The organism is Streptococcus sp. 27098_8_186, assembly GCF_041432055.1.
Taxonomy (GTDB): domain Bacteria; phylum Bacillota; class Bacilli; order Lactobacillales; family Streptococcaceae; genus Streptococcus; species Streptococcus dentalis.
In genome coordinates, this window is record NZ_JAPVYV010000007.1 from 56769 (window position 1) to 113622 (window position 56854).

Consider the following 56854-nt stretch of genomic DNA (forward strand, 5'->3'; position numbering starts at 1 on the left):
CTTGCCGGTTGAGTTTTATGACCGTTTTGTCCCCGAATTGCATCGCAACAATGTCAAGATTCAAATGATTGGTGACACCAAGAAATTACCCAAAGAAACGCTGGAGGCTTTGGAAAGAGCAGAAGCGATGACCCACCTCAATACAGGATTGATCCTGAATTTCGCACTCAATTATGGTGGACGTGCTGAGATCACTCAGGCTGTGAAGCAGATCGCCCAAGAAGTCTTGGATGCGAAGTTCAGTCCAGAAGATATCACAGAAGAGATGATCGCAGATTCTCTTTATACCGAGAGTTTGCCACGTCTCCTAAGGGATCCGGATTTGATTATTCGTACCAGTGGAGAGATCCGTTTGAGTAATTTCCTTCCTTGGCAGGCCGCTTATAGTGAGTTGTATTTCACAGATGTGATGTGGCCAGATTTTGGAGAGGAAGCACTACGAAGTGCCATAGTAGAATATAGCCATCGCCATCGGAGATTTGGTGGTGTTTAGGAGAAGATGATGACGAAAGATTTACAAAAACGTGTGATTTTTGGAGGAATTGCCCTGCTCTTTTTCATTCCAACAGTAATGGTTGGAGGGGTGTTCTTCCAGATTGTGATTGGCTTGATCGCCATGCTAGGGGTTCATGAATTGCTCAAGATGAAGGGGCTTGAGACAGCGACGTTTGAAGGAGTGCTAGCCATGTTAGCGGCCTTTGTCCTGACTTTGCCGATCGAGGACTACCTCCCTTACCTTCCAGCAGATGGCAATATGATTGCTTATGGTTTGGTTGTCTTGATTCTCATGGGGACAACTGTTCTTGCTCAGAATTACAATTATGAAGATGTGGTCTATCCCATTGCGTCTAGCTTTTATGTTGGACTTGGTTTCCATTCCTTAGTAGATGCGCGAATTGCTGGTATTGATAAGGTCTTATTGGCACTCTTTATTGTCTGGGCTACAGATTCAGGTGCTTATCTGGTAGGAAGTCGGTTTGGGAAACGCAAGCTCATGCCTGCGGTTTCTCCTAATAAAACGATTGAAGGCAGTCTTGGGGGAATCTTGTCTGCAGTTGCGGTAACTGTGATCTATATGATCGTGGATCGTTCTGTGGCGGGTGGACATGGTTTTCTCGCTATGATCTTCTTTACCATCCTCTTTAGTATTGCAGGTCAGTTTGGCGACCTCGTAGAGAGTGCGATTAAACGCCACTTCGGTGTGAAGGATTCTGGGAAATTTATCCCAGGACATGGTGGTGTTCTAGACCGCTTTGATAGTTTGATTTTTGTCTTTCCCTTGATGCATTTCTTGGGCTTGTTCTAAGACAGAAGAGATAGAAAGGAAACCACGTATAGAACGATGCAGTTTATTGCCTTTATTGTTATTTTTGGAGTGATCGTTCTCGTTCACGAGTTTGGTCATTTCTATTTTGCAAAAAAATCGGGCATCCTGGTGCGAGAATTCTCGATTGGGATGGGGCCAAAGATCTTTGCACATATTGGTCAAGATGGAACAGCTTATACGATTCGCTTTCTCCCTTTAGGTGGCTATGTGCGTATGGCTGGCTGGGGTGAGGATACAACTGAGATTAAAACCGGAACGCCTGTCAGCTTGACGCTAAATGAGGCTGGTAAGGTCGTCCGGATCAATCTTTCAGGAAAGAATCTGGATCAGACAGCCCTTCCCATGAATGTTACCCAGTTTGACTTTGAAGACAAACTGGAAATTACGGGCTTGGTTCTCGATGAGACCAAGACCTATGATGTCGATCATGATGCGACTATTGTTGAGGAAGATGGGACAGAAGTGCGGATTGCGCCGAGAGATGTTCAGTATCAGAATGCCAGCATTTGGGGACGGTTGATCACCAACTTTGCGGGTCCTATGAACAACTTTATCCTCAGTATTGTCGTCTACTCACTTCTAGCTTTTATGCGTGGTGGTGCGATTGACTACTACAGCAACAATGTTCAGGTGGCACCTGATGGGGCGCTGGCTAAGGTCGGTGTCAAAAGCAATGTTCAGATCCTTCAAGTCAACAACGATACTGTTAGTAACTGGGATGAGCTGACAGATGCTGTCGAGAAAGCAACCAAGGACAGCAAGACGGCTCCTGAATTGACCCTGAAAGTCAAAACAGACGGCCAAGAAAAAGAAGTTAAAGTGAAGCCAACTAAGTCAGGGAATCGTTACTATCTGGGTGTGACAAATGGCCTCAAGACAGGATTTGTGGATAAACTCTTGTCTGGTTTTACAGATACCTGGAATACAGCGACACGGATTTTGGGAGCTTTGAAAGATATCATTTTCCACTTTAGTCTCAATAAACTGGGTGGACCGGTTGCCATTTACAATGCTAGCTCACAAGCTGCTCAATTAGGGATTCCGGCAGTCTTGTCTCTTATGGCCATGCTCTCTATTAATATTGGGATCTTCAATCTAATCCCGATTCCAGCTTTGGATGGAGGAAAAATCTTGATCAATTTGATCGAGGTCGTCCGGAGAAAGCCACTGAAACAAGAAGTAGAAACCTATATGACGCTTGCAGGTGTAGCTGTAATGGTTATTTTGATGATTGCTGTCACCTGGAATGATATTATGAAATTATTTTTGAAATAGAAAAGGATATTGTCCATGAAACAAAGTAAAATGTTGATTCCAACGCTTCGCGAAATGCCAAGCGATGCCCAAGTCATTAGCCATGCTTTGATGTTGCGTGCAGGTTATGTTCGCCAAGTATCAGCTGGTGTCTATTCTTATCTGCCATTAGCAAATCGAGTGATTGAAAAAGCAAAAGGCATCATGCGCCAAGAATTCGAAAAAATTGGAGCAGTTGAAATGCTTGCTCCAGCTCTTTTGAGTGCGGATCTCTGGCGTGAATCTGGTCGTTACGAAACTTACGGGGAAGACCTCTATAAGTTGAAAAACCGTGAAGGCTCTGACTTTATCTTAGGTCCAACTCACGAAGAAACCTTTACCGCTATTGTGCGCGACTCAGTAAAATCTTACAAACAATTGCCGTTGAATCTCTACCAAATTCAACCAAAATACCGCGATGAAAAACGCCCACGGAACGGTCTTCTGCGGACCCGTGAATTCATCATGAAAGATGGTTATAGCTTCCATGCTAACTACGATAGCTTGGATGTCACTTACGATGAATACAAAGCAGCTTATGAGCGGATCTTCACACGCAGTGGCATTGACTACAAAGCCATCATCGGTGATGGTGGTGCCATGGGTGGAAAAGATAGCCAAGAGTTTATGGCTGTTACACCTGCTCGTACGGACTTGGATCGTTGGGTTGTTTTAGACAAATCAGTGGCTTCCTTTGATGAGATCCCAGCAGAAGTCCAAGAAGAAATCAAAGCAGAATTGCTCAAATGGATGGTCTCTGGGGAAGATACCATTGCCTATTCAAGTGAATCAACCTATGCTGCGAACTTGGAAATGGCTACTAACGAATACAAGCCAAGTAACCGTGTTGTAGCAGAAGAAGAAGTGAAACGCGTGGAAACACCAGGTATCAAATCGATTGATGAAGTAGCTGCATTCTTGAATGTTCCAGAAGAAGCTACTATCAAGACTTTGGTTTACATTGCAGATGAAGAGCCTGTTGTTGCCCTTCTTGTAGGTAATGATCAGCTCAATGAAGTGAAGTTGAAAAACCATCTCGGCGCAGACTTCTTTGAACCTGCAACCGAAGTGGAAGTGAAAGAATTATTAGGAGCTGATTTTGGCTCTCTCGGTCCAGTAGATCTTCCTGAAAATGTTAAGATTATCGCAGACCGCAAGGTTCAAGACAGCCGCAATGCAGTAGTCGGTGCCAATGAAACAGGCTACCACTTGACTGGTGTCAACCCAGGACGTGACTTTACTGCAGAATACGTTGATATCCGTGAAGTTCGTGAAGGCGAAATCTCACCAGATGGGAAAGGGGTCTTGAACTTTGCACGTGGGATCGAAATTGGTCACATTTTCAAACTCGGCACACGCTACTCCGCTAGCATGGGAGCAGATGTCTTGGACGAAAACGGTCGTGCGGTTCCAATCATCATGGGCTGCTACGGAATCGGTGTCAGCCGTCTTCTTTCAGCCGTTATGGAGCAACATGCTCGTCTCTTTGTCAATAAGACTCCAAAAGGGGAATACCGTTACGCTTGGGGAATTAACTTCCCTAAAGAATTGGCGCCATTTGATGTGCATTTGATTCCAGTTAATGTTAAGGATGAAGCGAGTCTTGCTTTGACCAATCAGATCGAAGAAAGCTTAGTCAATAAAGGCTACGAAGTCTTGGTGGATGACCGAAATGAACGGGCTGGTGTCAAATTCAGCGATAGCGATTTGATTGGCCTTCCAATCCGCGTAACAGTTGGTAAAAAAGCAGCTGAAGGCATCGTAGAAGTGAAAATCAAAGCAACAGGAGATACCATCGAAGTTCATGCAGACAATCTCCTTGAAACCCTTTCAATCTTGAACAAATAAGAAAAAGCTTTCTGAGCTCTCACCAGTGTGGTGATGAAACTCAGGAAGCTCTTTTTATTTTTCTTCTTTGAGGCCTTGATCTTTGAAATAAGTAAAGAGATCTTGGGGCTTGCCATTGAGGTATTTCTTGAACTCGGCCCTTTCTTCCTCCCCTTGATCTCCGTAGATGGTAGCAAACTCATCTTTCTTGATTTTTGAGAAGTCAGCCTGTAAGACTTTAGCATAGGATTGTTTATCTTTTGAAATTTGAATGCGGAAGCTAAGTCCAGGCTTACCATTTAAGGTTTTATAGATATCGCTATGTTCTAATTCTTCTTGGTAGATTTCCTTTAATTCAGGAAGATCCATGTCTTGCAAATCTGAGGAAATGGGTTCAAAACTAAGGAAAGTAAAAGAGACAATTTCCTCTTTCTTGTAGCCAATTTGAATTTTGTTTTGGTGGTGATCGCCGAGGTCACTAACAAAGGTCTTGGTTTGGACTTGCTCCTTTTTGGTTTGAGTGGTCTCTTGCTTGGTAGAAGCGGCAGTAGTTCCTTTGCCTTGTTGACCTTGGCTACAAGCGGTAAGGGCTAGTAGACAGACAGAGGCAAGTAGAAATTTTTTCATATATAACTCCTTATAGGTTAATGGTGTCCGATCTTGTATGAAACAAGTTCTAAACAGTTCTCATTATACCATAAAAACTTAAAAATGAAAAAATATACAAAAATCATTAAAAATGTTTCTAAAATCAAGGATTTTTATATATGTGTTTATTTAATAAAAATAGGACAGAGTGTCTCTCTTTTTTTCTGGTAATAATACTAAATGGAGATTACTAGGGCAAGGGATTTCGAAAACATATTACATTTTTGTCACAAAAAATTACAAAATTGTAACAAAGTTACAATGTTTTATCAGTTAACCTTCAAAACTTGACATTCTGGCAATATTTCATTAAGATATTTTTAAGTAAATAATACAGAAAGGGAGTAAGAGGTGAAATATACAGTTACCTGGCATTTTACTAATTCATACTAAATGTATTGTTTATGGAAAAAATATAAGGGTATCAGCCCAAAAGGAGAAAAATATGACTCAAATTAAATTAACTCCAGAAGACCTACGTCAATCAGCACAACGCTATGCACAAGGTTCTCAAGACATCGATCAAATCCTTACTAATTTGACTCATGAACAACAAGTCATCGACGCAAACTGGGATGGATCTGCATTTGATAGCTTTGAAGCACAATTCAACGAATTATCTCCAAAAATCAAACAATTTTCTCAATTGTTGGAAGAAATCAATGGTCAATTGATCAAAGTTGCTGATATCGTTGAACAAACTGACCAAGATATCGCTGCACAAATTCGCTAATATAATCTTGAAGGTGATCTTACTTCTTGTAGGTAGATCACCCTTTTGTCTTTTGATATATAGAAAATAGGGGTTAGATTCTTAATTCCTAACCCCTATTTTGTATCTATGAATTAGAAAAAGGAAAAGGTATGGAAGTTAAAAATAAAAAATGGTTAAAACACATTGGTCAGAGTGCAGTTGTGCTCCTTTTGATGGGGTCCGTAGTGGGTCTTTATACCATGGTTCAAAAGGACCAAAAGCAAAACGAAGCCAAGACCGTGCAAACGACAGAAAACACCAAGCTCAACATTGCGGTTGTCAATGAGGATAAAGCGGTTAAGCTGAATGATAAAGAATACAACCTTGGGGCTAGCTATGTTAAGAATATCGAACGGGATAATTCGCAAAACTGGTCTGTACTTCCTCGTGGAGCCGCTGAGTCAGGACTTGCAGATGGCAAGTATCAGTTGATGATCGTCATTCCAAGTGACTTCTCAGAGAAGATCTTGGAAGTGAACGCGGTTAATGCAGAGAAGACCACGGTGACGTATAAAGTCAATGCGGCTGGGAATTCTCAGGTTGAAAATGAGGCCAATAAAGTCGCTAAAGATATCGTTTCAGACTTGAAAAGCCAATTGGTTGATATGTATATGGTCAGCATTCTAAGCAATCTTTATACAGCTCAGAAGAACGTGGAAACAAGTAACAAAATTCAATCCACTAACATTGGTTCTTATCGAACTAACTTGCTGGATTCAGCCTTGGATTCGAAAAATATTTTCCCGAGTCTCTATAGCTTGTCTACGTCATCTGTCGAGTCTAACAACGCCTTGAAGACAGTCCTTGAGTCTTATACACAAGCCTTTGACCAATTGACCCAATCTCAGGATCAGTACGGTCAAAACTTTGACTTACTGATAAAACAACGTTCTGAGGATAAGATCAGCCAAGAAGAATTCATGAACCAGCTGATGTCCATGAACCAGTCTGTTGTCAGTGAAAAGACCCAAGAGTTGTATAAGAATCTACAACTAAATCAAGAAGCGATTACCAAACAATTGAGTCAGCCAACTGAAACAGCAGGGGATTCTTCAGGTACCAAGACCTATGCTAGCTTGACAAAAGAGGTGAATGATCGTGTGGCAGACCTCGAAAAAGGGATCAAGGCAGAACGCGACAAATTAGATGAGCACGAAAATAACATCGAGTCTTCTGTAAAAGCGAAGATCCTTGACTACTATGGTCTAAAAGAAGGAGAAAAAGTTACTCTTCGTACCTTGCTTGGAAAGCCAAAAATCGAAACTATCAGCAAGGCTCGCGATAAAGCGGATGATGACATTCGTCAAGCAATTGAAAAACTTCCGTCTTTAGATCCTGCTAGTCTTAATCTGAATAAGTATGGGAATCTCAACGCAGCGATTGATTTTGATAGCGCTTTTGCTGGAACGAAGGCGCAAGCAAAAGGGAATGCCGATGACTTGAAACGATTGGCTGCAGAAGTGGATGCCAAATCAACGGCAGTTGCGGATGTCCTTAATGCTAAATCTGGAAAACAGAAAGTTAGTATTCATGTCCCTGCAGGAGTCAAGGTGGATACCTGGACCTATGATGGACAGACTTATGCAGGTGGTGGTGAGCAGGAAGTCGAACTGAAAGATGGCAAACAAATTCAAATTCACCTTGTTGAAGATGGAGGAGCTATGCCAAGCGCGATTGATGTTGAAGTCCTTGTGAATGGGGTTTCTTCAACCAGTGTGACCATATCTGCAGAAGATTTGAAAACAGCTGTCGCTAACTATGCATCGAAAGCTAGTGAAATCGCCTTGGATTATCAACGCGCAGGAGCATTGATCGATGCCTACTATCCAGAAGATGACAACCATGTTCGTCATTCACTCTATGATCCGATCGAAGATATGGATTTGACAAACGCTTTGGTCGACATCGTGAAGGCTGCTGTTTCAAGTAACATAAAGGACTACCGTAAGAGTATTGAAACGGATGAATCTGGGGATGCAACGAAGAGTGTGAAAGCTCAGTTAGATGGTACACTCCAACAGTTGCAAGACTTGGGACCACAATTGCAAGCCAATCTTCAAGCAATTGAAAATACTAACAAAGATCTAACCCAAAATATCAACGATCAATTGGCGCAGTATGCAGATCTTCAAAAACGTTTAGAAGAGATCTCAAAAACACAAGAAACTGTGACACAGGCTCAAACCAAGACCGATGCAGATTTGTCAGCCCTTGGTTCTGAATACAACTCATTATTGAGCTCGACAGAAGGTGTTAAGAGCTCATCTCGTAGTAATGTAGAAGCTGCTAACTCTACCAATGAAATCTTTAGCCAATTGAACAAAGAATTGGGAAAAGCCCAAGGCAATACAGAGAAATTGTCTAGCAATGCGGAAAGTTTGATGGGTGAATTCGACAAGGAATTGTCTGAAAATGGGAACTTTGTCGAAGCCTTCCGTAAGGTCTTCAACAATGCCTATGAAAACGGGGTACCGAATGAAGTCTTGCTTGACTTCTTGTCAAATCCAGTTGCAGAGAAATCGTCTTCTGTGAAAGCGACCATCAACGTCTACCGTCCATTTATCTGGATCTTTATGTTGGAAGTCTTGAGCCTCTTCACAGCTTATCTCTTTGCGACTCAACCAATCATTCGCAAGGTTAAGGATCGTTTCAAACTCGATCGTTTGCAAGAATCAGATCTCTTGTCTGTCGGTGTTCTTGTGGGACTTTCTCTCATCCTTGGACTGGTGATCGGAATGATTTCAAGTATTCAACTCTCTGTTGGTCGTGAATATGTACCTTCATGGGTATTCTTAGCGGTTCTAGCAAGCTTTGTCTTGGTACAACTACAATACCTTCTTTTGAAACACTTCCGTGTGATTGGAATGGGACTGGCCTTCTTCATGTTGATCAGCTATGTCTACCTATCTAGCGCGATCGGAACAACCGCAACCTTGTCAGGTCTTCCAGCACTGGTGAAAAATGTCAACCTTCTTTCTATTTTGGAAGGACAGTTTGCGGGTTACTTTGATGGACAAACAGCCGGTATCGGCGTCTTCTTCGGATTGTTGATCTTCTTCGGCCTTTTGGCGGTTGCTAATATCTTCGTCCCAAAGAAGTTTACTCAAACAAAGGAAATTGAATCAAGCATATGAAAAAAATGATGTATCTTCTCTTTGTCTTTAGTCTCTTGCCAGTAGCTGTTGTTTCTGCAGATGATTTTATTGATAATCGTCTGCAGGTCAATAACTCACGTCTTGAGACAGAACAGGAAAAGACACTTGGTGGCCAATTGGATGCCACTGAGTCCCTTTTCAATGAGAAGGATCAGAAAAAATTAGTAGATGAAAAACGCAAGCAAGAGAAACAATTGACCGATTCAGACGGCCAGTTGTTTTCTGCTATAAAGGGGAAGAAAAAAACAGGGCCTGAAGCGGACCTGTTCCAGCCTGAAAATCAAAAATTATCTAAATTCGAGTCCAATGTGGAGGACAATTCAGCTAGCTTGTCGGATTTTATTCCAGCCTTGCAAATGCTGGCTTGGAGTGCCCTTCTCTTTGGGATTGCCGGCTATATTTCCTATCGAATTTATAGAAAAGAGGCCTAAATGGACCAACATATTAATGTCACCTTCCGTATGAATGGTGCAAGCCATGACCTCCGAATCCCAACGCGGATGGAGGTGCGACGCTTGATTCGGGAATTGGATCAGATCTTTGGGTCTGCCATGGAGCCTAGAAGCAAGTATCAGTTGCGCGTGGTAAATAAGGGCATCTTACTAGATGAAGGCAAGGTAGTACAAGAGTATCCGATCACAAGTGGTGATCTGATCGAGATTGAGGAGTGGTAAGGTGAAAGAAGAACAATTTATACTGGAAGAACAAGTCTTCCGCTTTGAAAAAGAAGAAACGAGCTGGCGATTGGACCTTAAGCGTTCAGAAGTGGATAGCCAGGATTTACGCAATTTATGGATTTTGGATCTCCATCATCCCTTGTTTTTAGAGCAGAGCATGACAGCTGATCAAGACCAGATTCATCTAACCTATCAGACAGATGCTCTGGGCTTGAATGCTGAAGAAATCCAGGCATTACCGGTTTCAGACCGTCTGCGTCTAGCTATTAATGTCTTGGATTTGGCGCCAGCCTTGGAACTTCCGGTGACCTTTATGTTACATCCCATCAATTTGTTTGTGACCAAGGATGCGCAAGTCAAGATCGCTTATCGCGGGGTTCCAGGTATGATGGTGCCACGCAAGTGGGATCAGGTTGAATTCTTGCGCCAGGCTAAGTGCTATGCGGTCACTCTTTTTGGGGACTGGGATTTCATGGAGCTCTATCAAGGGACACTTGAATTAGAAGATCTACCTGATTTCTTGGTAGAAATCCGTGATGCTGCTAGCTTAGAAGAGATGAAAGCTCTCTTAGAGAAAGCCTACCAGGAACGCAAGGAAGAGGAAGAAAAGACCTTAACCTTGGTTTCAAGCCGACAACACCGAATCTTTAAGTTGGCAACAGTATGGCTTTCGGCTGTAGTGGCCCTCTTACTCTTGCCTTTGATTTATTTGGTCTTTTTCCAAGCACCCTTTAAAGAAAAGTTGCTTCAAGCGGATACAGCCTATCTCAAGGTAGACTACACCGGTGTGATCGATGAATTGGAGGGAGTGGCTCCAAGTAGTCTTCCAATGACACAGAAATATGAGTTGGCGACGTCTTATTTGCAAGGCTTGAATTTCTCAGAGGACCAAAAGAAGGTCATCCTTAACAACGTCACGCTCAAGTCAGATAGCCTCTATCTCCACTACTGGATCTATATTGGCCGTCATGACTTTACCCAAGCGCTGGATACAGCCAAGCGGATCGACGATTCAGACTTGATCATCTATGCCCTTCGTAAAGAAATCAAGGCGACACGTGATAACGAAAAACTCTCTGGTGAACAGCGCGAGAAGAAACTTTCTGAGCTCGAGGGCGAATACAAAAAATACTGGGATGCCCGCTCTAAACTCTTGGAAGCAGAGACAGATGAAACCAAAGAATCCACTAGCAACTCAACAAGGGCTTCGTCTACAAAAGGCTCCTCAACAGAAAGCTCGTCTTCTACAGCTGCAAGCTCAACAGAGTCTAGCGAACACAAGGAGTAGTCGATGAAAAAACGTATCATACTCTATAAAAAAGGTTTTCGCTATGAGCTAGCGCTAGAAGAGGGAAAAACAGCTGCCGTCTCTAACCAAGAAACAGCTCAGTTGACCCTGGCTTCGCAAGAAAATCCCCTTCATTTCCAATGGAGTCAAGGAGAAATCTTCTACCAGTATGGTGAAGACAAGGGTGTGCTTGAAAATAGCAAGATCCTTGGGGATGTAGTCTGCTACTTAGCGACAGGAGAAGTCCATACCTATGAACTACTCGACAAGGAAGAAATCCTCGTAGCAGATGAAAAGGGTGCGGATGTGCGCTTGCACTATCCAGTACGCTTTCTCCTTGTGAAAAAAGAGCAGACTTGGACTTGTCAGCTCTTATCCGGAAAACTCTACCATAACCACAAACTCGTCAGTGAAGCGACTTTTCCACTAGCCATTGGAGATGAGCTGGCCATTGGAGATGTGACCTTTAAGCTCTATCCGGAAGAATTTGGCGTGGAAGGGACTGTCGAAGTGAGTCCTTATCTGGTGCCACGCTTGCATTCGCGTTACGACTTCTACAAGGACTATCCAGAGTACCACCGGTCTCCGCGGATCATCTACCGGAGTTCGGAAGACAAGATCTTGATCAATCCTCCGGGAGCGGAGCCTAAAAAGCCATCGGATGAACTCTTGAAATTGATCATCCCACCCCTCATCATGGTTGGGGTGACCCTCTTGATCACCATTTTCCAACCGCGGGGGCTCTATATCATCGCGACAGTATCCATGTCTGTGGTCAGTGTGATCTTTTCGGTCCAAGGATTCTTCAAGAATCGTAAAAAATACAAAGAAGACAAGAAAGAGCGCGTGGAACTCTACCATCTCTATCTCAAGGACAAGGCCAAGGACTTGGAACAGCTATCTCGTAAGCAGCGAGAAGGAATGTTTTACCATTTTCCAGCGATCGAGGACTTGACCAAGATGGTCAAACGCTATGACTCGCGGATTTATGAAAAAACACCGCTTCATTTTGACTTTTTGGCCTATCGTTTGGGCTTGGGGAAGGTTCCAACCAGCTATGAGCTCAAATATGGTCAGGAAGAGCGCAGTGGGAAGAAAGATGCTTTGGAAGAAGAAGGCTATGCCCTGTTCCAAGCTCACCAAAAGATCGACAATCTTCCGATTGTAGCCAGCCTTAATCGGGGTCCTGTAGGGTATGTCGGTCCTCGTCCTATCGTGCTAGAGCAGTTGCAACTCCTCGTTGCCCAATTGGCTGTCTTTCACTCTTACCATGATCTGACCATTATTCCGATCATTCCAGAAGAAGAAAAAGAAAACTGGGATTGGATGCGCTGGTTGCCTCATGCGACTCTGCAAGATATGAATGTCCGTAGCTTCGTCTACAATCAGCGGACACGCGATCAGGTCTTGAACAGTCTCAACCAAATCCTCAAGCTCCGCAAGGCGCAAAAAGAGGAAGAAAAAGCCAATGATACCAAGATCTTCCACCCTCACTATGTGGTCCTCATCACCGATGAAACCTTGATTTTGGACCATGTCATCATGGAGTTCTTCCGTGAGGATCCGACAGAGCTCGGCTGCTCTATCATCTATGTGGCAGACGTGCTCTCATCACTTTCTGAAAATATCCAAACCGTTATCTCTATCAAGGACCGCAACCAAGGGCAATTGCTCTTGCAAGAAGGGGTTCTTCGGGAGCTCGACTTCCAATTGGATCACTTCCCTGAAGGTTATGACAAGGAAGCCATCTCACGTGGCCTTGCCCCTCTTAAGCATATCCAACAGCTCAAGAGCTCAATTCCAGATTCGGTGACTTTCCTTGAAATGTATCAGGCGGAAACTTTCAATGACCTCAAGGTCTTGAGTCGTTGGGAGAGCCATGCCCCTTATCAAAGTTTGGCCGTGCCGATCGGTCTGCGTGGGAAGGACGATTTGGTCTATCTCAATCTCCATGAAAAAGCTCATGGCCCACACGGTTTGATCGCAGGGACAACCGGTTCTGGTAAGTCTGAAACCATTCAGTCTTATATCCTGAGCCTTGCTGTCAACTTCCATCCACACGATGTGGCTTTCCTCCTCATCGACTACAAGGGTGGGGGAATGGCCAACCTCTTCAAGGATCTGCCTCACTTGCTTGGGACCATCACAAACTTGGATGGTGCCCAGTCTATGCGGGCCCTAGCCTCTATCAATGCGGAAATCCATCGTCGGGAGCGTCTCTTTGGCCAATATGGGGTTAACCATATCAACCAATACCAAAAGAAATTTAAACTCGGTGAAGCGACAGAACCGCTACCTCACCTCTTCTTGATCAGTGATGAGTTCGCCGAGCTCAAGGTCAACCAACCAGACTTCATCAAGGAATTGGTCTCTATCGCGCGTGTCGGGCGTTCCCTCGGGGTACACTTGATCCTTGCGACGCAAAAACCTTCTGGGGTCGTGGACGACCAGATCTGGTCCAACTCCCGCTTCAAGCTAGCCCTCAAGGTGGCAGACCGTGGAGACTCCATGGAGATGCTGCGGACGGCAGATGCGGCTGAGATCACCCAGACCGGTCGTGCCTACCTCCAAGTCGGAAACAACGAAGTCTATGAACTCTTCCAAACCGCCTGGTCTGGGGCAGACTACCAGCCTGAAAAGGACCAACTAGGGATCGAAGACCATACCATCTACTTGATCAATGAACTGGGCCAATACGAAGTCCTCAACCAAGACCTCTCTGGTCTGGATATGGCAGAAGAAATCAAGGAAGTGCCAACAGAACTGGATGTCATCGTGCAAGAAATCAACCATTTGCACCAACAAGAAGGCATCGCAGCCGTGGCCCAACCATGGTTGCCACCGCTCAAAGAGCGGATCACGCTGGATGAGTTGGACAAGGTCGTGCCGATCGAGGCTTGGCAAAAACGGACAGCTCCAAGCGTCCTGATCGGGGTAGCTGATATCCCGCAAGCGCAAAAGCAAGAAGCTGTTGCTATTGATCTGTCAAAAGATGGGAACATCCTCCTTTACGGAAGTCCAGGTACAGGAAAGACGACTTTCCTTCAGACAGTCGCAATGGATCTGGCTCGCAAGCAGAGCCCAGAAAATCTGACCATGTACCTGCTTGATTTCGGAACCAATGGTTTAGCACCCTTGACTCAATTGCCACATGTGGCCGATAGCCTCTTGCTCGATCAGACGGAGAAAATCCAGAAATTCATCCGGATCATCAACCGCGAGTTGGATCGCAGGAAGAAACTCCTCTCTGAGCATGGAGTCGGCACCATCGCCCTTTACCGTGAAGTGACCGGCAAGCAAGAGCCAACCATGGTCATCCTCATGGATAGCTATGAGTCTATGAAGGACGAGCCTTATGAGACAGACCTCTTCAAGCTCTTCATGCGGATCTCTCGTGAAGGTCTCAGCATTGGTGTACACTTGATCATCACAGCTAGCCGTCAGAACAACCTACGGGCCCAGCTCTATTCCAACTTCAAGCACCAGCTGACCTTGCCACAAAATGATATCTCTGAAATTCGCGGTATCGTAGGAGCAACCCCACTTGCGGCCACGATGGAAGACATCAAGGGACGCGCCCTCATGAAGCGTGACGAAGTCGATGTCGTCCAGTTCGCCCTACCAGTCGCAGGGGACAATGATATCCAAATCATCAACAACCTCCGCGACCAAGTCCAAAGCCTCAAAGAGATGTGGACAGGCCGCACCCCAGCAGGCATCCCAATGGTGCCAGATGAGTTGACAGAAGCAGCCTTCTATGGCCGTGAGGATGTAGCGGCCTTGCTGGATGAAGGAAAAGTGCCACTCGGATTGGATCTGGAAACAGTTGAGCCTGTGACATGGGATCCTGATTTATCAAACTTACTTTATTTAACAAGTAAAGAAAGTCAAATGACAAATCTACTAAAACAATTAATCCAGTATGGTCAAAAACATCAAGAGAAATTAGTTGTATTTGCACCTGAACATAATTTCTTACCTAAAATAGAGAATATAGAAATATTAAGTTCAAAAGAAGATGTAATGGATATGATTGGCGGGTTAGCATTAAAGGTTTCTGAGCGACTAGATAAACGATTGACAGAACACGTAGTGAAAATCATTATCCTTGATTTTGCACATTTTGTAGATGGTTTAGATTCAGTAACACAGCAAAAATTAATCAGTGTATTAGAAAAAGGCTATCGCGTAGGTTACAGTTCTGTAATTATGAGTGATTCAGGTATTTCGAGTCGTTATGAGCCTGTTACAAAAGAAGTGAAGAAAATATCGCAGGTTCTTTTAGGTCTTCGATATACAGATCAGACAATTGTTACAGCAGTCAATAAGCCAATTAGAGAAGGGCAACTAGGCTATCAAGAGCATTATTATATTAGACAAAATACCTTGAATAAAATTAAGGTTTTGGTAGATAAGGAGTCAACATGAGTAAATCTGAAGTTATAGCACAAATTAACGAAATTAGTGCAATTGTAAGTGCCTCAAGAGAGAAATTAAAAAAACTACTAGCCGCTAAGAGCAAAGTTGATACGATAGAAATTGCGTTGAAGTATATCCCTGAAAATGCAGAAAGCATAAAAGACTCCTATAATTTATATGGCGCCCCATATGATGTGATGGCTACTGATGAAAAACAGGTTGTTACTACAGCAAATACAGATTTTAAAAAAGTGAGGGAAACTGTTTCAAAAGAGTTAGAGCAAGCAATTAAACAAGAAAGTACTATTATAAGTAGTAATAGCTATTTGTTGCAATCATTGCAAAAGCGCCTCAGTGTTTTAAGAGATTAAGGAGGAGAGTATGGCTGAAGTTAAAATTAATAATATTTCAGAATTAGAGTCGTATGGAAATAATATAAAAGACTTCTCTGATAAGTATGAAGTAGAAACCAATGCTCTGTATCGTAATTTTACGGATAAAGCTGGTAGTGATAGTAAAGGAGAGGCAATAAATGCTTACTTTGAAAAATTAAATAATATACAAAGTCAAGTATTCTCTGAATTACCATCTGCCATAAAAAAATATGGGGAAGTTGTAACAACTTATGTTAGTGAAATTAGAGATACAGAGTTTGTTGATCAGTGTTATAGTAGCGATACGGGGGCGAATGATTTATCGAGCCTACTTAAAGGGTCACAAACAAATGATATTTTCAATCTATCGAAAGATTTAGATGGGGTTTTTCAACAGGCGGCGGATGCTATGGGAAATTCTCCATATAATACAGAAGGGGTTCTTAATACAGCTACGACAGATTTAGAAAATGCAGCTACTAAACGAATTGAAAAAGATCAGGCGGTACAAGATGCCTATAACAAATTTACAAAAAATCTTGATGACGAGACTGCTGCAATAAAAAGCTTCCAGGATATCTTAAATAATGCAATATACTTTTCTGATATTCCTAGTTCAGCAATCTTTCAAGCTATTGCAAATGGATATCTTACTGCTGAACAAATGTATTATTTGGATGTTCCAAAGACTAAGGAGGATGCTCAGGCCCTGAAAGCTATTATTAGTGATAAGCCTGGTGACGTATTGAAGGTAGATCCGAATAAAATTTCTGAAGAAATGTATGCGGTTATTGCTAATGAACAGAATGACTGGACGCTAACTGAGAATAATGAAATGTGGCAACACTTTGTAAATGCTTTAGGTGATTATTCAGTTGAACGAAATGACATTTTCACAAATGGTATATTAAAGGCAGAGGATGCACTTGCACAAATTAAAATGCTTCAAATGTTTAATCTGCTTGAAACTAAACCTGATGATTTACCAGAGAATGCTAGTCTGGAACAAAAAGAAGAATATGATGAACTAATGAAACAGTACCAACTGTTTTATGATATGCATCAATCCGAGCTGAATGCAATCAATAGTAATTTAGGTTTAATGTACTCTTTACAACTTTTAGAAATAGGAGATATATTGAAGCCTGGTAAAATGAGACCAGATATTCAGGCAATGGAAGATAACTACTATAAAACCTTAGCTGAAGTTGAAATAAAAAATGGTCAGTTCGAAATAAAAATTGACAGAGGAGAATATATAACTACTTTTCGTGGTACATCTGTTCAGGATTTGGATAAGGCTAGAAACTTTAAAGTTCCAGACAGTCTCTATAAATGGGAAAGTAAGAAATATACATCCACAACGGAATATTCAGATTTTGGAATGCAAGCTTCAGAGTACAGCAACCGGATGAAAAAACTTCAGGATGAAAGATCCCAAGCGAGTGTAGATTTTGCTCAGAATATGTTCAAGTCAATTGCTAAATCAGGAATTTCTTTACTTCCGAATGGTTCGGCTGCGTTATCGCTCATCAGTACTTTGGAATCGGCTAGCGATGAATGGGATTTTGATAAAATTCAGTCGACCACTACAACAACTATTAATGACTTTAAGAGTTTTTATAAGAAAAATACTGGTCAAGATATCCCACCTTCAAAACTGGAGACGTATTGGGGGCATTGGAGTAAATTTAGTTCAGGACTATCTGGTGTTGCTGAGCAGTATGAAAAATATGCTTCAGATATAGCTAAGATTGACAAAGAAACTTCCGAAGCTAGGAACGAGTTGATGGAAAAGATTTTGGATTATGGGGGTTGGGATCTATCAGAAAATGGGAATTATACAATCGCAACAGGAAGAGGAAGTCATTACTATGATTTTAATGCAGCTCTGAGAGCGAAGGAATTAAATGAGTCAGGTCTAAAGGGTTACATTAATAAGGCGACAAACCTTACTGAGAATGATTTAGATGCTGCGATCAATAAGACATTTACAGAAGAAAAAGACAAACAAACCTATTCGGCTGTCATTTCCTATGTGAGAGGTGAAAAATCAGATTTAAAATTAGAAGATATGACAGCAGACCAATTGGAAAAATTCACTACTATTGTTAAGAATCTCGGAAGAGATGGTATGTCTGGCTTAGGAGACTATTTTGATACAGAATACCAAATTGAAGAGGTGAAGCCGTATAGTGCTACATAGCAAAAACAATAATAGTATATTTGCCTCTTCTCGATTATTATTAGGAACTATCTTTATTTTTCTTCTTTTTGGCTGTTCAAACCATTTAGAGGATGACAAAAAAAATCTAGCAGTTCAGATAGAAATGAATATTTCAGTGTTTATAACCTCAATGCGGATATTCACAAATTTGAATTTATTCATGATAAAAACGGTATTATTGTTGAGTGGGATTTTGAAAATAACAAGGTGGCGAAAGATATTAATTCCTCTGATTGGATTAGAGTAAATCCAAATTTTCTTGTTAGAGAGCGCGAAAAATTAATACGAGCGACTGCTAGTAAAGAAATGAAGTCAGATGAATATGCATATCTGGACATCTTTGATTTAACCAATAAAAAAGCCTCTAAAAAAGAAATAGATGTTTGGAAATTAATGGTAAATTATTTGAAAAATGATCATATAGAGTTACATGGTACGCTGCCAACGCTTAGAAGAATAGGTGACAATGATTATGTTGTTCTCTCGATAACCGAACAGAAAAAATATCGATACTTTTTACTAAATCTTAGAACTCTAAAAATAGATGCTGAGAAAACAGAGCAAGAGCTTAACGTGGCAAATCAGATTGATATCAGGTTGTTCACAGATGAAAAAAACAGATCGGGTGTTGAGCCTTTTGATAACGGATTTTGGAAATCACAAGATTATAACGGAGACATCAATTTAAAACATTCCGATCGATCAGCATTTAACCTTTTTTCTAAAAAGAATAGCTTCGCTTATAAAGTAATTAATGATGAAGATGGGACTATTAAAAATGGTAGGGAACTAATTGATCTTGAGACAGAATTTCTAAAAACAGGAGTATCTGTCTATGAAGGTTTATACTTAGATGCTAAATGGAGTATTGAAGGGAAAACTACAAAAATCACGAGCTACGAGGATATACAGAAATATTATAATGGGAGAATGGGGACAAATTAATGTATATAGAACTTAAGAGGAGGAAGTAATTTTATGGTATTGGACTCGACAGTTGAAATAGATGTTGCTCATATTCATGGTATTCAAGTTGCTGCAAAAGAACTAGGAGATCAGATCACTGATGGAGCTTCGTCTGTTTCTGATGACTCAGGGAATTTGATTTCATCTGGAACAAATGAAATCAAATCAATAGTGGGGAATGTTGCAACTGTGGTGAGTAAATTAAATAACTATTTAGACCATGTAGCGACATCGTTTTATAAAGCAGATACTTCTATAGCCAACTCCATTTCCAAAGGTGGTGTAGTAGAATCGTATGGAAAACCGAAAAATGATACTACAGATACATCGCCTACTGATGGTGAAAAAGCTGCAGCAGATGGTTTGCCTTGATTAATTTAGGCTCTTTACCAACTGTGTTGGTTGATGAAAAGTTACAATTTGGAGAGAACTTGGGGAGAACCAACCGGTTCTCTCTTTTTCAACTTATCAACTATCTCCACATAGTGATTAACTTGCTCTTAAAACTAAATTTCTGTATGATAGTAGTATTTAATGGAGTTTTTATCACTTCCAGATGACTATGATAAGGAGAGTACCTCGCGTGGCCTTGCCCCACTAAATTATATTCCGCAAGCGCAAAAACAAGAAGCAATCGCTATCGATCTGACAAAAGATGGGAATATCCTCCTTTACGGAAGTCCAGGTACAGGAAAGACCACTTTCCTACAGACAGTCGCAATGGATCTGGCCCGCAAGCAGAGTCCAGAAAATCTGACCATGTACCTGCTGGATTTCGGAACCAATGGTCTAGCACCCTTGACTCAATTGCCACATGTGGCTGATAGTCTCCTGCTCGATCAGACGGAAAAAATCCAGAAATTCATCCGGATCATCAACCGCGAGTTAGATCGCAGGAAGAAGCTCCTGTCTGAGCATGGTGTCGGCACCATCGCCCTCTACTGTGAAGTGACCGGTAAGCAAGAGCCGACTATGGTCATCCTCATGGATAGCTATGAGTCTATGAAGGACGAACCTTATGAGACAGACCTTTTCAAGCTCTTCATCAGGAATGGTTTTGGAATCTTTTATATAATAACAGAAAAATGGATGATATTTTTTTCGCTGTTATAAGCTCCCCTGAAGCTGCAAAAAAAACTCCAGCAAAAATTGCTGAAAAATTGTATAATAGCGATTGGTTCTTCGATGCATTAGGGAAAGTAATGGCTTCATTCTAAAGTTTTTAGATGCTATGGTTGCTGCAGAAGATGAAACTTTTTGGTCAAAATTGATTAAAAGTCCTTTAGCTAAGAAATTATTTGCAAATGTTCCTAAGTTGGAATGGTTTGGAGAAAGGAGTTAGAAAATGAAGCTATTTAATTATTCATTTGAACAAAGTCAGTCCTTTGTAAATGAAGATATTGTAAACAAATTAAATCAAAAAGGGAATTGGAAACGTTACATAGGCTTATTGATCACCTCAGTTGTTCTTTACTTTTTTTTGGTTGCTATTCCGATGTTTATAAGTGGGCATACAGTGGATCAAGCTCCTAATTATAGATGGCTACAGTGGCCTGCAATCTTTTTGTTCCTAATCATGTATTTGGTATATCTTTTCTTTTCAATCAAGTATAGAAATAGCCCCATGAAATTAAAATTTTGTACTTATTTTTATATGGTGATTTTGCTTTCAATGTTTACAGTGTGTTCTGGAATTATGATGATGACACGTCGTAATATGGCTAGTATAGTAGCGGGTGTCACGTTTGGTCTTGCAATTTTTTACTTGGTTCGAACGGTACCTCGTAAGATGAAAGAAGCTGTTTGTAATCGGACTGAATTTAGTCCGATGTCATCTATACTGACAGATAGAATTTCAGATGGTTTGATTTTTTTAGGTGGAACAGGGATTACAGCTGGTCTAGTTCTATTTGATCGCTCAACTGGAAGTAATACGAGAGGTGGTATTGATGCAGTTTTGATGCCTTTAATGCCTGCAATATTTGTGTTTGCCACTTATGTATTTTCGATTGATTTGTTAAGGGGATATTATCTCTTCAAATACTCAGAGGAGTATCGAGAGCAATTTGGTTATTCGTCCAAGGCTTGGTATGGTGAAAAGTCAAAGGAATATAGACAATCACTGAATAAGGAAACAATTTAATCGTTCATATACATACATAGAGCCAACGATATGAATTGAGATATCAATTTAGCTATAATAGAGAAAAAGTTGAACGTTACTTTTTAGATAATGATAGAATGCCATTCAGGATAGATAAGAAATAATGTTTGATAAAAATAATTTAATATCCTAAGATATACGTTTTGGCAACGATTCTTAATAGCCGACGATTAATGGTTGATTTTGTAATGTACTTGATTATTTTCTTTAAGGTTGTTTGAATAATTCTATTTATCTGATAACTAATTAATAAAAACAATGGCTCTTTGTCAACTGTATTGGGTTGATGAAAAGTTATAACTTAGAGAGAACCGCCTGGTTCTATCTTTTTCATCTTCTCTACTCTCTCCACCCAGCGTCTAATTTGCTATTCATAGTAAATTCCGGTATGATAGTAAGGAATAAATTTTGAAACTACTCGATTATAAAAGGAGGGAAAAATACATGAAAAAAAGCATGGTATTGCTGGGGAGTGTGCTTGTTTTAACAGCCTGTGCTCAGCCTAAAAAAGAAGCCAAGGAATCAACAGAAAACAAAGCGGAGCAAAGTACAAAAGCTTCCTCATCTGCTAAAGAGGAGAAGGGCTTGAAATTTGTAGTCGCACCTCAGAATGAAGGAAAGACATCGGACTTGATTGAACTGGGGAAGAAGTTAGTTACGGAACATCCGGAAATCGGCGCTCAAGGAGAGATTACTGTGTATTTTACAGGTGGTACCTATACTTTTAAACAACAGGAATATGCAGTTTTTATGTTGGTCAACAAAACTACAACGAATCTTGATCGTGATGCCACCTTTAAAATTAGTTGGAGTTATGATGGCCACTCTATTTATCAAGATCAAGTGGTCCAGTATAGTCTATCTAATAACCCTAAGTTACCGACACAATCAGCGACACTTTTACTGCTCCCTTTGACGAGTGAACAGAGCTCGATCGTAGAAACAATGGCTGATGAAACGAAGATGAGTCTAAGTATCACAGATGTTTTAATGAAATAGGTGTAGCCGATATCTAAAGAAACATATTTACAAGTAAATAAGAATTTTAAATGCGTTTTGTTTTTAATGTGGGGATTAAGGTGATCGGTCTTGTGTTATTGATCATTATGCTCCTGAAACAATCGCGCTATATTCCCTACTTGATCGTGGTCATCGGGCCTTTCTTTGCCATGTACCGCCCAACCCTCCAAGCGGCAAAAAGAACAAGAGGAGAAAGTGGAAATCCGGCAGAAGTTGTGGCCTGTCATGGAGGATATCCAAAAGCAAGAACAAAGCTTGAGAGAAACCGTCTAGTTACAGATGAAGGATCTACTTTGGACACCGCGTTCAAGCTCAGTGACGGATACGACGGGACAATGATCAGGATTGCCTGCTGTTGGCCAATCATCGAGAAATCACCGCTAGTCCGGTGATTTTTTTGTCTTCACTTCTCTCTCGAATTAATCCTTAAATTGTGATAAAATAAAGGTTACGAATGTTTTTGACTGGTCTGTTTTTGCTTAGAAGCGGGCCACTCAAAAGCGAGCAAAAGAATCAATATCAAGGGAGAAACAATGTCCAACACCTTTGAAATTTTAATGGATCAGCTGGATATGCCGCTGGAAATGCGATCTTCCAGTGCCTTTTTGCATGCGGAGATTCAAGAAGTCGTGGTGCACAAGGTCAGTCGGGTCTGGGAGTTCCGCTTTGATTTTGCGGAAATCTTGCCCATTACTTTGTTTAAGGAATTGCGCCAGCGCTTGAAGGACGAATTTTCAAAGACAGGAAACCAGGCGACCTTTACCATCCAAGTGGCCAATCAGGATTTTTCTGCTGATTTATTGCGGGCCTACTACCGGGAGGTCTTTGAGGAAGGACCTTGTGCTAGTCAAGGCTTTAAGGGACTTTACCAAGACTTGCAGGTGCGAGCAGAAGGACAGGAATTGATCATCTCTGGTCCTTCTTCGGTTGATACGGAGCATTTTCGTAAGAACCATTTGCCCAATCTTGCCAAACAGTTGGAAGCCTTTGGTTTTCCGCATTTCACCTGTCGGGTGGAGTCTGATGAGGAATTGACAGAGCAAGAAGTGGCGCGCTTTGAGGAGGAAAATGAAAAGATTTTCCAAGCAGCCAATGAAGAGACCTTGCGGGCTATGGAATCCTTGGTTCAGATGGCTCCGCCAACAGCTGTTGAAGAAAATCCAGTCTTTGACTTCAAGGCTAAGAAGGCTGTGGCTAAGCCCAAGCTAGACAAGGCCGAGATCACTCCGATGATCGAGATTACGACAGAAGAGAATCGGATTGTCTTTGAGGGTGTGGTCTTTGACGTGGAGCACAAGGTGACGCGGACTGGTCGGGTCTTGATCAGCTTTAAGATGACCGACTATACCTCGAGTTTTTCCCTTCAGAAATGGGTTAAAAATGAGGAAGAAGCCCAGAAGTTTGACATGATCAAGAAGAACAGCTGGCTACGGGTGCGGGGAAATATCGAAATGAACAATTTCACGCGCGACTTAACCATGAATGTCCAAGACATCCAGGAAGTCGTGCACTACGCCCGCAAGGACCTGATGCCAGAAGGTGAGCGCCGGGTGGAGTTCCACGCGCATACCAATATGTCGACTATGGATGCTCTGCCGGAAGTCGAAGAGCTGATTGCCAAGGCAGCTGAGTGGGGGCATAAGGCGGTGGCCATCACCGACCATGGCAATGTGCAGAGTTTCCCACATGGCTTTAAAGCAGCCAAGAAGGCTGGGATCCAGCTGATCTATGGGATGGAAGCCAATATCGTAGAGGATAAGGTGCCCATCACCTATAACGAGGTAGATCTGGACCTCAATGAAGCGACTTATGTGGTCTTTGACGTGGAAACGACGGGACTTTCAGCCATCTACAATGACTTGATTCAGGTCGCTGCTTCTAAGATGTACAAGGGCAATGTCATTGAGGAGTTTGATGAGTTTATCGATCCGGGCCATCCTCTGTCCTCCTTTACGACCCAATTGACAGGGATCACCAATGAGCATGTCCGGGGGGCTAAGCCTTTGGTACAGGTCTTGAAGGAGTTTCAGGCCTTCTGTGAGGGGACCGTTCTTGTCGCCCACAATGCTACCTTTGACGTGGGCTTCATGAATGCCAACTACGAGCGTCATGGCCTTCCCAAGATCACCCAGCCAGTCATCGATACCCTGGAATTTGCCCGCAACCTCTATCCAGATTTTAAACGGCATGGCTTGGGGCCATTGACCAAGCGCTTTGGGGTAGGCTTGGAGCATCACCACATGGCCAACTACGATGCGGAAGCGACGGGGCGCCTGCTCTTTATCTTCATCAAAGATGTCGCTGAAAAGCATGGGGTGACCAATCTCAAGGACCTGAATATCGATTTGATCGATGAGAATTCCTACAAGAAGGCGCGGGTCAAGCATGCGACCCTCTATGTCAAGAATCAGACCGGCCTTAAGAATATGTTTAAACTAGTCTCACTTTCTGGGACCAAGTATTTCGAAGGAGTCCCACGGATTCCCAAAACCGTGCTGGACGCCCACCGTGAGGGCTTGATCCTCGGATCGGCCTGCTCAGAAGGGGAAGTCTTTGATGCGGTCATGTCGCAAGGTGTGGATGCGGCAGTCGAAGTAGCCAAGTACTACGACTTTATCGAGGTTATGCCACCGGCTATCTATGCACCCCTCATTGCCAAGGAGCAGGTCAAGGACATGGAGGAGCTCCAGACCATTATCAAGAGCTTGATCGAAGTGGGGGATCGTCTCGGCAAGCCTGTTCTCGCGACAGGGAATGTCCACTATCTGGAGCCGGAAGATGAGATTTATCGGGAGATCATTGTCCGTAGTCTCGGTCAAGGGGCTATGATCAACCGGACCATTGGGCACGGAGAAGATGCCCAGCCAGCGCCACTTCCAAAAGCGCATTTCAGAACTACCAATGAAATGCTAGATGAATTTGCCTTTCTGGGAGAAGACTTGGCGCGCAAGATTGTTATTGAAAACACCAATGCGCTTGCAGAGACCTTTGAGCCGGTCGAAGTGGTCAAGGGCGATCTCTATACGCCATTTATCGACAAGGCCGAAGAAACAGTTGCGGAATTGACCTATAAGCGAGCCTTTGAAATCTATGGTAATCCGCTCCCTGATATTGTCGATCTGCGAATTGAAAAGGAATTGACTTCCATCTTGGGGAATGGCTTTGCCGTGATTTATCTGGCTTCACAGATGCTGGTGCACCGTTCCAATGAGCGGGGCTATCTGGTTGGTTCGCGTGGATCCGTTGGATCCAGCTTTGTCGCGACCATGATTGGGATCACGGAGGTCAATCCGCTTTCGCCTCACTATGTTTGCAGCCAGTGCCAGTATAGTGAATTCATCACAGACGGTTCTTATGGATCTGGTTTTGATATGCCGGACAAGGATTGTCCAAACTGTGGCCACAAGCTCAGCAAAAACGGGCAGGATATTCCTTTTGAAACCTTCCTTGGTTTCGATGGGGACAAGGTACCCGATATCGATTTGAACTTCTCTGGGGAAGACCAGCCGAGTGCCCACTTGGATGTTCGGGATATCTTTGGGGAAGAATATGCCTTCCGGGCAGGAACGGTAGGTACGGTCGCAGCTAAGACTGCCTACGGCTTTGTCAAGGGTTATGAGCGGGACTATGGCAAGTACTACCGAGATGCCGAGGTCGAGCGCTTGGCTCTCGGTGCAGCTGGGGTCAAACGGACGACCGGTCAGCACCCAGGGGGAATCGTTGTTATTCCAAACTATATGGATGTTTATGACTTTACTCCAGTCCAGTATCCAGCAGATGATGTGACAGCTGAATGGCAGACCACCCACTTTAACTTCCACGATATCGATGAGAACGTCCTCAAGCTCGATGTCCTTGGTCATGATGATCCGACCATGATTCGGAAACTTCAGGACTTGTCAGGCATTGATCCAAATGATATCCCTATGGATGATCCAGGGGTCATGGCCCTCTTTTCTGGGACAGAAGTGCTAGGGGTAACAGCCGAGCAGATCGGAACGCCGACAGGGATGTTGGGGATTCCAGAGTTTGGGACTAACTTTGTCCGGGGCATGGTCGAAGAGACCCATCCGACGACCTTCGCAGAGTTACTTCAGCTCTCTGGTCTGTCTCACGGTACCGACGTGTGGTTGGGAAATGCCCAAGACTTGATCAAGGCGGGCATTGCCGATCTATCGACCGTTATCGGGTGTCGGGACGACATCATGGTGTACCTCATGCACGCGGGGCTCAAGCCTAAAATGGCCTTTACCATCATGGAGCGCGTGCGGAAAGGCATGTGGCTCAAGATCTCAGAAGAAGAGCGCAATGGCTACATCCAAGCCATGAAGGAAAACAATGTCCCTGAATGGTACATCGAGTCCTGTGGGAAGATCAAGTACATGTTCCCTAAAGCCCATGCGGCGGCCTATGTTATGATGGCCCTTCGTGTGGCCTACTTTAAGGTGCATCATCCACTTTATTACTACTGTGCTTACTTCTCGATTCGGGCCAAGGCCTTTGACATCAAGACCATGGGAGCCGGCCTTGAAGCCGTGAAAGCGCGGATGAAGGAAATCGCTGAGAAACGCAAGAACAATGAAGCTTCCAACGTAGAGATCGATCTCTACACCACCCTTGAGATTGTCAATGAGATGTGGGAGCGGGGCTTCAAGTTTGGCAAGCTAGACCTTTATCGCAGTCAGGCGACAGAATTCTTGATCGATGGGGATACCCTGATTCCACCATTTGTCGCTATGGATGGTCTGGGAGAGAACGTTGCCAAGCAGATCGTGCGGGCGCGTGAAGAAGGAGAATTCCTCTCTAAGACCGAGCTCCGGAAGCGTGGCGGTGTTTCGTCCACCCTGGTTGAAAAGATGGATGAGATGGGCATTCTTGGCAATATGCCAGAGGATAACCAGTTGAGCCTCTTTGATGATTTGTTTTGATGGAGAGAATCCATTCATAAAAGTTGATCCAGTTTCATCTAATGAAAAATGAATACCAATTAGAAGGCTATTGTATAACCAATGGATTTACAACAGCCTTCTTTTTTGTTACAATAAAAGCTAGAAAGAAGGTGAGAAGATGTCAAAGACGAGCATGAGTATCCGTTTGGATAGCGAGGTTAAGGAGCAGGCCCAACTGGTGTTCAATCATTTGGGAATGGATATGACAACAGCTATCAACATTTTTCTTCGTCAGGCTATTCAATATCAGGGCTTACCTTTTGATGTTCGATTAGACGATCATGGGAAGTTGCTTCAAGTAGTAACGGATGTAGAGCAAAATCGGAATATGAGTCAACCCTTTGAATCAGTCTCAGACTTGATGGAGGACTTGCGTGCTTAAGATTCGTTATCATAAATAGTTTAAAAAAGATTTTAAGTTAGCAATGAAGCGAGGTTTGAAGGCAGACTTGTTAGAAGAAGTCTTGAATTTTCTGGTTCAAGAAAAAGAACTTCCTGTCAGATATCGTGACCATCAATTGACCAATTCCAAGCATTTCCAAGGTGTTCGGGAGTGTCATATCCAGCCGGATTGGCTTTTGGTTTACAAAGTAGATAAGGACGAATTGATTTTAAATTTGCTGAGGACGGGAAGTCACAGTGATTTGTTCTAGAAACAAAGGAGGAGAACATGAAGTTAGAAATTTTTGCAGAAGACAAACCAGCTGAAAAAGTCTTTGAGTACAAGCTAGAGGTGGCAGACAATGTGCTGCTCCTTTCCACCGCCCTGCTCTCAGGAGCAATTGCTTTAGCCGGCTTATTTTCAGCCTTGAAAGATTAACTGACAGCCTCTATTTTTCTTTTGAAAATAGAGGTTTTTCAGTCCTTTCAGATCTGATAAGTGTTTTCTTTGGCACTGGATTGTGTTACAATTTTTAGTAACGATTGTTTGTGACAAGGAAATAGAATAGATGAAACAAAGGAGAAGAGCGTGGCAAGATATTTAGTAGGGCCTTACAACAATAGTTGGAACTTTATGGATGCGGTTGAAAAAGCGCAGGATGGAGATACCATCGAGTTTGAAAATGGATATGTGTTTCAATGGCCGACAGATGAGGTGATTGTGATCAACAAGAGCCTTCATTTTGTGGGGCATGTGGTTCCAAATCCAAATGGTAATGGGCGCATGTTTAACAACACGATTGAGGCTTCTTTCCGATTTGTAGAGGGAGCTCAGGTGACATTTGAAGATCTGTGGTTTAAAGTTGGTGGGAACTATACTGCCTTGACCTTATGGAATGAGTCAGCTATCACCTGTAAACAGGTCTATTTTGAAATCACCACTCCGACAAATAGTGAATTTTTTATCTATATGGATACGCATTCGAAAATGACATTGGATGGAGTTGGGATGAAGGTTCCGGAAAAACACCAAAGTGTCATCGGAATGTCAGCATCAGAATTGTCCATTCAAAATTCAACGATCTTTTCTAAGATAGATCTGTCAGAAGGCTCTAAATTGACCTTAGAAAATGTCCATATTGAAAAATTTGGGAATAATACGATCCATGCCAAGGACTCAGAAGTGATCGCAAAAAATTCAACGATTACAGGCGGTGATCTGGAAAAGGACTTTCCACCAGTTTGGTTGAGGAATGTCATCTGGGAGTCTGAAAACTGTAAAATTGAGTTGCCTACTGGAACTGGAGTCTGTCTTGACAACAATGTTCAATTCAATTCGGATTCGGATCGTATGACCTCCATCAATTCATTTAATAGTATGATCCGAGCTCACCAAGCTACATTTACAGAGTTTTTATGCGTCTATGAAGAGTCCTTTGCTTCCCTGACTGGGGAAACGACCTTCTTGAATGAGAATGCCCAAACCATTTCATTTGGCGTTTTTGATGATGGTGTGCTGATGGCTGAGCATATGATTTGTCATAAGATTGCGGATCCTAATATACGGCTTCAAGGTGGAGCCTTTGCGAAGGTGGGCACCGTGACCTATAGGCAGGGCGATGCGCGTGATCTGACAAAGGAAATCGAGGATGACTGTGACTATCTTGTTGGTAGAGAAGTGGCGAAGGGCAATGCGCAAGTCGTTCCTACGGGACAGACGACGGATGCAACGGTGGCTCCAACTACCGCAAGAGACTCTGGACCAGAGAAGAAACAAGATGCTCTTCAAGAACTCAATAGCCTGATTGGTCTTGAAAAAGTCAAACATGAGATCAAGAAAATGATCAACATGGTGGAATTTAACAAGAAACGAATCGCCAGTGGCAAGGCTCCTGAAAAACAAACCCTTCACGCTGCCTTTATGGGAAATCCTGGTACAGGGAAAACCACTGTGGCACGTCTATTGGGACAAGTGCTTTTTGATGCAGGTGTTCTCTCAGGGGAGGAATTCCGTTTCGTGGAAGCAACGGAGTCCGATCTGATCTCTTCGAATATTGGAGGAACGGCTGAACAGACCCAAGCCCTGCTTGAAAAAGCGCGAGGAGGCATCCTCTTTATTGATGAAGCCTATAGCTTGGATAAAAAGGACAGCGGTGCGGACTTTGGGATCGAGGCGATCAATACCATCCTCAAATTTATGGAGGACAATCGTGACGACATCATGATTATCTTTGCCGGCTATACCAAGGAAATGGAAGAGTTCTTAAAGACCAATCCAGGCCTTCGTTCTCGGGTACCAAATAATTTCATCTTTGAAGATTTCACAGGAGATGAGATTGTCCAACTAGGTGAAATGATCCTAAGCAAAGGGGACTACAAACTCGAAGACCGGGATTACTATGCGCGGCATGTTAAGCGGGCTTATGATGGCTCGCTAGATAAGAGCAATGGTCGCTGGATCCGTAACCTGGATGAGCAATTGACCAAGACCATGGCAGATCGGGTGGTGGCCCAAGGTTCTGACGATATTGAGACCATCCTCAATAGCGACATCGATGCTGTCCTTAACCAAGGTAAGTATCAAGCAGGAGCCGACAAGGAAGAAGATGGGATGGCTGCCCTCAACCGTTTGGTTGGAATTGCTAAGGTGAAAGAGCAAGTCGAACAATTCGTGGCCATGGCTGAGTTCAATCAAAAACGGGCTGAACAAGGTGGTATCGTCGAAGACACGACCTTGCACTCTCTCTTTCTTGGAAATCCTGGTACAGGGAAGACCACCGTGGCCCGCATTTTGGGCAATATCCTCTTCCAAAAGGGGGTTATCAAGCAGAAGAAATTCATCGAAGTTTCGCGGAGCAATCTGGTTGGAGGCTACCAAGGTCAAACAGCCTTGAAGACGCGCGAAGTCCTAGAAAGTGCACTGGGTGGAGTCCTCTTTATCGATGAGGCCTACACGCTCTATACCGGTTTAAATGATGATTTTGGGAAGGAAGCCTTGGATGAAGTCCTCAAATTTATGGAGGACCACCGTCGCGATATCGTCATTATCTTTGCCGGTTACACGAAAGAGATGCACGACTTCTTGCAGGTCAATTCAGGTCTGCAAAGCCGGATCCCAACTACATTTGATTTTGAAGACTACAGCCCAGATGAGATCGTGGAGATCGGTCTGTTAGGATTGCGTAAGCAAGGTTACCAAGTCAATGAAGACCTTTACGGAGAGATTGTGAAAGGAAATTATATGCGTGCCAATGACCATAGTAATGGTCGCTGGGTTCGCAATCTCAATGAAAAACTCTTGCGCCAAGTATCAACTCGGGTAACCCGTGAAGGTAGTACAGACTACAATTCCATTTTGGATCAAGATTTGGAAGCCTTGAGAGAGAATAGAAGTTCTGAACAACCTCATACCGTGGATGATCAAGGCTATGTTCTTCCTTAAGTTGAAGACAAAGTCTTCTTAGAAACTTTCCTTAGGTGAGTACGGACGTCAGCGAACTTCTACGAAGTTCCATGACTAAATCAAGATACAAAGGGCGTCTGCGGATAAAGTCAAAATAGGAAGTTTGACGCAGAATCTTTCGATTCTAGGAAAACTTATCTTTTTGACACAATCCGCAGCCCGTGTTCAATTCGTATTGAGCCCCTTTGCTCTTTAATTTCTTGGCTCAGGCTAAAACAGTTTCCCAAACTGTTTTACTCTCAATAATTCCGAGTGCCTGAAACTATTAAGTTTCAGGCACTTTTCTCACAGCAGAAAGTTTCGGTATTTCTTGATTCGTTCTAAAAAGAACTCATTTTTATTTCTTTTCAGAATCACTTAACCTATTTTATATTAAAAAAGGTTGTTTACGTTCAAAAAGAATTCTACATGGACTTATGGTATACTAGGAGAAGATTATTCACTTATGAAGGAGAATGCAATGGTTTTACCAAATTTTAAAGAAAATCTCGAAAAATACGCTAAATTGTTAGTGGCGAACGGTATCAACGTGCAACCTGGCCATACCTTGGCTTTGAACATCGATGTGGAGCAAAGAGAATTGGCCCACTTGATTGTGAAGGAAGCCTATGCCTTGGGGGCACATGAAGTGATTGTCCAATGGGCAGATGATTTTACTACCCGTGAAAAATTCCTCCATGCACCGATGGATCGCTTGGACAATGTGCCTGACTACAAGATTGCAGAGATGAACTACCTCTTGGAACACAAGGCTAGTCGCTTAGGTGTGCGTTCATCTGATCCAGGTGTTTTAAACGGTGTCGAGGCAGAGAAGCTTTCTGCTTCTGCTAAGGCTTTGGGCATGGCCATGAAACCAATGCGCATCGCTACTCAATCTAACAAGGTCAGCTGGACCGTTGCTGCTGCAGCGGGTTTAGAATGGGCGAAAAAGGTCTTTCCAAATGCGGCTAGTGATGAAGAAGCAGTGGATCTCCTGTGGGATCAAATCTTCAAGACCTGCCGGGTGTACGAGGAAGATCCAGTTAAGGCTTGGGAAGAGCATGCAGCTATTCTCAAGAGCAAGGCAGATACACTTAATAAGGAACAATTCTCAGCCCTTCACTACACAGCACCAGGAACAGATTTGACTCTTGGCTTGCCGAAGAACCACGTCTGGGAATCTGCGGGGGCTATCAATGCCCAGGGCGAAGGCTTCTTGCCAAACATGCCGACAGAAGAGGTCTTCACAGCTCCTGACTTCCGTCGTGCAGAAGGATATGTAACGTCTACAAAACCGCTTAGCTACAATGGGAACATCATCGAAGGCATCAAAGTGACCTTTGAAAATGGAGAAATTGTGGATATCACAGCTGAAAAAGGCGATCAAGTCATGAAAGATTTGGTCTTCAAAAACAAGGGAGCGCGTGCCTTGGGTGAATGTGCCCTCGTCCCAGACCCAAGCCCAATTTCCCAATCAGGCATTACCTTCTTTAACACTCTCTTTGATGAAAATGCCTCTAACCACTTGGCCATCGGAGCAGCCTATGCAACCAGCGTAGAAGGTGGTGCAGAGTTCACAGAAGAAGAACTCGAAGCAGCCGGCCTTAACCGCTCAGACGTCCACGTCGACTTCATGATCGGTTCAAGCCAAATGGATATCGACGGCATCCGAGAAGACGGCACCCGCGTCCCGGTCTTCCGTAACGGAGATTGGGCAATATAGGGAGCAGGACAGAAATCGGTAGACGCAGTCTCGATTTCGTAGTCCTGCCCCCGCACAGTTGATTAGGAAGTACGAGTACCGTAGGAAGGAGTAGTTCCAATCAACCACTGCGCCGAGAGACAGAAATCGGTAGACGTAGTCTCGTAAAAAAAGTAAGGTAGTAGTGAATCATCACTACTACCTTACTTTTTTGTCAGTTACGCTATTCTAATATCAAAAGTCCTTCTTTGATTTCAAATGGGTTGTTTGGGTTGATGCGGTCATAGAACATGATGCCGTTGGTGTGGTCGATTTCATGTTGAACGACGATGGAGTTGTAGCCTTTGAGTTTGATGCGTTTCTTTTCCCCATCTTTTGTGAAATACTCAACAGTCACGCGGGCATGGCGAACCACATAGCCTGGGACGTTGCGGTCTACAGAGAGACAGCCTTCCCCGTCGCCAAGAGCCGCGTCTTGCACAGAATGGGCGACAACCTTTGGATTGTACATGACTTCTTGAAGGCTATAGGCTTCTTTTGGTGGGTTGCCATCGGCATCTTCTGGATTGGGAACCAAAACAGCGATGATTCGTTTAGAGATATCCAGCTGAGGGGCAGCGAGTCCCACTCCTCCACGGAGGCCAAGTTTTTCAGCCATAACAGGGTCTTGAGAATGGTGCAAGAATTGCATCATTTTTTCACCCAGGATAATTTCCTGATCAGACAAAGGGAAGGTCACGTCTTCTGCAACAGCTCGAAGTGTTGGATTTCCTTCGCGGATAATGTCATCCATATCAATCAAATGGGACGCTCTTGTAACTTTTTCAATTGCTTTCATCGTTTTACTCTCACTTTCTTTCTACCCTCCATGATAACACAAAAGAGCCTAAAATTAAAGTTATCTGTCGACGGTTTCCGCATGTTTAATGGACAAATCATTCATCCTTTTTGCATCTAAAATCGTATAGATCCGTCCTTCTCTTTGGACTAAGCCCTCTTCGATCATCTGCTTGATGACGCGGCTAAGGTGGCGGTAGCTGATCCCAAAACGCAGAGCCAGCTGATTCATCTTGGGCTTGAGGGTCCCATTTTCATCGCAATGTTCCAGAAAATGCGTAGCGAGGCGTTCCTTGACCGAATAATGAAAGTTAGCAGGAGCTAAATAGTTGATCTGGTGCAATTTCTCAGCTAAGGTCTTGGCCGTAGAGCGCAAAAAGGTTGGATCAAGTAGGAGGCGCTTCTTAAAGTGCTGGGCTGGGAGCTGAACGACTAGCGAGTCTTGGTCTGCAATGACCGATGTGATACAGACCCGATCGAGCAGGAGCTCAATCTCTCCTAAGAGTCCAGGTTTTTCTTGGATTTCAAGGATGGTGTCGCTGCCATTCTCAAGACTGTGGATAATCTTGAGCCGGCCCTTGAGAAAATAAGGAATGACATCTTGTTCAGATCCTTGGCGGCAGATATACTCTCCAGCCTGATAGAGAACGAGGTCCAGCTGACTAAGACAGTCGCCTGGAAATATCTGATCCAATTGGTAGTCTGTGATGATTTCCTTGAGTCTTGTAGATGGGGAAATTTTTTTCATCTCAACCTCCTAAAATAGGACAAATGTCCTATTTTTCTCTTTCTAAATTGATTATACTAGGATTCTATTGAAAATTCTAGTTTGAATCTTTTCTAAAAAAACTAGTAAAGTCAAATGTTACCAGTAAAGTGTAGGAAATAAAAAAATGAAAAAAACAATGGAAAGAATCAGTCTCTTGAGCTTGTCGCTTATGCTGATTTCATCCTTTTCAATTACAGCCGGTTTGCCAGCTATGAAGGCCTATTTTAGCCACTTAGGATATTCAGCAGGCCAGGTGGAACTCTTGGTTTCCCTGCCGGCCTTTGCGGTAGTGGCCATGCTCTTTTTAAATAGCCTGATCGAGCGGTGGATGAGTGAGCGCCAGATGATTGTCGCAGGGCTCTTGCTCTTTTCAACTAGCGGGCTTTTGCCTTTGGTCGTGCAGGACTATCCTCTCATCTTTCTGAGTCGTTTTCTCTTTGGTTTGGGGACAGGAATGATCAATGCCAAGGCTATTTCAATTATCAGTGAGCGCTACTCAGGCAATGACAAGACCCGGATGCTGGGCTATCGGGGGTCTGCTGAAGTGGTGGGATCTGCCATCTTGACCTTTATTGTTGGACAACTCTTACCCCTAGGCTGGCCAGCGATCTTTGCCGTATATGGAGGTGGTTACTTGATTTTACTCCTCTATATCCTTTTTGTCCCCTATCCTAAGGAGAAAAAACAGGCTAGCTTGAAAGAGAAAAAGAAAGGTTCCGCACGCCTTCGCGCCCCTCAATGGCGTTTTAGTCTGATGCTAGCCGTGATTGCTGGTATCATCATTTGTTTCAATTCCATCATTAGCCTGCGCGTGCCGGATATCATTGTTGACGCTCGTATGGGAACGGCGACAACAGCTGGAACAGTCCTAAGTCTTATGCAATTGACAGGGATTGTAGCGGGAGTGGGATTTGCTAGTTTGACACATGTTTTCAAAAAGAACTTGCTCATGATCATGTGCTTTGGTTTCAGTCTAGCGTTAGCCTTGATTGGCTTGTCTGGACAGCTGTGGAGCCTGGTTCTAGGAACCCTCTTGGCCGGATTTACCTACAGTACAGGAGTAACCAGTATCTTCTATCACTTATCTGAAAAAATTCCGACTAATCTCCTGAATCTTGCGACCTCGCTTGTCTTGATTGGCTGCAATCTCGGATCAGCCCTCTCTTCTTTCTTCATCCAGTTGGTGACGCCACTAGCTCCTTCCAATCATCTGCTCTTTGTCTTGATTGGTGCTTTGATGCTCCTAACAGGAGTCTTCGCCTCACAATTACTAGCACGAACGAAATGAATTAAAAAATCATTTCGTTTTTTTAATTCAATCTATTGCGTCCTGTCACTAGCTCGTGTTATCATAGGAGGAGTGTGAAAAAAAGAATAGTTTAAAGGAAAAAATAATGAAAAGAATCATGGAGAAAGTGAGTATTCTCGCGCTTTCATTTATTTTGACGACCTCGTTTTCGATTTCGAGTGCGCAGTCGGCCATGTTTGCCTATTATAAGGGAATTCCTCACAGCATGATTGAGCTCTTGGTCTCGCTTCCTTCTGCAGGGATCATGGTTTCACTCATCTTCAATAAATGGATTGGGCGCCTATTTTCAGAGCGTCAGATGATTGTGACAGGCCTAGTCGCTTACGCTCTATGTGGCTTTATTCCCTTAATCAGTCCAGCCTATCCAGTTGTCTTTTTGTCTCGGATTATTTTCGGGATGGCGGTTGGCTTGCTCAATGTTTCTGCCATTGCCATTATCAGTGAGCGCTATAAAGGAAAAGAACGTGTCCAAACCCTTGGCATTCGGGGTTCTGCAGAGGTTGTTGGGACAGCTGTTTTGACCTTTGGAGTGAGTCTCTTGATTCGCTTTGGCTGGCAGGCTGCCTTTCTCGTCTACGGTATCAGTATTCCAATCTTACTTTTGTATCTCTTATTTGTGCCATATGGATCTACAACGGAAGCAGTGGAGGAAAAACACAAGGATTTGAAGATGACGGGGGGACAATGGCGGACAGCGCTCGGCTTAGCAGTTGTTGCGGCAGCGATCGTCTTGTCCAATGTCATGATCACCGTTCGGATTCCAAGTGTGGTCGAGCAAGTAGGGCATGGTACTGCCCAAACTGCTGGGATTATTTTAGCAGCCATGCAATTTGTTGGGATCTTGGCAGGTTTGGCCTTCTCGCCCTTGACCCAGCTCTTCCGCGATCGTTTATTATTGGTTTCGGGTGTAGCTTTTGGTATGGGCCAACTGTTGATCGGCGTCTCTCCAAATCTGTTGATTCTTGCCCTTGTAACCATCGCTTCTGGCTTCGCCTACAGTGTAGCCTTGACAACGGTTTACAATGTCTTATCAGATAAGATGCCAGCAGGGGTCTTGAGCCAGGCAACGTCCATGGCGGTTTTGGGATGTAGTACAGGTTCGATCGCAACGACCTTTGTCCTTAGTCTATTAGGGATGATCTCATCTGCTCCAGCCTTCATTTTTGGATTTTCTGGTATCCTCATGATCCTGATTTCCTTTTTTGGCCTTTGGATTGTGCGAAAGAGCGGGAAGTAATCATGCGTCTAGATAAATTTTTAGTGGATTGTGGCGTGGGGAGTAGGACCGAGGTCAAGCAGCTTCTCAAGCAAAAGAAAATCGTAGTGAATGGAAAAAAAGTGACAGCAGGGAAGCTACAGATTGATCCAGACAAGGATCAGGTGACCTTTATGGGAGAAAACCTGGTCCATGAAACCTTTGTGTATTATCTGCTTAATAAACCAGCTGGGGTTATCTCAGCGACTGAAGATGACCATCACCAAACCGTACTAGATCTATTGGATGAGACCGCCCGTCACAAGGAAGTCTTTCCTGTCGGACGCCTGGATATCGATACCCATGGCTTGCTGCTTTTGACCAATAATGGGAAGCTCGCTCATGCCATGCTTTCGCCGAAGAAGCATGTGTCGAAGATCTATCGTGCCCAGGTGGCTGGGATCATGGATGAGGCAGATGTGGCCCGGTTTGAAGCAGGCATTGCCCTCAAAGACTTCACGACTTTGCCTGCGAGATTGCAGATCTTAGAGGTAAATGAGGCAAACGCTAGCTCCTATGTCGAAATTGAAATCGCAGAAGGAAAATTCCATCAGGTCAAGCGCATGATCGCTGCCTGTGGCAAGGAAGTGGTGGATTTAGAGCGGATTTCTATGGGACCTCTAACGCTAGATCCAACTCTTCAATTGGGAGAATGGCGGAGACTCCATCCTTCTGAACTCAACTCCCTAGAGGTATTCGGAGTTCCCTTATAAGCAAAAAAATAAGCAGTCTGATTTATACAGACTGCTATTTTTTATTTGTATCAATAAAATGAACTGAAAAGACAAAAAAGAATTAATTTGCTTGTGATATCAAAGCAAATTGTTTATAATGAAAAAAGATAGGTTGTGTGGAAATTCACAATATGTAGTGATAATTTTTTTGCTCGCGTACTTTATCTAGTAAACGCAGAAAAAGGAGAAAAATCGTTTATGAAAAAGTGGCTCTATTCTGTTGTAACAACAGTTGCCCTATTTTTACTAGCGACTTTAGGATTTGCCAAACCCAATAGTCTTGCTAAAGTCCATGCGGATACGATCAATGATGTTGTGACATCTGTAAACATTTCTAAATCAACTGGTGGAGCGATTACAGATCCACTCGGTGTTTGGGATAGTTTTCAAGTTGAGGCAAATTTTGTTTTACCGAATGGGCGTGTAAAAGCTGGGGATAAGACCGTTATCCAACTTGGAGATGACTTTAAGGTTTTTGAAATAGATACCATTGACCTTTTGGATCCAAGTGGTCAAAAAGTTGCGACAGCAACAGTAGATGATCAAAGAAAAATCATCACAGTAACCTATACAGATTATCCTGAAAGAATGGCCAATGTAACAGGGAAACTGCGTTTCTTTGCTCGTGTGGATCACCAAGTCGTCAAAGGACAAAAAACGATTGATTTCACTCTCAAAGTTAATAAGGATATTATTTCAGGTGGAAAGATCGATTATAAAGGAGTCAATCCAGGCAAGTATCCTCCGACTCCAGAAGTCTTTAGCAAATGGGGATGGACCAATTCATATGATAAATTAAAATTGACCTATACCTTGAATATCAATCAAGGCCACACAGCCCTTCATAATATTGATATTAAGGACAAATTAGCTTTCACTGATGGCAAAATCAAGGTAGATTCTGTTAACATCCATACAGGAACTTGGAAGATCAGTGATGGAGATGGTGCCTATCATCTGCGGAATACTACAAATGTAACCAAGAATTATTCCCCTGTTGTCAGTGCTGATGGTCGTTCTTTAACCGTTCATATCGGAGATCTAGCTCCAGAACAAGGGATGACCATTCGCTATGATGTCTATTTGGACAAGATCCCAGCCATCAATACATCTTACAAAAACAATGCTACTATGACAGCCAAAGAAATCAAGGAGCAAAATAAGGTTGCAGACGTTCTGTATCAGTTCCTTGATGGAGACTTCAATGGTGAGAAATACTCATTCACTATTCACAAAAAAGGTGAAAATGGTCAAGCTCTTGCAGGTGCTGTCTTTGCTGTGACAGCAGATGATACAGGTGAGCAAGTGGGAACCATTACGACAGATGAGAATGGTGTTGGCACCATTACTGGTTTGATCAAACAAGCTTATACGGTTCAAGAAATTCAAGCTCCAACAGGCTATGTTCTCTCTGAAGAACCTATCAAGATCAGCAAGGATGATTTTGGAAATGACCTCGCGATTTCTCGTGATCTTGTGAACCAAAAAGAAAAAACAAGTGTCTCTGGCCAAAAGACTTGGAATGACAATGACAACCAAGATGGCAAGCGTCCGTCAAAAATCACAGTCGACCTCCTAGCAAATGGAGTCAAAGTTGCTTCTAAAAAAGTGAAACCAGATGCAGCAGGAACTTGGGCTTATCATTTTGATAATCTCGATGTGGTCGATGATGCTGGAAAGGTCATTGCCTATACTGTTTCAGAAGAACCTGTTGAAGGCTATGAAACAACTATTGAAGGAACCAATATTACCAACACTCGTACACCAGAAGTTACAGAAGTAGCGGTCAAGAAGATCTGGGATGATGCGGACAATAAAGATGGTCTTCGTCCTGAAAAAATCACAGTTCGTCTCCTTGCAGATGGTCAAGAAGTAGCTGTAAAAGAAATCACAGCTACTGATAATTGGCAGGCAAGTTTTACGAATCTACCCGTATACAAGGAAGGTAAAAAGATTGCCTACGCTATTACAGAAGATCCAGTAGCTGGTTATATAACAAACATTGATGGTTTCACGGTAACGAATCGTCATACCCCACCAACAACACCTCCTACCACTCCACCAAGTACACCGCCAACGACACCACCGACCACCCCACCAAGCATACCGGAAAAACCTGAAACTCCAACCATACCAAAAGAAGGAAAGAAAAAAATTCTCCCATCAACGGGTGAAGTAGTGTCTTACGGGTTGATCATACTCGGTGCACTCTTAGCAGTTTTTGCTCTAGTTTTGCTCTTGCGTGGAAAACGGAAAGATAAATAGATTTATATAGTTAAAAGGCAAATATTCTAAAAGATATTTGTCTTTTAAAATATCTTGCATAAGGAGTGATTTCATTAAGCTATCCAAATTATTTAGCTTCTTTTAAGAAAAGAGAAAAGCTCTTCCCTTAAACATTCACCTTGAAGGAAATAGAAGTATTTGACAGAATGATGAAATCTTGGTAGAATGAAAAGGTCGAATAGACAACTAACTCTTTCTTGGTAGCAGGATATGCCAAACCTGCCACTCGGATAGAGCATAAAGAAAAGGAGCTTATCATGGCAATCTCAAAAGAGAAAAAAAATGAAATCATTGCACAATACGCACGTCACGAAGGTGACACTGGTTCAGTAGAAGTACAAGTTGCTGTCCTTACTTGGGAAATCAACCACTTGAACGAACACATCAAACAACACAAAAAAGACCACGCTACTTACCGTGGTTTGATGAAGAAAATCGGTCGCCGTCGTAACTTGTTGGCTTACCTTCGTACAAACGACGTTAACCGTTACCGTGAGTTGATCAACTCTCTTGGACTTCGTCGTTAATCTTGCGTCTAAAACGTTTCTATACTTCGTTGACTTCGCCTCGATGTACCATCAGTACAATCTTCGGCTCGACGCCTTGTCTAGAAACGTTTTATCCAGCAAGAATGGAGCCTTCTGAATTCAGAGGGCTTTTTTATTGCCTTTTTTGGACAAGATTCATGATTCTGAGTAAGTCGTTTTGTTTGACAGATGTAACGAACAGAGCTACAATGGGTGCATCTTAAGAAACAGAGGTTATCGCTATGATTGATATTACTTATCTAGACGGTGCAAAACAAGAACGGGTCATGCATTTTGATTCTTATGAAGAATTTGAGCGTTCCCAACAGGCCTGCCTAATCGGGGTTGCGGATTATTTTCCAGTGACAAAATTGATTTATAATGGTCATGAGTTGGATTACCAAGGCACTTACGGAGATGTCTTCTTCTATTTGATGAAGCAAGACCTCGATCAATACAAAAACTAAAGGAGAAAAACAATGGCAAAAGCAATTACAGACGCAACATTTGAAGCAGAAACGAAAGAAGGATTGGTCTTGGTGGACTTTTGGGCAACTTGGTGTGGTCCATGTCGCATGCAAGCTCCTATTTTAGAAAAATTATCAGAAGAACTTTCGGAAGATGAGTTAAAAATTCTGAAAATGGATGTGGATGAAAATCCTGAAACAGCGCGTGCTTTCGGCATTATGTCTATCCCAACCTTACTCTTTAAAAAAGATGGACAGGTTGTCAAACAAGTTGCAGGGGTACACACCGCAGCGCAAATTAAGGCCATTGTGGCTGAGTTGAGTTAGTAAAAAAGAGTAAGATGAGGAACAATTCGTTCGATCTTACTCTTTTTGTATTAACATTCTAAAATTAGCTCATTGAGTCAAGAGATCCATAATCTCTTCGATACTTGATTTGCTACCTTTTTTTAGATAGTTTTCTTTACTACCTTTTTTAAAGGATGACAAATTTGGTACTGTCTTGATATTCATATCATGGGCAAAGGCTGTGATGTCTTTTCTCTCCTTTGAGTCGTTATCTAGGTAATAAACGGTCTGATTCGTTTTTTGAATAGCAACTGCTAATTTGGGAGCGAATTTTTGACAGTATGGACATGATTCTCGACCGATATAGAGGATGAAATCTTCTTTCCTGGCGATTTTCTCTTGTACCTCAGATAGATGAATCTTTTTGACGTAAGTCATTGCTTCTTTGTAAGAATCTGGGATAATAATTTTTCTCTGTTTGAAATTCAAGTATAAAATAGCAAGCAGAGAGATTGTACAAATGGAAAAAAGGAGGGTCAGAATTTTCTTATTCACAAGCAACACCGTCACCATCTCTATCTAAGCGAGCGCTATAACCAGGGGCTCCTCTGTAGAGCGGTGCAGCCCCTGCGGCGCGTGCTTCACTACAATTTCGATAGCCCCCTTGTTGAGGTTGTGTGACAAATGCTTGTTGTTGCTGCGCTTGTTGGGCAGCTGCAGCTTGTCTGGCCTGTTCAGCGGCTGCGGCTTGTCGAGCTCGTTCAGCTTCAGCAGCTTGTTGTGCCCTGACGTTAATGTCACTTTGTACTAATCCAACACGATGAGTTAAGCGGTCTTTTGTTCCTTGGTCCGCTACATTTGCGATGGCAGCTTGGGCTGGAGCAACGTTATCTTGAATTTGATTATTTTCTAGTTGTTGTACGGCAGCTTCAGCTTGAGCAGCAAGTTGTTTAGCTTCGGCCTCTTTCTTATCTCGTTCTTCTTTTTCTTTTCGTTCTTGTTCTTCTTTTGCCTTTTTCTCGCGTTCTTCTCTTTCTTTTCGTTCTAGTTCTTCTTTTTCTTTTTTCTCTTTTTCAGCTTTCTCTTTTGCTTCCTTTTCACGTTTTACCTCAGCCTCTTTTTTCGCATTCTCATCTTTTTTAGAAGGAGTGGATGCGAAATTAGTAGCTTGAGTCTGCTCTTCTTGAGCTGTTGAAACAGTATGTGGATTTGTTAAATAGACACCACCTGCTCCAAGAATAGCTACCAGAGCAGCAATATTTCTCTTTGCCACATTGGGCTTTTTCTTCGCGAAATACCACAAGGCAATTGCTCCTCCTAAAAATAGGATAGAAAGAATGATCTTGGGATTAAAAATCATAAAGAGGATTCCGAGACCATAAAGAATGACTTTCCATACTGGTTGGGCCATGATATAATCGACAAACTTTTTCATTATTTTCTCCAAATTTAGTAATATTTTCACAATAATCATACCATAATATAAGAGCGCTTTCAATTACTAACTGGTAATAGTTTAATAAAAAATCAGACCTAGATTAATCTAAGTCTGAAAATTATACTTATTCTCCCAATTCTGCACTGTAGGCAATGATTTGATCCACAGTGTCTGAAAGGAATTGGATGGTGTCGCGGAGTGGTTTGTCAGTTGAGATATCTGCTCCAATGATCATGGCTGACTCAAGAGGGGTCTTGCTACCGCCTGATTTAAGGAGCTCTAGCCAATCTTTAGCTCCGTTTTCGGAGTTCTTCAAATGCAAGTATCCCGCTGTTGAAATAACCAAGCCAGCTGAGTAGGTGTAGCTGTATAGTCCCATGTAGTAGTGGCTTTGGCGCATCCAGGTCAACGCTGCATCATCATCGATTTCAACAGCGTCGCCCCAGAATTCGGTCAAGACTTCCTTCATGATGCTGTTGAGCTTGCTAGTGCCGAAGGTCCTCCCTTCTTCGATCAAGGTGTAGACCTTGCGTTGGAAGGCCGCTTCCAACAAGTGGGTGATGAAGTTATGGAAGTAGGTATCTGTCAAACGGTGAGCCAAGGCAAAGCGTTTTTGACGAGGGTCATCAAACTGATGTTCCAAATAGTCGCTGAGGAGGAGCTCATTAAAAGTAGAAGGAGCTTCCACATAGTAGGTCGACATGTGGGCGTTGAAGTAGCTTTGGTTGTTGTCTGAGAAGATGAATTGACCAGAGTGTCCGATCTCGTGGATCAGGGTGTAGACATCGCTCATCCGTCCTGTCCAGCTCATGAGGACATAAGGATGGACGCGGTAAGGGTCAGCTGCATAACCACCGGAATCCTTGCCTTCATTTGCCGCAAAGTCAACCCAGCGTTCGGTTTGGTAGCGGGCAATTTCGCGGGAGTATTCCTCTCCAAGAGGTGCCACGGATTTCATGACCAAATCATAGGCATCATCAATGGTAACATCTGGGTTGAGCGCACTGTCCAAATCCAACTTCCAATCAGCAAAGGTCATTTTCTCAAGGCCGTTGACCTTGGCCACGTGTTTGAGGAATTTTTGAGCGACTGGAGCGAAGTCCTTCATGATCAGGTCAATCTGACGGTCAAACATGGCACGATCCACTTCCTGCTCAGCCAAGAGATAGTCAAAGACAGAATCGTAGCCCCGCATATCTGCAATCAGTTTTTCAGACTTGACTTGGGCTAGATAGGTAGTAGCAGCCGTGTTTTGGTGCTTGCGGAGACCTTCTGAGAAGGAACGAAAAGCTTTTTCACGGATTTCCGCATTCTCATGGTTTTGGTAGAAGTTTTCATAGGTAACAAAGCTATTCTTGTAAACTTTTCCATCTACTTCAAAATCAGCCATTTCAAAGTCGCCTGCCCGCATCTTGGTATAGATGTCTTGTGGTCCGTAGAAGACTTCACTCAGGTTGGTCAAAGTCTTTTCAACATCAGCTCCCAAGTAGTGAGCTTTTTTAATTTTAGCCTGACGAATGGCAAAAGTGAGGTGAGGGAGTTGCCCCAAGCGTTCGAGGACATCTTCATCCGCTTCTACCAAAGCATCGTCAAAGAAGGAAAGTTCGACGCTCGCCCAAGTTTCAAAATCCATTCCCGCTTGAGCAATCTCTGCAAAAGCTTCGTCGCCAAAGTCAGTGGTTTGGGGCATAAAGCTGTAGTTACCAATGTGGCTGAGTTGGATCTGAATTTGCTCAAAGATCGCAAAGGCGGCTTCAAAGTCTTCAAAGGTGTGGAGCTTGCCCTTGTAGTTACGGACAAATTCATTGATTTCTTCACGTGTTTTTTCAATGGCGCGCAAGAAGTCTTCCTGGTCTTGGTAGAGGGCTGTGAGGTCCCAGAGTTCGTTCTCAGGAAATTCAGAACGTTTTTTTAATTCCATAATGTTCTCCTTTTGATCGGTGTTCTTCCTTAAGTATAGCAGAAAAAAGGACAGAAACATAGAGGGAGAGAGGAAAATGCTTGTGTAAAAATCTTGAAAAGAGCTGGAAAAATTGACCATTTTTGATATACTAGGATAGATATGAGGAGGTTTTTATGAAAAAGGTTATGATTACACTATTAGCAGGTGCGTCCGTTCTAGCTCTAGTGGCTTGTACGCCTAAACGTTATGAACGCCAAAGTAAACCAAAGATAGCAACATCATCGACAGTTAAAAAAGAAAAGAAGGATACAGGTCAAAAGTATTATCAAGAGGTATTGGAGCGGTACAAGGCTTATGCAGCCGCAATTAATGCTAAAGATCAAACGGCTTTACAAAATGAGCTGAAGAAGATTGAAGCAACTTCAGAAGAATATGCGTATGTCTTTAACCTTCAAACACTTGGGAGTACCAATGAGTGGCAATATGCTTTTGAGGATCTTAATCGTGATGGTAATGATGAACTGCTGATTGGGGATGGCAAAACGATTGCTGCTGTGTATTATTTGAAAGATAACCAGCCAACCTTGCTCCACGTAGCCTATGTGGCTTCTGCAGGTGGCTATCGCTCTAGTTTAGAAGTTTTTGACAATGGTCAAATCGTCTATGCCACTTGGCAATCCCTTAATCCAGAAATGGAATTGACCCTTTATTCGCTAGGAAAAGGGGAAGCCAAGGAAGAAAAGAAAGCAACCATTCAAATCGGTGGGAAGGAAACAGCAGAACAAGCTATTGGGATTTCGGCGAAGAAACTGGATCTTGCAAAGCTCGATTGGAAAACATTTGACGGTTCAGGGGACTCCAAATCAACATCCAAAGCGGAGGACAAGAAGACAGGCTCCTTCCAAGTCCAAGTCAGTGTGTCGGATCTCCGTATTCGAAAAGAGCCCTCAACCTCAGCTCCATCTGCAGGAATGATCGAAAAAGGAACTCACACCATTACGGAAACCGTAGACGCGGATGGTCATACCTGGGGCAAATTGGAATCTGGACAAGGTTGGATCGCCCTTGACTTCACAACGCGTGTGGATGGTTCTAAAACAGCGAGCTCAAGTAAGAAAAGCAGCGGAATGAATATTCAAGAAATTCAGAACGGAAATTTCTCAAGTATCGCAGGAACCTGGAAAAATGGGAAAGGAATGAGTGTAACATTTGATGATAACGGTATATCAAAGATCAATGGTGCACCAACAGATCAGGTTGTAGACCGGTTTAATCATGAATTTGGATACTTAAGTAGTAGTGTTCATTCAACTGCCCCGTCTGGTGCTTCAGCAATGAGTTTTTTCCCAGCAGGTCAAGAGTTTCCCGCAACATTAAAATATGGAAATTTTTCTGTTGATAATAGTAAGGATGTTATTTATTGGGGTCAAAATGTTATTACAGATCAAAGCGAATTGTTCTATAAGCAAGACTAAAAAAGATTAGCAAAATAACTGATATTTGCTAGTGATTCTCTTCGTTGATACTGAGTAAATAGATTTCCTTTGATAGACTAGGTTAATAATAGGAGATATTATGAAAAGAATTATCATTGTATTACTAACAGTTAGTTCAGTGCTTTCTCTAGCCGCTTGCGCCCCGAAACGTTATGAGCGTAAGCACAGTCCGGTCGGGGCTTCATCAGTCAAAAAATCATCTGACAAGGCCCAAGAAAAAGAGCCGTCGCAAGAAGCTATGTCAGATGAACATGACAAAGAAGCCATTGGGACCTTGTCAAAAGCAGACCAAGCGGATATCTATTCGATCATTGAAAACAGTGCGTCTTTAACCTATTCACTTTTAGTACAACCGACTCGTTTACTGGAGTTGAACAATGATCACGGTGCAATTGATGGTTACTCGCAAGATATGTTCATTGATTACTACAATACCTACACGCCGGGAACTTATAATGTACAAGATGTCATTGATAAATTGAATGCAGAAGAGACATCGGACTCTATCCGCAGTCTTTCACAAGACCAGCTGATCCAACTAACAAATGAAAAAAAGGACGGCTGGATCTATTCGACAAAAGACAAGGCTTTCTACGAAATTGTACCTGGTGGTCGTGGTGGAGCGATGCTGCCGATGAACATTCCTTCATCTGATGAATGGGTGATCAATAAAGATTCGGTTGAAGTGACAACGACTATTCAAGGAACTTCTGATCCATACAGACGCTTTGTCTTGAAACGCAACAACAAGAACTACAAGGGTGGAACCCACAAAACACGCTTTTATGTCGACAGTACTGAATTCGTGAAATCGTAAAAATAATCAGAAGCTATATCTAGCTCTAAAATTTTTATATAGAACTTGCTGAAGAATCAAAGAAAAAGGCCCTCAAAGCCTTTTTCTTTTGGGCTTGAATATGTTAAAATAAAAGGTATACGTGCTTGGATACAAAGATGAGGATATAACAAATAGATGGGCTCTTGAAATTCCTATCTCGTTGAGTTGGGTAGCCTTAGTATTTTGAGTAATTGAATTTTGGCCTCATTTCTTAGGAAAAAAGATAAGCTTCCTAGCACTCATCGAGTGCGGCGTCACCTTCCTATTTTTCTACAGAAATGTTCGGCAAGCCGAACCGTCCAAAATATCTTGATAGTTGAACACGGGCTAAATCCCTAGTGAAAAAGATAGATTTCCTGGTGTGCGTGGCACACTGCGTCAATCTCCTATTTTCATACGGGATTCTTCACGCCCTTTGTATCCTGATTTTTGTAGGCAAGTCGTATAATTTTATCAATCCAAAGGGGATTACAATGACAAAACAAGTGTTTCAAACGACTTTTGCGGGTCGTGAGTTAATCGTAGAGACTGGTCAGGTTGCCAAGCAAGCAAATGGAGCTGTTGTCGTGCGTTACGGTGAGTCAACTGTCTTGACGGCAGCGGTCATGTCTAAGAAAATGGCAACTGGGGATTTCTTCCCACTTCAAGTCAACTACGAAGAAAAAATGTATGCGGCTGGGAAATTTCCTGGTGGCTTTATGAAACGGGAAGGTCGTCCTTCTACTGATGCGACCTTGACAGCGCGTTTGATTGACCGTCCAATCCGTCCCATGTTTGCGGAAGGATTCCGTAATGAAGTTCAAGTCATCAACACGGTCCTTTCTTACGATGAAAATGCATCTGCCCCAATGGCAGCGATGTTTGGTTCATCATTGGCACTTTCTATCTCAGATATTCCATTTGACGGACCAATCGCTGGGGTACAAGTGGGTTATGTCGATGGCCAAATCATCATCAACCCTACTCAAGAACAAGCAGAGCAATCGCTTCTTGAATTGACAGTAGCTGGTACCAAGCACGCGATCAACATGGTAGAGTCTGGTGCCAAAGAATTGTCAGAAGAAATCATGTTGGAAGCTCTTCTTAAAGGACATGAAGCTGTTAAAGAATTGATTGCCTTCCAAGAGGAAATCGTTGCGGCAGTCGGTAAAGAAAAAGCAGAAGTAGAATTGCTTCATGTGGATGCTGACTTGCAGGCTGAAATCATCGCAGCCTACAACAGCGACCTTCAAAAAGCAGTTCAAGTTGAAGAAAAATTGGCGCGTGAAGCTGCGACTCAAGCAGTGAAAGACCAAGTAACGGCTGTTTACGAAGAAAAATATGCCGACCACGAAGAGTTCGATCGCATCATGCGGGACGTGGCTGAAATCTTGGAACAAATGGAACACGCAGAAGTGCGCCGTTTGATTACTGAAGACAAGGTTCGTCCGGATGGTCGTAAGGTTGATGAAATCCGTCCTTTGGATGCACAAGTCGACTACCTTCCTCGCGTACACGGTTCAGGTCTCTTTACGCGTGGACAAACGCAAGCCCTTTCTGTCTTGACCTTGGCACCAATGGGTGAAACCCAAATCATCGATGGTTTGGATCCTGAGTACAAGAAACGCTTTATGCACCACTATAACTTCCCACAATACTCGGTTGGTGAAACAGGTCGTTACGGTGCGCCTGGTCGTCGTGAAATTGGTCACGGTGCTCTCGGTGAGCGTGCCCTTGCTCAAGTATTGCCAAGCTTGGAAGAATTCCCATATGCGATCCGTTTGGTAGCAGAAGTCTTAGAATCAAATGGTTCTTCATCTCAAGCCTCTATCTGCGCGGGAACACTTGCCCTGATGGCTGGTGGTGTGCCAATCAAGGCGCCAGTAGCTGGGATTGCCATGGGTCTGATCTCAGATGGAAACAACTACACCGTATTGACAGATATCCAAGGTTTGGAAGACCACTTTGGAGACATGGACTTCAAGGTAGCTGGTACGCGTGACGGGATTACAGCCCTTCAAATGGATATCAAGATCCAAGGGATCACTGCAGAAATCTTGACAGAAGCGCTTGCTCAAGCCAAGAAAGCTCGTTTTGAAATCCTTGACGTGATTCAAGCAACCATTCCAGAAGTTCGTCCAGAATTGGCTCCAACTGCTCCGAAAATTGATACCATCAAGATTGATGTCGACAAGATCAAGATTGTCATCGGTAAGGGTGGAGAAACCATCGATAAGATCATCGCTGAAACAGGCGTTAAGATTGATATCGACGAAGAAGGAAACGTGTCTATCTACTCGAGCGATCAAGATGCGATTAACCGTGCTAAGGAAATCATTGCTGGTTTGGTGCGTGAAGCGAAGGTGGATGAAGTCTACCATGCCAAAGTGGTTCGGATCGAGAAATTCGGAGCCTTTGTCAACCTCTTTGACAAGACAGATGCCCTCGTTCATATCTCTGAAATGGCTTGGACGCGCACCAACCGTGTTGAAGACTTGGTAGCGATCGGCGATGAAGTCGATGTCAAGATTATCAAGATTGATGAAAAGGGTCGTGTTGATGCTTCTATGAAGGCACTCTTACCACGTCCGCCAAAACCTGAACATTCAGAAGAAAAAGGTGAAAAGGGTCCTCGCCATGGCGATCGTCCTCGTCACCACAAAAATAGAAAAGACTTTGCCAAAGATGCAGGTGAAGCAACGAAAGAATAAGCATTTAAAAGAAAGGAGCACGGTATGGGATGGTGGCGTGAAACCATTGATATTGTAAAAGAAAATGACCCAGCAGCACGTACCTCGCTGGAGGTCCTTTTGACCTATCCTGGCGTCAAAGCGTTAGCTGCTCACCGTGTTTCTCACTTTTTGTGGAATCATGGCTTTAAGCTTCTAGCTCGGATGCACAGTCAGTTCTGGCGTTTTTGGACCCAGATCGAAATCCATCCAGGTGCGACCATTGCTTCGGGTGTCTTTATCGATCATGGAGCAGGCCTCGTTATTGGGGAAACAGCCATTGTTGAAAAAGGCGTTATGCTCTACCACGGGGTGACCCTTGGGGGAACAGGGAAAGATGTCGGCAAACGCCATCCAACGGTTCGTGAAGGAGCTTTGGTCTCCGCTCATGCCCAAGTCATTGGCCCGGTGGAAATCGGAGCCAAGGCTAAAGTCGGAGCAGGAGCTGTCGTGGTCTCAGATGTACCAAGTGATGTGACCGTTGTCGGTGTTCCTGCCAAGATCGTGCGGGTGCACGGTCGAAAAGACGAACCAGTCATTCACCAAGAAGAAGAAAAACGCGAATACTACATGAACAAGCTGGAGCATGCTAAGGAAGCTAGCCATCGGTCTTCGAGCCTGTAAGGAGATCCAAAGAGTCATGTCACCAATCCCTCGTCAACCAACTCATGGAGCAAAATGATAAGGTATTTCAGATTGCCGTGGAAGACAGCAATGTAGGTGCCAAACGCTTATATGAAAAGATAGGCTTTGTCAAACAGACTCAGGTGGTTTACTTGAAGCCAAAAGAGTAGAAACAGAAAGGAAATGAAGCGTGTTAAAAATTTATGATACCATGTCTCGTGATTTGCGAGAATTTATCCCCATCGAGGAAGGGAAGGTCCGCATGTATGTTTGTGGGCCAACAGTTTACAACTATATCCACGTTGGGAATGCCCGTTCAACGGTAGCCTTTGACACGATTCGTCGCTACTTTGAGTATCGTGGCTACGAAGTTGCCTATATTTCCAACTTTACCGATGTGGATGATAAGATCATCAACCGTGCCAAGGAAGAAGGCATTACTCCTCAGGAAGTGGCGGATAAGTACATCGCAGCCTTTCGTGAGGATGTGACGGCTCTTGGGGTCAAGCCTGCAACCCGTCACCCTCGTGTGGTCGAGTTTATGGATGACATCATCCGTTTTGTCGCTGATTTGATCGAAAAAGGATATGCCTACGAGAGCCAAGGCGATGTCTATTTCCGTGTGGAAAAATCCCACAACTATGCAAAATTAGCCAATAAAACCCTAGAAGACTTGGAGCTAGGCGCTTCAGGTCGGACAGATGAAGAAACAGCCCGCAAGGAAAATCCAGTCGACTTTGCCCTCTGGAAAGCTGCCAAACCAGGAGAGATTTCTTGGGACAGTCCTTGGGGTCCTGGTCGTCCGGGCTGGCACATCGAGTGTTCGGTCATGTCAACGGGGATTTTAGGCGATACCATTGATATCCACGGTGGTGGAGCCGACCTTGAGTTTCCTCATCATACCAACGAAATTGCCCAGTCTGAAGCTAAAACAGGCAAGACCTTTGCCAATTACTGGATGCACAATGGTTTTGTCAATATCGATAATGTCAAGATGTCCAAGTCCTTAGGCAACTTTATCACTGTGCATGATGCATTGAAGACTATCGACGGCCAAGTGCTTCGCTTCTTCTTTGCGACCCAGCATTACCGCAAGCCCATTAACTTCACTGAAAAAGCGGTGCGCGATGCGGAGACCAACCTCAAGTATTTGAAAAATACCTATGAGCAACCGTTCACAGGAGAAGTAGATCCAGCAGATTTGCAAGGCTTTGTGGACAAGTTTATCGCGGCGATGGATGAAGATATCAATGCGGCAAACGGCATCACCGTCGTCTTTGAATTGGCTAAATGGATCAATTCAGGTCACTACAATCAAGACGTCAAGGATGCCTTGACCAAGATGTTAGAAGTCTTTGGAGTAGTCTTTGTCGAAGAAGTCTTGGATGAAGATATTGAAGCCTTGATCGCTGAACGTCAGGAAGCGCGGGCTAAGAAAGATTTTGCGCGAGCAGATGCCATTCGCGATGAATTAGCTGCGCAAGGAATCAAGCTCTTGGATACAAAAGAAGGTGTAAGGTGGACACGTGATTGATGTCAATCTAATCAATGGGATTGCCCTTGCCTTTGAGGGAGATGCGGTCTATTCCATGTATATTCGCAGACACCTGATCTTTCAAGGGATGACCAAGCCCAATAAGCTTCACCAGGCTGCCACCCGCTATGTCTCTGCTAGGGCTCAGGCCAGCTTGATTGAAAGCATGCTGGAGCAAGAAATTCTGACGGAAAAAGAGTTGGAGATCTACAAGCGCGGTCGCAATACCAATAGCCATACCAAGGCCAAAAATGCGGATGTCGTGACCTATCGGATGTCGACGGGCTTTGAGGCTGTCATGGGTTATCTCCATATGACGGGGGAGCTCTCTCGTCTAGAAGAGCTGATTGACTGGTGCATCCAGCAAGTAGAAGAAGGAAGAAAGCAGTGAAAAATATCAGAGAGTGGTTTCCTCATGCAGAGGTGACGGATCAAGCCAATCCACCAGCAGGTTATGTAGCCATTCCCCTTCAGGCTCATCAATGGTTGCTGCTGAAGGAAGAAGAGCTAACCGAGCGAGAAAAACAATTGATTTCCTGGTTGGGCGATGAAGAAGAGGTTGCCCCTAATCCTTGGTACCAATACCTGATCGATGGAAAGGGAGAAGCCCCTCAAGTCATCAAAAAAATGCAGCTCGTCTATTGCCACATCTCGCATTCAACAGCGGAAGGGACGGCTTCTTGGCTAGAGATGATGCAGACACTCTTACCCAACTTCCGAGCAACCTTGCAACTGAGCGGACAAGATTATGTGCTCATTCTGGACCAAGACCAGTCTTTACCTGTGGCCGATATCTTAAAAGATACCGTCTCTGCCATGGAGTATGACTTCAATATTCGTTTATCTATTCTGGTCGGGCAAGTATGGACCGAGTCTAAAGACGGGAAAGTGTCTCCTGTCATCCGAGCAGAACAGGCTGTCTTTCGAGCTTGGATTCGAGAAGGCCATCAAGGTGTCTATCGCTTTTCTCAACTCTATCTGTGGGGAATCGAGCAGGCAGATCTGGATCTCACCCCAATCAAAGCAAGCTTGCATCAGTTGATTGAAAGTCAAGATCAATTGCAAGACATCATTGTTGCTCTTTGGGACAATGGGGCAGTCGTAACCAAGGCCTCCCAGCAACTCTATCTCCACCGCAATTCGCTCCAATACAAGATTGACAAGTGGGAGGAGTTGACGGGGCTTCAGTTGAAAAATCTGACAGATCTAGCCCTGTGCTATCATTTGGTCTTACAAGATGTGATTTAAACGGAATCAATCCAGAGTTTTGTGCAACTTGCACAAAACTCTTTTTCTTTTTTGTGAGACTTGCCATAGATTTGTAAAACGTTTTCATTTACAATAGAACTATAAAAATCAAAGGAGTACCATCATGGTAGAATTGAATCTGAATCACATTTATAAAAAATATCCAAATAGCGAACATTACTCAGTTGAAGACTTCAACTTGGACATCAAAGACAAAGAATTTATCGTTTTCGTAGGTCCTTCAGGATGTGGTAAATCAACAACTCTTCGTATGATCGCTGGTCTTGAAGATATCACAGAAGGTGAATGTTCCATCGATGGTACTGTTGTTAATAACGTAGCACCTAAAGACCGTGATATTGCCATGGTATTCCAAAACTACGCTCTTTATCCACACATGACTGTGTACGATAACATGGCATTTGGTTTGAAATTGCGTAAATATAGCAAGGAAGATATCGACAAACGTGTACAAGAAGCAGCTGAAATCCTTGGTTTGAAAGAATTCTTGGATCGTAAACCAGCTGACCTTTCTGGTGGTCAACGTCAACGTGTGGCCATGGGACGTGCGATTGTCCGTGATGCAAAAGTATTCTTGATGGACGAACCTTTGTCAAACTTGGATGCTAAACTTCGTGTATCGATGCGTGCTGAAATCGCGAAAATCCACCGTCGTATCGGTGCTACAACCATCTACGTAACTCACGACCAAACAGAAGCGATGACATTGGCAGACCGTATCGTTATCATGTCAGCTACTAAAAACCCAGCTGGTACTGGTACAATTGGACGTGTGGAACAAATTGGTTCTCCGCAAGAAGTGTACAAAAACCCAGTTAACAAATTCGTAGCTGGATTTATCGGAAGCCCTGCGATGAACTTCATCAATGTAAAATTGGAAGGTGGACACATCGTTGCCAATGGATTGAATTTGAAAGTTCCAGAAGGTGCTTTGAAAGTCTTGAAAGAAAAAGGCTATGATGGTAAAGAATTGATCTTTGGTATCCGTCCAGAAGACGTGAATACAGAAGCTGCTTTCCTTGAAACTTTCCCAGAATCAGTCGTGAAAGCTACGATCTCAGTGTCTGAGTTGCTCGGTTCTGAATCACACTTGTACTGCCAAGTTGGTGATAACGAATTCATCGCTAAGGTGGATGCGCGTGACTACCTTGGAACTGGTGAAACCATCGAACTTGGATTTGACTTGAACAAAGCTCACTTCTTCGATAAAGAAACTGAAAAAACAGTATACTAATACCTACTGACACTGTAGAGACTGAGACGATATGTCTCAGTCTCTTTCATTTTAAGGAGACAAAACATGGAAAAAGACTGGTGGAAGGGGAAGGTCGCTTATCAGATCTATCCAAAAAGCTTTAAAGACAGCAATGGTGATGGCGTTGGGGATTTGAAAGGAATCACGGAAAAACTCGATTACCTTCAAGACTTAGGGATTGACATTCTCTGGTTATCTCCTATTTACAAGAGTCCGTTTATTGACCAGGGCTATGATATTTCCGACTATTATGCCATTGATCCTATTTTTGGGACTATGGAAGATATGGAAGAGTTGATTGTGGAAGGCAAGAAGCGGGGCATTTCCATCATCATGGACTTGGTGGTCAACCACTGCTCCAGTCATCACGAATGGTTCCAAAAAGCTCTAGCGGATCCAGATGGCCCTTATGCAGACTACTTTTATTTCATCGAAAGTGACAAGGAACCCAACAACTGGGAAAGTTACTTTGGAGGCAGTGTCTGGGAACCGGTTCCTGGCACCAACAAATACTATCTCCATTCTTTCCACAAGGATCAACCGGATCTCAATTGGCAAAATCCTGTCTTACGCGAAGAGATTTACAAGATGATCAATTGGTGGTTGGACAAGGGAATTGCGGGCTTCCGGATTGATGCCATTATCAATATTAAAAAGGATTTAGAATGGCGTTCGCTTCCGTCCGATCGTGACAATGGCCTGGTTCCAGTACCGGAATCGCTGGTCAATGCCCAATCGATTGAACCTTTCTTGCAAGAGTTAAAGGAGCGTACTTTTGCCAAGTACAATGCCTTCACTGTAGGGGAAGTTTTCAATGAAACCGACGAAGAGTTGCACTTCTTCATTGGAAAAGATGGTGTCTTCTCTTCGATCTTTGACTTCAAACAAACCATGCTGGGGCAAGAAGGAAAAGGCTGGTTTGACCACAGTCTTCCAACAGCAGATGAACTCAAGGAAAGTATTTTCCAAGCCCATGAGCGCGCGGATAGCATTGGGATCCTCTCTACCATTATCGAGAATCATGACGAACCTCGTGGTGTGTCCCACTATATCGCGGAAGGTCCAGTAAACGATACCAGTAAAAAAGCCCTGGGAACCATTCAAATCTTGCGCAAGGGAATTCCTTTTATCTATCAAGGCCAAGAAATTGGAATGGAAAACCAAGTCTTTGAATCGGTGGAGGATTTTGATGATATCGCGACCATCAATGGCTACCATGTGGCTAAAGAAGCTGGTTTGAGCGAGGAAGAAGCCTTAGCAGTTATCGCCAAATACAGCCGGGATAATGCACGGACACCCATGCAGTGGTCAAGAGAGCCAGGTCTGGGCTTTAGCGATGAGTCAGCCTGGTTGATCAGCCCAAAACCAGATGTTGCCATCAATGTGGAAGATCAGGAAAAGGATCCCAATTCCATCTTGAATTATTATCGCCAGCTGACCGCCTTGTACCGCCATCCCCTATACGGAAATACCATTCGGTTTGGAGATATGATCCCGGCTTATCGGGACCGTGAAAACATCATTGCTTTCGAACGCCGTGGGGACAAGCGTCTCTTGGTGATTAGCAATTTCCAAAATTGCCAGACTAGCTTGGAGTTGCCAACTCCGATTAAAACGGTCGTTTTAAATAATACTGCAGGATTATTCCAAGAAGGAGAGCAAGTGCTCGAATTGGCCCCTTACCAAACTGTTGTGTTGGAATTGGTGGAATAAGAAGAACCTTCGCATCTGCGAAGGTTCTTTTCATAGCATCCAAGTCTAAACCTGGAACTTACTCAACTTCCTTCTTTTTCAAGAGGAGGAGGCCACCGCTAACGGCTAGCAAGAAGCCTAAAAATTTTAAAATTAGAATTCTTATCGCTTTGAACATAAAAAATGAGAGAACTATTTTGGTTCTCTCATTTTTGTAACGTCTTATCAACCTACTACAGTTGACAAAGAGTCATTTTATCTAGTATTTATTGTTTATTTACGAGATGATTTACGTTTCAAAGAGACTGCACCTACTAACGCAAGTACTCCTGAGAATACAAGGCCAGTTGCCACAACTTCACCAGTACTTGGAAGAAGTGATTTGTGACCTCCACCGTTTCCTGATGATTGGGCTAGGCTTTCTTCATTACTATTTTGAAGTGCTTCTTGGGTTGTAGGGGATTTCCAATCATCTTTGCTACCTTGATTATCTGGTGTTCCAGGATTTTCTGGTGTTCCTTGATTATCTGGTGTTCCAGGATTTTCTGGTGTTCCTTGATTATCTGGTGTTCCTTGATTATCTGGTGTTCCAGGATTTTCTGGTGTTGCAGGATTTTCTGGCGTTGCAGGATTTTCTGGCGTTGCAGGATTTTCTGGCGTTGCAGGATTTTCTGGCGTTGCAGGATTTTCTGGCGTTGCAGGATTTTCTGGTGTTGCAGGATTTTCTGGCGTTGCAGGATTTTCTGGTGTTGCAGGATTTTCTGGCGTTGCAGGATTTTCTGGTGTTCCAGGATTTTCTGGTGTTCCAGGGTTTTCTGTAGTTCCAGGGTTTTCTGTAGTTCCAGGATTTTCTGTAGTTCCAGGGTTTTCTGATGTTGCTTCAGTTGTAGTTGTGGTTGAAGTAGTCGTAGGCTCTTCAGTCGTTGTAGTTGTGGTTGAAGTAGTCGTAGGCTCTTCCGTTGTTGTTGTAGTTGAAGTAGTCGTAGGCTCTTCAGTTGTAGTTGTGGTTGAA

At 43.3% G+C, this 56854-nt stretch carries 45 protein-coding genes and 3 pseudogenes (1 of these 48 running past the window's edge); 41 read left to right on the forward strand and 7 right to left on the reverse strand.

Annotated features, from left to right (window positions below):
* The 4 genes in view from O3602_RS07390 to O3602_RS07405 are tightly spaced (at most 36 nt apart) and all read left to right on the forward strand, a layout consistent with a single transcriptional unit that may run on beyond the window.
* Positions 1-493, forward strand: partial view of an isoprenyl transferase gene (locus tag O3602_RS07390; protein ID WP_003013573.1) — the 3' portion only. It extends 257 nt beyond the left edge of the window; only the last 493 of its 750 coding nucleotides appear in the window; the start codon falls outside the window, past its left edge; it ends in the stop codon at positions 491-493.
* Positions 494-502: 9 nt separating this feature from the next.
* Positions 503-1306, forward strand: a complete 804-nt coding sequence (locus tag O3602_RS07395; RefSeq protein WP_342983622.1) for a phosphatidate cytidylyltransferase — start codon at positions 503-505, stop codon at positions 1304-1306.
* A 36-nt stretch (positions 1307-1342) separates the two neighbouring features.
* A complete protein-coding gene (rseP, locus tag O3602_RS07400; protein ID WP_003013597.1) occupies positions 1343-2602 on the forward strand; it encodes an RIP metalloprotease RseP in 1260 nt (419 codons plus the stop codon).
* 15 nt (positions 2603-2617) lie between these two features.
* Positions 2618-4468 carry a proline--tRNA ligase gene (locus O3602_RS07405; protein ID WP_003013635.1) on the forward strand — a complete coding sequence of 617 codons (1851 nt, stop codon included), beginning with the start codon at positions 2618-2620 and terminating at the stop codon, positions 4466-4468.
* Positions 4469-4522: 54 nt separating this feature from the next.
* On the opposite strand, the gene O3602_RS07410 is transcribed toward O3602_RS07405, so the two are convergent.
* Positions 4523-5074, reverse strand: coding sequence for a hypothetical protein (locus tag O3602_RS07410; protein ID WP_003013586.1), 552 nt, complete (start codon positions 5072-5074; stop codon positions 4523-4525).
* A gap of 466 nt (positions 5075-5540) precedes the next feature.
* Here O3602_RS07410 and O3602_RS07415 point away from each other — a divergent pair, with 466 nt between their 5' ends.
* The 20 genes and pseudogenes from O3602_RS07415 (at position 5541) to O3602_RS07510 (ending at position 32634) form a co-directional block, all read left to right on the forward strand.
* Positions 5541-5828: a WXG100 family type VII secretion target gene (locus O3602_RS07415; protein WP_003013756.1), complete on the forward strand. Its 288-nt coding sequence runs from the start codon at positions 5541-5543 to the stop codon at positions 5826-5828.
* 131 nt (positions 5829-5959) lie between these two features.
* Complete coding sequence (esaA, locus tag O3602_RS07420; protein WP_371611443.1) at positions 5960-8983, forward strand: type VII secretion protein EsaA; 3024 nt, start codon at positions 5960-5962, stop codon at positions 8981-8983.
* Positions 8980-9435 carry a type VII secretion protein EssA gene (essA, locus tag O3602_RS07425; RefSeq protein ID WP_270299747.1) on the forward strand — a complete coding sequence of 152 codons (456 nt, stop codon included), beginning with the start codon at positions 8980-8982 and terminating at the stop codon, positions 9433-9435. The genes esaA and essA overlap by 4 nt, the downstream gene beginning before the upstream one ends.
* Positions 9436-9678, forward strand: a complete 243-nt coding sequence (locus O3602_RS07430) for an EsaB/YukD family protein (RefSeq protein WP_003013697.1) — start codon at positions 9436-9438, stop codon at positions 9676-9678.
* A 1-nt stretch (position 9679) separates the two neighbouring features.
* Positions 9680-10969, forward strand: coding sequence for a type VII secretion protein EssB (gene essB, locus O3602_RS07435; RefSeq protein ID WP_003013585.1), 1290 nt, complete (start codon positions 9680-9682; stop codon positions 10967-10969).
* Positions 10970-10972: 3 nt separating this feature from the next.
* Positions 10973-15397 carry a type VII secretion protein EssC gene (gene essC, locus O3602_RS07440; protein WP_371611444.1) on the forward strand — a complete coding sequence of 1475 codons (4425 nt, stop codon included), beginning with the start codon at positions 10973-10975 and terminating at the stop codon, positions 15395-15397.
* Positions 15394-15759: a hypothetical protein gene (locus O3602_RS07445; RefSeq protein ID WP_151379133.1), complete on the forward strand. Its 366-nt coding sequence runs from the start codon at positions 15394-15396 to the stop codon at positions 15757-15759. The genes essC and O3602_RS07445 overlap by 4 nt, the downstream gene beginning before the upstream one ends.
* A 10-nt stretch (positions 15760-15769) precedes the next feature.
* Complete coding sequence (locus O3602_RS07450; protein ID WP_003013611.1) at positions 15770-17968, forward strand: hypothetical protein; 2199 nt, start codon at positions 15770-15772, stop codon at positions 17966-17968.
* A 228-nt stretch (positions 17969-18196) separates the two neighbouring features.
* On the forward strand, positions 18197-18934 hold the full coding sequence (locus O3602_RS07455; RefSeq protein WP_371611445.1) for a hypothetical protein: 738 nt from the start codon (positions 18197-18199) through the stop codon (positions 18932-18934).
* A 33-nt stretch (positions 18935-18967) separates the two neighbouring features.
* Positions 18968-19327, forward strand: a complete 360-nt coding sequence (locus O3602_RS07460) for a hypothetical protein (RefSeq protein ID WP_003013555.1) — start codon at positions 18968-18970, stop codon at positions 19325-19327.
* A gap of 234 nt (positions 19328-19561) precedes the next feature.
* Positions 19562-20035, forward strand: a pseudogene (locus O3602_RS07465) (FtsK/SpoIIIE domain-containing protein); the annotation flags it as partial.
* 265 nt (positions 20036-20300) lie between these two features.
* Entirely contained in the window at positions 20301-21098 is a 798-nt protein-coding gene (locus O3602_RS07470; RefSeq protein ID WP_371611446.1) for a hypothetical protein, read from the forward strand.
* 465 nt (positions 21099-21563) lie between these two features.
* A complete protein-coding gene (locus tag O3602_RS07475) occupies positions 21564-22118 on the forward strand; it encodes a hypothetical protein (RefSeq protein WP_371611447.1) in 555 nt (184 codons plus the stop codon).
* Positions 22119-22168: 50 nt separating this feature from the next.
* Positions 22169-22531 (forward strand): hypothetical protein, encoded by a 363-nt coding sequence (locus O3602_RS07480; RefSeq protein ID WP_371611448.1) that lies wholly within the window; start codon positions 22169-22171, stop codon positions 22529-22531.
* Positions 22532-22672: 141 nt separating this feature from the next.
* Positions 22673-27067, forward strand: a complete 4395-nt coding sequence (locus O3602_RS07485) for a PolC-type DNA polymerase III (RefSeq protein ID WP_371611449.1) — start codon at positions 22673-22675, stop codon at positions 27065-27067.
* Between the two features lie 139 nt (positions 27068-27206).
* Entirely contained in the window at positions 27207-27470 is a 264-nt protein-coding gene (locus O3602_RS07490) for a type II toxin-antitoxin system RelB/DinJ family antitoxin (protein ID WP_009732165.1), read from the forward strand.
* Positions 27463-27741 (forward strand): annotated as a pseudogene (locus tag O3602_RS07495) (type II toxin-antitoxin system YafQ family toxin). Before O3602_RS07490 ends, O3602_RS07495 begins: the two are co-directional and overlap by 8 nt.
* Before the next feature lie 17 nt (positions 27742-27758).
* Positions 27759-27908: a hypothetical protein gene (locus tag O3602_RS07500; RefSeq protein ID WP_003013786.1), complete on the forward strand. Its 150-nt coding sequence runs from the start codon at positions 27759-27761 to the stop codon at positions 27906-27908.
* A gap of 150 nt (positions 27909-28058) precedes the next feature.
* On the forward strand, positions 28059-30911 hold the full coding sequence (locus O3602_RS07505) for an AAA family ATPase (protein WP_042759858.1): 2853 nt from the start codon (positions 28059-28061) through the stop codon (positions 30909-30911).
* A gap of 481 nt (positions 30912-31392) precedes the next feature.
* Entirely contained in the window at positions 31393-32634 is a 1242-nt protein-coding gene (locus O3602_RS07510) for an aminopeptidase (protein ID WP_024056306.1), read from the forward strand.
* A 202-nt stretch (positions 32635-32836) separates the two neighbouring features.
* Here O3602_RS07510 and def read toward each other — a convergent pair whose 3' ends face one another.
* The gene (gene def, locus O3602_RS07515; RefSeq protein WP_003004253.1) at positions 32837-33451 is read right to left on the reverse strand and encodes a peptide deformylase; all 615 of its coding nucleotides are present in this window, start codon (positions 33449-33451) and stop codon (positions 32837-32839) included.
* A gap of 60 nt (positions 33452-33511) precedes the next feature.
* Entirely contained in the window at positions 33512-34198 is a 687-nt protein-coding gene (locus O3602_RS07520) for a cyclic nucleotide-binding domain-containing protein (protein WP_151379137.1), read from the reverse strand.
* 145 nt (positions 34199-34343) lie between these two features.
* Here O3602_RS07520 and O3602_RS07525 point away from each other — a divergent pair, with 145 nt between their 5' ends.
* From O3602_RS07525 to trxA, 7 genes are all read left to right on the forward strand, one after another.
* Positions 34344-35507, forward strand: coding sequence for an MFS transporter (locus O3602_RS07525; RefSeq protein WP_151379138.1), 1164 nt, complete (start codon positions 34344-34346; stop codon positions 35505-35507).
* A 106-nt stretch (positions 35508-35613) separates the two neighbouring features.
* A complete protein-coding gene (locus tag O3602_RS07530) occupies positions 35614-36765 on the forward strand; it encodes an MFS transporter (protein ID WP_003013735.1) in 1152 nt (383 codons plus the stop codon).
* A 2-nt stretch (positions 36766-36767) separates the two neighbouring features.
* Positions 36768-37496, forward strand: a complete 729-nt coding sequence (locus O3602_RS07535) for a pseudouridine synthase (RefSeq protein WP_371611450.1) — start codon at positions 36768-36770, stop codon at positions 37494-37496.
* Positions 37497-37715: 219 nt separating this feature from the next.
* Positions 37716-39782 (forward strand): Cna B-type domain-containing protein, encoded by a 2067-nt coding sequence (locus tag O3602_RS07540; RefSeq protein WP_371611451.1) that lies wholly within the window; start codon positions 37716-37718, stop codon positions 39780-39782.
* Positions 39783-40060: 278 nt separating this feature from the next.
* On the forward strand, positions 40061-40330 hold the full coding sequence (gene rpsO, locus O3602_RS07545; RefSeq protein WP_003004251.1) for a 30S ribosomal protein S15: 270 nt from the start codon (positions 40061-40063) through the stop codon (positions 40328-40330).
* Positions 40331-40572: 242 nt separating this feature from the next.
* Positions 40573-40797, forward strand: coding sequence for a DUF4649 family protein (locus tag O3602_RS07550; RefSeq protein WP_003013545.1), 225 nt, complete (start codon positions 40573-40575; stop codon positions 40795-40797).
* Positions 40798-40809: 12 nt separating this feature from the next.
* Complete coding sequence (gene trxA, locus O3602_RS07555; protein WP_003013593.1) at positions 40810-41124, forward strand: thioredoxin; 315 nt, start codon at positions 40810-40812, stop codon at positions 41122-41124.
* 69 nt (positions 41125-41193) lie between these two features.
* On the opposite strand, the gene O3602_RS07560 is transcribed toward trxA, so the two are convergent.
* From O3602_RS07560 to pepF, 3 genes are all read right to left on the reverse strand, one after another.
* Positions 41194-41523, reverse strand: coding sequence for a thioredoxin domain-containing protein (locus O3602_RS07560; RefSeq protein WP_255264821.1), 330 nt, complete (start codon positions 41521-41523; stop codon positions 41194-41196).
* A 109-nt stretch (positions 41524-41632) separates the two neighbouring features.
* A complete protein-coding gene (locus tag O3602_RS07565; protein ID WP_003013789.1) occupies positions 41633-42520 on the reverse strand; it encodes an excalibur calcium-binding domain-containing protein in 888 nt (295 codons plus the stop codon).
* Positions 42521-42647: 127 nt separating this feature from the next.
* Positions 42648-44444 carry an oligoendopeptidase F gene (pepF, locus tag O3602_RS07570; RefSeq protein WP_371611452.1) on the reverse strand — a complete coding sequence of 599 codons (1797 nt, stop codon included), beginning with the start codon at positions 44442-44444 and terminating at the stop codon, positions 42648-42650.
* A gap of 155 nt (positions 44445-44599) precedes the next feature.
* On the opposite strand from pepF, the gene O3602_RS07575 reads away from it, so the two are divergent.
* The 10 genes and pseudogenes from O3602_RS07575 to O3602_RS07620 all read left to right on the forward strand — a co-directional run bounded on the left by O3602_RS07575 (position 44600) and on the right by O3602_RS07620 (position 55863).
* On the forward strand, positions 44600-45901 hold the full coding sequence (locus O3602_RS07575; RefSeq protein ID WP_371611453.1) for a DUF6287 domain-containing protein: 1302 nt from the start codon (positions 44600-44602) through the stop codon (positions 45899-45901).
* 100 nt (positions 45902-46001) lie between these two features.
* On the forward strand, positions 46002-46739 hold the full coding sequence (locus O3602_RS07580) for a hypothetical protein (protein ID WP_371611454.1): 738 nt from the start codon (positions 46002-46004) through the stop codon (positions 46737-46739).
* A gap of 494 nt (positions 46740-47233) precedes the next feature.
* Positions 47234-49450 (forward strand): polyribonucleotide nucleotidyltransferase, encoded by a 2217-nt coding sequence (gene pnp / locus O3602_RS07585; protein ID WP_371611455.1) that lies wholly within the window; start codon positions 47234-47236, stop codon positions 49448-49450.
* Positions 49451-49474: 24 nt separating this feature from the next.
* A complete protein-coding gene (gene cysE / locus O3602_RS07590) occupies positions 49475-50092 on the forward strand; it encodes a serine O-acetyltransferase (protein ID WP_003013745.1) in 618 nt (205 codons plus the stop codon).
* 29 nt (positions 50093-50121) lie between these two features.
* Positions 50122-50262: pseudogene (locus O3602_RS07595) on the forward strand (GNAT family N-acetyltransferase); the annotation flags it as partial.
* A 20-nt stretch (positions 50263-50282) separates the two neighbouring features.
* Positions 50283-51626 (forward strand): cysteine--tRNA ligase, encoded by a 1344-nt coding sequence (gene cysS, locus O3602_RS07600; RefSeq protein ID WP_371611456.1) that lies wholly within the window; start codon positions 50283-50285, stop codon positions 51624-51626.
* Positions 51619-52017 (forward strand): Mini-ribonuclease 3, encoded by a 399-nt coding sequence (locus tag O3602_RS07605; protein WP_003004765.1) that lies wholly within the window; start codon positions 51619-51621, stop codon positions 52015-52017. The genes cysS and O3602_RS07605 overlap by 8 nt, the downstream gene beginning before the upstream one ends.
* Positions 52014-52874: a helix-turn-helix domain-containing protein gene (locus O3602_RS07610; RefSeq protein WP_371611457.1), complete on the forward strand. Its 861-nt coding sequence runs from the start codon at positions 52014-52016 to the stop codon at positions 52872-52874. Before O3602_RS07605 ends, O3602_RS07610 begins: the two co-directional genes overlap by 4 nt.
* Positions 52875-52998: 124 nt before the next feature.
* Complete coding sequence (locus O3602_RS07615) at positions 52999-54129, forward strand: ABC transporter ATP-binding protein (protein WP_270299679.1); 1131 nt, start codon at positions 52999-53001, stop codon at positions 54127-54129.
* Positions 54130-54195: 66 nt separating this feature from the next.
* A complete protein-coding gene (locus O3602_RS07620; RefSeq protein WP_371611458.1) occupies positions 54196-55863 on the forward strand; it encodes an alpha-glucosidase in 1668 nt (555 codons plus the stop codon).
* 252 nt (positions 55864-56115) lie between these two features.
* Here the strand turns inward: O3602_RS07620 and O3602_RS07625 are convergent.
* Positions 56116-56854, reverse strand: a 739-nt coding sequence (locus O3602_RS07625; protein ID WP_371611459.1) for an LPXTG cell wall anchor domain-containing protein, incomplete at its 5' end; no start/stop codon positions are given.

What these genes read in the sequence shown, in the direction of transcription:
- O3602_RS07395 (WP_342983622.1), top strand. Translation starts at nt 503, where the DNA reads ATGACGAAAGATTTACAAAAACGTGTGATTTTTGGAGGAATTGCCCTG.
- rseP (WP_003013597.1), top strand. Translation starts at nt 1,343, where the DNA reads ATGCAGTTTATTGCCTTTATTGTTATTTTTGGAGTGATCGTTCTCGTT.
- O3602_RS07405 (WP_003013635.1), top strand. Translation starts at nt 2,618, where the DNA reads ATGAAACAAAGTAAAATGTTGATTCCAACGCTTCGCGAAATGCCAAGC.
- O3602_RS07410 (WP_003013586.1), bottom strand. Translation starts at nt 5,074, where the DNA reads ATGAAAAAATTTCTACTTGCCTCTGTCTGTCTACTAGCCCTTACCGCT.
- O3602_RS07415 (WP_003013756.1), top strand. Translation starts at nt 5,541, where the DNA reads ATGACTCAAATTAAATTAACTCCAGAAGACCTACGTCAATCAGCACAA.
- esaA (WP_371611443.1), top strand. Translation starts at nt 5,960, where the DNA reads ATGGAAGTTAAAAATAAAAAATGGTTAAAACACATTGGTCAGAGTGCA.
- essA (WP_270299747.1), top strand. Translation starts at nt 8,980, where the DNA reads ATGAAAAAAATGATGTATCTTCTCTTTGTCTTTAGTCTCTTGCCAGTA.
- O3602_RS07430 (WP_003013697.1), top strand. Translation starts at nt 9,436, where the DNA reads ATGGACCAACATATTAATGTCACCTTCCGTATGAATGGTGCAAGCCAT.
- essC (WP_371611444.1), top strand. Translation starts at nt 10,973, where the DNA reads ATGAAAAAACGTATCATACTCTATAAAAAAGGTTTTCGCTATGAGCTA.
- O3602_RS07445 (WP_151379133.1), top strand. Translation starts at nt 15,394, where the DNA reads ATGAGTAAATCTGAAGTTATAGCACAAATTAACGAAATTAGTGCAATT.
- O3602_RS07450 (WP_003013611.1), top strand. Translation starts at nt 15,770, where the DNA reads ATGGCTGAAGTTAAAATTAATAATATTTCAGAATTAGAGTCGTATGGA.
- O3602_RS07460 (WP_003013555.1), top strand. Translation starts at nt 18,968, where the DNA reads ATGGTATTGGACTCGACAGTTGAAATAGATGTTGCTCATATTCATGGT.
- O3602_RS07470 (WP_371611446.1), top strand. Translation starts at nt 20,301, where the DNA reads ATGAAGCTATTTAATTATTCATTTGAACAAAGTCAGTCCTTTGTAAAT.
- O3602_RS07475 (WP_371611447.1), top strand. Translation starts at nt 21,564, where the DNA reads ATGAAAAAAAGCATGGTATTGCTGGGGAGTGTGCTTGTTTTAACAGCC.
- O3602_RS07480 (WP_371611448.1), top strand. Translation starts at nt 22,169, where the DNA reads ATGCGTTTTGTTTTTAATGTGGGGATTAAGGTGATCGGTCTTGTGTTA.
- O3602_RS07485 (WP_371611449.1), top strand. Translation starts at nt 22,673, where the DNA reads ATGTCCAACACCTTTGAAATTTTAATGGATCAGCTGGATATGCCGCTG.
- O3602_RS07490 (WP_009732165.1), top strand. Translation starts at nt 27,207, where the DNA reads ATGTCAAAGACGAGCATGAGTATCCGTTTGGATAGCGAGGTTAAGGAG.
- O3602_RS07500 (WP_003013786.1), top strand. Translation starts at nt 27,759, where the DNA reads ATGAAGTTAGAAATTTTTGCAGAAGACAAACCAGCTGAAAAAGTCTTT.
- O3602_RS07510 (WP_024056306.1), top strand. Translation starts at nt 31,393, where the DNA reads ATGGTTTTACCAAATTTTAAAGAAAATCTCGAAAAATACGCTAAATTG.
- def (WP_003004253.1), bottom strand. Translation starts at nt 33,451, where the DNA reads ATGAAAGCAATTGAAAAAGTTACAAGAGCGTCCCATTTGATTGATATG.
- O3602_RS07520 (WP_151379137.1), bottom strand. Translation starts at nt 34,198, where the DNA reads ATGAAAAAAATTTCCCCATCTACAAGACTCAAGGAAATCATCACAGAC.
- O3602_RS07525 (WP_151379138.1), top strand. Translation starts at nt 34,344, where the DNA reads ATGAAAAAAACAATGGAAAGAATCAGTCTCTTGAGCTTGTCGCTTATG.
- O3602_RS07530 (WP_003013735.1), top strand. Translation starts at nt 35,614, where the DNA reads ATGAAAAGAATCATGGAGAAAGTGAGTATTCTCGCGCTTTCATTTATT.
- O3602_RS07535 (WP_371611450.1), top strand. Translation starts at nt 36,768, where the DNA reads ATGCGTCTAGATAAATTTTTAGTGGATTGTGGCGTGGGGAGTAGGACC.
- O3602_RS07540 (WP_371611451.1), top strand. Translation starts at nt 37,716, where the DNA reads ATGAAAAAGTGGCTCTATTCTGTTGTAACAACAGTTGCCCTATTTTTA.
- rpsO (WP_003004251.1), top strand. Translation starts at nt 40,061, where the DNA reads ATGGCAATCTCAAAAGAGAAAAAAAATGAAATCATTGCACAATACGCA.
- O3602_RS07550 (WP_003013545.1), top strand. Translation starts at nt 40,573, where the DNA reads ATGATTGATATTACTTATCTAGACGGTGCAAAACAAGAACGGGTCATG.
- trxA (WP_003013593.1), top strand. Translation starts at nt 40,810, where the DNA reads ATGGCAAAAGCAATTACAGACGCAACATTTGAAGCAGAAACGAAAGAA.
- O3602_RS07560 (WP_255264821.1), bottom strand. Translation starts at nt 41,523, where the DNA reads ATGACTTACGTCAAAAAGATTCATCTATCTGAGGTACAAGAGAAAATC.
- O3602_RS07565 (WP_003013789.1), bottom strand. Translation starts at nt 42,520, where the DNA reads ATGAAAAAGTTTGTCGATTATATCATGGCCCAACCAGTATGGAAAGTC.
- pepF (WP_371611452.1), bottom strand. Translation starts at nt 44,444, where the DNA reads ATGGAATTAAAAAAACGTTCTGAATTTCCTGAGAACGAACTCTGGGAC.
- O3602_RS07575 (WP_371611453.1), top strand. Translation starts at nt 44,600, where the DNA reads ATGAAAAAGGTTATGATTACACTATTAGCAGGTGCGTCCGTTCTAGCT.
- O3602_RS07580 (WP_371611454.1), top strand. Translation starts at nt 46,002, where the DNA reads ATGAAAAGAATTATCATTGTATTACTAACAGTTAGTTCAGTGCTTTCT.
- pnp (WP_371611455.1), top strand. Translation starts at nt 47,234, where the DNA reads ATGACAAAACAAGTGTTTCAAACGACTTTTGCGGGTCGTGAGTTAATC.
- cysE (WP_003013745.1), top strand. Translation starts at nt 49,475, where the DNA reads ATGGGATGGTGGCGTGAAACCATTGATATTGTAAAAGAAAATGACCCA.
- O3602_RS07615 (WP_270299679.1), top strand. Translation starts at nt 52,999, where the DNA reads ATGGTAGAATTGAATCTGAATCACATTTATAAAAAATATCCAAATAGC.
- O3602_RS07620 (WP_371611458.1), top strand. Translation starts at nt 54,196, where the DNA reads ATGGAAAAAGACTGGTGGAAGGGGAAGGTCGCTTATCAGATCTATCCA.